This window comes from Arthrobacter flavus, from assembly GCF_039526005.1.
Taxonomy (GTDB): domain Bacteria; phylum Actinomycetota; class Actinomycetes; order Actinomycetales; family Micrococcaceae; genus Arthrobacter_D; species Arthrobacter_D flavus.
Genome location: NZ_BAAAIJ010000036.1, coordinates 1 through 56,113, shown reverse-complemented (window position 1 = coordinate 56,113; position 56,113 = coordinate 1). Strand labels below are relative to the sequence as shown.

54 protein-coding genes and 2 pseudogenes (1 of these 56 cut by a window edge) are annotated in these 56,113 nt (G+C 65.7%); 43 read left to right on the top strand and 13 right to left on the bottom strand.

Annotated elements, in window-relative coordinates; genetic code table 11:
• A protein-coding gene (locus tag ABD059_RS09360) for a MarR family winged helix-turn-helix transcriptional regulator (protein WP_343879356.1) crosses the window boundary here: on the bottom strand, positions 1-459 show its 5' portion. It extends 15 nt beyond the left edge of the window; the window shows 459 of its 474 coding nt (coding positions 1-459); its start codon is at positions 457-459; the stop codon falls past the left edge of the window.
• A 98-nt stretch (positions 460-557) separates the two neighbouring features.
• Between ABD059_RS09360 and ABD059_RS09355 the strand changes: the two genes are divergently transcribed.
• The 7 genes from ABD059_RS09355 (at position 558) to dapF (ending at position 7,905) form a co-directional block, all read left to right on the top strand.
• Positions 558-776: a DUF3046 domain-containing protein gene (locus ABD059_RS09355; protein ID WP_343879354.1), complete on the top strand. Its 219-nt coding sequence runs from the start codon at positions 558-560 to the stop codon at positions 774-776.
• A 190-nt stretch (positions 777-966) separates the two neighbouring features.
• Positions 967-2,040, top strand: coding sequence for a recombinase RecA (gene recA, locus ABD059_RS09350; RefSeq protein WP_343879352.1), 1,074 nt, complete (start codon positions 967-969; stop codon positions 2,038-2,040).
• 6 nt (positions 2,041-2,046) lie between these two features.
• Positions 2,047-2,868, top strand: a complete 822-nt coding sequence (locus ABD059_RS09345; RefSeq protein WP_343879350.1) for a regulatory protein RecX — start codon at positions 2,047-2,049, stop codon at positions 2,866-2,868.
• A gap of 112 nt (positions 2,869-2,980) precedes the next feature.
• The gene (locus ABD059_RS09340; protein ID WP_343879348.1) at positions 2,981-4,381 is read left to right on the top strand and encodes an aggregation-promoting factor C-terminal-like domain-containing protein; all 1,401 of its coding nucleotides are present in this window, start codon (positions 2,981-2,983) and stop codon (positions 4,379-4,381) included.
• Between the two features lie 122 nt (positions 4,382-4,503).
• Positions 4,504-6,024, top strand: coding sequence for a tRNA (N6-isopentenyl adenosine(37)-C2)-methylthiotransferase MiaB (gene miaB, locus ABD059_RS09335; protein WP_343879549.1), 1,521 nt, complete (start codon positions 4,504-4,506; stop codon positions 6,022-6,024).
• Positions 5,934-6,956: a tRNA (adenosine(37)-N6)-dimethylallyltransferase MiaA gene (gene miaA, locus ABD059_RS09330; protein WP_343879346.1), complete on the top strand. Its 1,023-nt coding sequence runs from the start codon at positions 5,934-5,936 to the stop codon at positions 6,954-6,956. The genes miaB and miaA overlap by 91 nt, the downstream gene beginning before the upstream one ends.
• A gap of 4 nt (positions 6,957-6,960) precedes the next feature.
• Entirely contained in the window at positions 6,961-7,905 is a 945-nt protein-coding gene (gene dapF / locus ABD059_RS09325; protein WP_343879329.1) for a diaminopimelate epimerase, read from the top strand.
• A gap of 55 nt (positions 7,906-7,960) precedes the next feature.
• Here the strand turns inward: dapF and ABD059_RS09320 are convergent, their stop codons facing one another.
• Entirely contained in the window at positions 7,961-8,569 is a 609-nt protein-coding gene (locus tag ABD059_RS09320; protein WP_343879327.1) for a class I SAM-dependent methyltransferase, read from the bottom strand.
• 241 nt (positions 8,570-8,810) lie between these two features.
• Between ABD059_RS09320 and hflX the strand changes: the two genes are divergently transcribed.
• Positions 8,811-10,355, top strand: a complete 1,545-nt coding sequence (gene hflX, locus ABD059_RS09315) for a GTPase HflX (RefSeq protein WP_343879325.1) — start codon at positions 8,811-8,813, stop codon at positions 10,353-10,355.
• Complete coding sequence (locus ABD059_RS09310) at positions 10,348-12,378, top strand: ATP-dependent DNA helicase (RefSeq protein ID WP_343879323.1); 2,031 nt, start codon at positions 10,348-10,350, stop codon at positions 12,376-12,378. Before hflX ends, ABD059_RS09310 begins: the two co-directional genes overlap by 8 nt.
• Before the next feature lie 51 nt (positions 12,379-12,429).
• On the opposite strand, the gene lexA is transcribed toward ABD059_RS09310, so the two are convergent.
• On the bottom strand, positions 12,430-13,086 hold the full coding sequence (gene lexA, locus ABD059_RS09305) for a transcriptional repressor LexA (protein WP_343879547.1): 657 nt from the start codon (positions 13,084-13,086) through the stop codon (positions 12,430-12,432).
• A 455-nt stretch (positions 13,087-13,541) separates the two neighbouring features.
• Here lexA and ABD059_RS09300 point away from each other — a divergent pair, with 455 nt between their 5' ends.
• From ABD059_RS09300 to ABD059_RS09265, 8 genes are all read left to right on the top strand, one after another.
• Complete coding sequence (locus tag ABD059_RS09300) at positions 13,542-13,916, top strand: LysM peptidoglycan-binding domain-containing protein (RefSeq protein WP_343879321.1); 375 nt, start codon at positions 13,542-13,544, stop codon at positions 13,914-13,916.
• 188 nt (positions 13,917-14,104) lie between these two features.
• Positions 14,105-15,214 (top strand): histidinol-phosphate transaminase, encoded by a 1,110-nt coding sequence (locus ABD059_RS09295; protein WP_343879319.1) that lies wholly within the window; start codon positions 14,105-14,107, stop codon positions 15,212-15,214.
• A gap of 82 nt (positions 15,215-15,296) precedes the next feature.
• A complete protein-coding gene (gene hisB / locus ABD059_RS09290; RefSeq protein WP_343879317.1) occupies positions 15,297-15,914 on the top strand; it encodes an imidazoleglycerol-phosphate dehydratase HisB in 618 nt (205 codons plus the stop codon).
• A complete protein-coding gene (gene hisH, locus ABD059_RS09285) occupies positions 15,911-16,549 on the top strand; it encodes an imidazole glycerol phosphate synthase subunit HisH (protein WP_343879315.1) in 639 nt (212 codons plus the stop codon). Before hisB ends, hisH begins: the two co-directional genes overlap by 4 nt.
• Positions 16,550-16,569: 20 nt before the next feature.
• Positions 16,570-16,710, top strand: a complete 141-nt coding sequence (locus tag ABD059_RS09280; RefSeq protein ID WP_019483424.1) for a hypothetical protein — start codon at positions 16,570-16,572, stop codon at positions 16,708-16,710.
• A gap of 40 nt (positions 16,711-16,750) precedes the next feature.
• Positions 16,751-17,509 carry a bifunctional 1-(5-phosphoribosyl)-5-((5-phosphoribosylamino)methylideneamino)imidazole-4-carboxamide isomerase/phosphoribosylanthranilate isomerase PriA gene (gene priA / locus ABD059_RS09275; RefSeq protein ID WP_343879314.1) on the top strand — a complete coding sequence of 253 codons (759 nt, stop codon included), beginning with the start codon at positions 16,751-16,753 and terminating at the stop codon, positions 17,507-17,509.
• A complete protein-coding gene (locus tag ABD059_RS09270) occupies positions 17,506-18,384 on the top strand; it encodes an SseB family protein (protein ID WP_343879313.1) in 879 nt (292 codons plus the stop codon). Before priA ends, ABD059_RS09270 begins: the two co-directional genes overlap by 4 nt.
• A gap of 34 nt (positions 18,385-18,418) precedes the next feature.
• Positions 18,419-19,744 (top strand): MFS transporter, encoded by a 1,326-nt coding sequence (locus ABD059_RS09265; RefSeq protein ID WP_343879312.1) that lies wholly within the window; start codon positions 18,419-18,421, stop codon positions 19,742-19,744.
• On the opposite strand, the gene ABD059_RS09260 is transcribed toward ABD059_RS09265, so the two are convergent.
• Positions 19,737-20,195, bottom strand: a complete 459-nt coding sequence (locus ABD059_RS09260; RefSeq protein ID WP_343879310.1) for a DUF1844 domain-containing protein — start codon at positions 20,193-20,195, stop codon at positions 19,737-19,739. The two genes, ABD059_RS09265 and ABD059_RS09260, sit on opposite strands and share 8 nt — an antisense overlap.
• A 343-nt stretch (positions 20,196-20,538) precedes the next feature.
• On the opposite strand from ABD059_RS09260, the gene infC reads away from it, so the two are divergent.
• From infC to ABD059_RS09240, 4 genes are all read left to right on the top strand, one after another.
• Positions 20,539-21,564 (top strand): translation initiation factor IF-3, encoded by a 1,026-nt coding sequence (gene infC / locus ABD059_RS09255; RefSeq protein WP_377959651.1) that lies wholly within the window; start codon positions 20,539-20,541, stop codon positions 21,562-21,564.
• Positions 21,565-21,675: 111 nt separating this feature from the next.
• Positions 21,676-21,870 (top strand): 50S ribosomal protein L35, encoded by a 195-nt coding sequence (gene rpmI, locus ABD059_RS09250; RefSeq protein ID WP_019483418.1) that lies wholly within the window; start codon positions 21,676-21,678, stop codon positions 21,868-21,870.
• Between the two features lie 99 nt (positions 21,871-21,969).
• A complete protein-coding gene (gene rplT, locus ABD059_RS09245) occupies positions 21,970-22,392 on the top strand; it encodes a 50S ribosomal protein L20 (RefSeq protein ID WP_343879306.1) in 423 nt (140 codons plus the stop codon).
• Between the two features lie 76 nt (positions 22,393-22,468).
• Positions 22,469-23,377 (top strand): TrmH family RNA methyltransferase, encoded by a 909-nt coding sequence (locus ABD059_RS09240; protein WP_343879305.1) that lies wholly within the window; start codon positions 22,469-22,471, stop codon positions 23,375-23,377.
• On the opposite strand, the pseudogene ABD059_RS09235 reads toward ABD059_RS09240, so the two are convergent.
• Positions 23,370-24,600 (bottom strand): annotated as a pseudogene (locus ABD059_RS09235) (MFS transporter). The gene ABD059_RS09240 and the pseudogene ABD059_RS09235 sit on opposite strands and share 8 nt — an antisense overlap.
• Before the next feature lie 178 nt (positions 24,601-24,778).
• On the opposite strand from ABD059_RS09235, the gene ABD059_RS09230 reads away from it, so the two are divergent.
• Positions 24,779-25,180: a DUF6855 family protein gene (locus ABD059_RS09230; RefSeq protein ID WP_343879303.1), complete on the top strand. Its 402-nt coding sequence runs from the start codon at positions 24,779-24,781 to the stop codon at positions 25,178-25,180.
• A gap of 57 nt (positions 25,181-25,237) precedes the next feature.
• Positions 25,238-25,693, top strand: a complete 456-nt coding sequence (locus ABD059_RS09225; RefSeq protein WP_343879301.1) for a (deoxy)nucleoside triphosphate pyrophosphohydrolase — start codon at positions 25,238-25,240, stop codon at positions 25,691-25,693.
• 22 nt (positions 25,694-25,715) lie between these two features.
• On the opposite strand, the gene ABD059_RS09220 is transcribed toward ABD059_RS09225, so the two are convergent.
• Positions 25,716-26,780, bottom strand: coding sequence for an Rv2578c family radical SAM protein (locus ABD059_RS09220; protein ID WP_343879299.1), 1,065 nt, complete (start codon positions 26,778-26,780; stop codon positions 25,716-25,718).
• A gap of 80 nt (positions 26,781-26,860) precedes the next feature.
• On the opposite strand from ABD059_RS09220, the gene ABD059_RS09215 reads away from it, so the two are divergent.
• The 4 genes from ABD059_RS09215 (at position 26,861) to pcp (ending at position 30,829) form a co-directional block, all read left to right on the top strand.
• Positions 26,861-27,787: an ABC transporter ATP-binding protein gene (locus tag ABD059_RS09215; RefSeq protein WP_343879297.1), complete on the top strand. Its 927-nt coding sequence runs from the start codon at positions 26,861-26,863 to the stop codon at positions 27,785-27,787.
• Positions 27,784-28,629: an ABC transporter permease subunit gene (locus ABD059_RS09210; RefSeq protein WP_343879296.1), complete on the top strand. Its 846-nt coding sequence runs from the start codon at positions 27,784-27,786 to the stop codon at positions 28,627-28,629. The genes ABD059_RS09215 and ABD059_RS09210 overlap by 4 nt, the downstream gene beginning before the upstream one ends.
• A 239-nt stretch (positions 28,630-28,868) precedes the next feature.
• Positions 28,869-30,065 (top strand): cysteine desulfurase-like protein, encoded by a 1,197-nt coding sequence (locus tag ABD059_RS09205; protein WP_343879294.1) that lies wholly within the window; start codon positions 28,869-28,871, stop codon positions 30,063-30,065.
• A gap of 110 nt (positions 30,066-30,175) precedes the next feature.
• Complete coding sequence (pcp, locus tag ABD059_RS09200; RefSeq protein ID WP_343879292.1) at positions 30,176-30,829, top strand: pyroglutamyl-peptidase I; 654 nt, start codon at positions 30,176-30,178, stop codon at positions 30,827-30,829.
• A 33-nt stretch (positions 30,830-30,862) separates the two neighbouring features.
• Here the strand turns inward: pcp and ABD059_RS09195 are convergent, their stop codons facing one another.
• The 4 genes and pseudogenes from ABD059_RS09195 to ABD059_RS09180 form a co-directional block, all read right to left on the bottom strand.
• The gene (locus ABD059_RS09195) at positions 30,863-31,384 is read right to left on the bottom strand and encodes an Ig-like domain-containing protein (RefSeq protein WP_343879290.1); all 522 of its coding nucleotides are present in this window, start codon (positions 31,382-31,384) and stop codon (positions 30,863-30,865) included.
• A 53-nt stretch (positions 31,385-31,437) separates the two neighbouring features.
• Positions 31,438-31,818, bottom strand: a pseudogene (locus tag ABD059_RS17750) (hypothetical protein); the annotation flags it as partial.
• A 322-nt stretch (positions 31,819-32,140) separates the two neighbouring features.
• Complete coding sequence (locus ABD059_RS09185) at positions 32,141-32,788, bottom strand: SIMPL domain-containing protein (RefSeq protein ID WP_343879287.1); 648 nt, start codon at positions 32,786-32,788, stop codon at positions 32,141-32,143.
• Complete coding sequence (locus ABD059_RS09180; RefSeq protein WP_343879286.1) at positions 32,785-33,243, bottom strand: eCIS core domain-containing protein; 459 nt, start codon at positions 33,241-33,243, stop codon at positions 32,785-32,787. Before ABD059_RS09180 ends, ABD059_RS09185 begins: the two co-directional genes overlap by 4 nt.
• Positions 33,244-33,386: 143 nt before the next feature.
• Between ABD059_RS09180 and pheS the strand changes: the two genes are divergently transcribed.
• Positions 33,387-34,478, top strand: coding sequence for a phenylalanine--tRNA ligase subunit alpha (gene pheS / locus ABD059_RS09175; protein WP_343879284.1), 1,092 nt, complete (start codon positions 33,387-33,389; stop codon positions 34,476-34,478).
• A gap of 2 nt (positions 34,479-34,480) precedes the next feature.
• Complete coding sequence (gene pheT, locus ABD059_RS09170; RefSeq protein ID WP_343879283.1) at positions 34,481-37,021, top strand: phenylalanine--tRNA ligase subunit beta; 2,541 nt, start codon at positions 34,481-34,483, stop codon at positions 37,019-37,021.
• Positions 37,022-37,225: 204 nt separating this feature from the next.
• Here pheT and ABD059_RS09165 read toward each other — a convergent pair whose 3' ends face one another.
• Positions 37,226-38,191, bottom strand: a complete 966-nt coding sequence (locus ABD059_RS09165) for a quinone oxidoreductase family protein (RefSeq protein ID WP_343879281.1) — start codon at positions 38,189-38,191, stop codon at positions 37,226-37,228.
• 112 nt (positions 38,192-38,303) lie between these two features.
• Between ABD059_RS09165 and argC the strand changes: the two genes are divergently transcribed.
• The 10 genes from argC (at position 38,304) to ABD059_RS09115 (ending at position 48,645) form a co-directional block, all read left to right on the top strand.
• Positions 38,304-39,335 carry an N-acetyl-gamma-glutamyl-phosphate reductase gene (argC, locus tag ABD059_RS09160; protein ID WP_343879280.1) on the top strand — a complete coding sequence of 344 codons (1,032 nt, stop codon included), beginning with the start codon at positions 38,304-38,306 and terminating at the stop codon, positions 39,333-39,335.
• Positions 39,332-40,501 carry a bifunctional glutamate N-acetyltransferase/amino-acid acetyltransferase ArgJ gene (gene argJ / locus ABD059_RS09155; protein WP_343879278.1) on the top strand — a complete coding sequence of 390 codons (1,170 nt, stop codon included), beginning with the start codon at positions 39,332-39,334 and terminating at the stop codon, positions 40,499-40,501. The genes argC and argJ overlap by 4 nt, the downstream gene beginning before the upstream one ends.
• Positions 40,502-40,539: 38 nt before the next feature.
• A complete protein-coding gene (gene argB, locus ABD059_RS09150) occupies positions 40,540-41,448 on the top strand; it encodes an acetylglutamate kinase (protein ID WP_343879276.1) in 909 nt (302 codons plus the stop codon).
• Complete coding sequence (locus ABD059_RS09145; protein ID WP_343879274.1) at positions 41,445-42,710, top strand: acetylornithine transaminase; 1,266 nt, start codon at positions 41,445-41,447, stop codon at positions 42,708-42,710. Before argB ends, ABD059_RS09145 begins: the two co-directional genes overlap by 4 nt.
• Entirely contained in the window at positions 42,707-43,672 is a 966-nt protein-coding gene (gene argF, locus ABD059_RS09140) for an ornithine carbamoyltransferase (RefSeq protein ID WP_343879271.1), read from the top strand. The genes ABD059_RS09145 and argF overlap by 4 nt, the downstream gene beginning before the upstream one ends.
• A complete protein-coding gene (locus ABD059_RS09135) occupies positions 43,669-44,193 on the top strand; it encodes an arginine repressor (protein WP_343879269.1) in 525 nt (174 codons plus the stop codon). The genes argF and ABD059_RS09135 overlap by 4 nt, the downstream gene beginning before the upstream one ends.
• Positions 44,194-44,248: 55 nt before the next feature.
• Positions 44,249-45,451 carry an argininosuccinate synthase gene (locus ABD059_RS09130; RefSeq protein ID WP_343879267.1) on the top strand — a complete coding sequence of 401 codons (1,203 nt, stop codon included), beginning with the start codon at positions 44,249-44,251 and terminating at the stop codon, positions 45,449-45,451.
• A 2-nt stretch (positions 45,452-45,453) separates the two neighbouring features.
• Entirely contained in the window at positions 45,454-46,890 is a 1,437-nt protein-coding gene (argH, locus tag ABD059_RS09125) for an argininosuccinate lyase (protein ID WP_343879265.1), read from the top strand.
• Positions 46,891-46,943: 53 nt separating this feature from the next.
• Entirely contained in the window at positions 46,944-47,708 is a 765-nt protein-coding gene (locus ABD059_RS09120) for a maleylpyruvate isomerase family mycothiol-dependent enzyme (RefSeq protein ID WP_343879263.1), read from the top strand.
• A gap of 61 nt (positions 47,709-47,769) precedes the next feature.
• On the top strand, positions 47,770-48,645 hold the full coding sequence (locus ABD059_RS09115) for an SRPBCC domain-containing protein (protein ID WP_343879261.1): 876 nt from the start codon (positions 47,770-47,772) through the stop codon (positions 48,643-48,645).
• Here the strand turns inward: ABD059_RS09115 and ABD059_RS09110 are convergent.
• Together ABD059_RS09110 and ABD059_RS09105 are read right to left on the bottom strand one after the other, a co-directional pair.
• Positions 48,618-49,232 (bottom strand): methylated-DNA--[protein]-cysteine S-methyltransferase, encoded by a 615-nt coding sequence (locus tag ABD059_RS09110; protein ID WP_343879259.1) that lies wholly within the window; start codon positions 49,230-49,232, stop codon positions 48,618-48,620. The two genes, ABD059_RS09115 and ABD059_RS09110, sit on opposite strands and share 28 nt — an antisense overlap.
• A complete protein-coding gene (locus tag ABD059_RS09105) occupies positions 49,229-50,764 on the bottom strand; it encodes an Ada metal-binding domain-containing protein (RefSeq protein WP_343879257.1) in 1,536 nt (511 codons plus the stop codon). Before ABD059_RS09105 ends, ABD059_RS09110 begins: the two co-directional genes overlap by 4 nt.
• Before the next feature lie 94 nt (positions 50,765-50,858).
• Here ABD059_RS09105 and ABD059_RS09100 point away from each other — a divergent pair, with 94 nt between their 5' ends.
• The 4 genes from ABD059_RS09100 to tyrS all read left to right on the top strand — a co-directional run bounded on the left by ABD059_RS09100 (position 50,859) and on the right by tyrS (position 55,725).
• Complete coding sequence (locus ABD059_RS09100) at positions 50,859-51,494, top strand: DNA-3-methyladenine glycosylase (protein WP_343879255.1); 636 nt, start codon at positions 50,859-50,861, stop codon at positions 51,492-51,494.
• Positions 51,491-52,042, top strand: a complete 552-nt coding sequence (locus ABD059_RS09095) for an adenine phosphoribosyltransferase (RefSeq protein ID WP_343879253.1) — start codon at positions 51,491-51,493, stop codon at positions 52,040-52,042. Before ABD059_RS09100 ends, ABD059_RS09095 begins: the two co-directional genes overlap by 4 nt.
• A 76-nt stretch (positions 52,043-52,118) precedes the next feature.
• Positions 52,119-54,371: a HelD family protein gene (locus ABD059_RS09090; RefSeq protein ID WP_343879251.1), complete on the top strand. Its 2,253-nt coding sequence runs from the start codon at positions 52,119-52,121 to the stop codon at positions 54,369-54,371.
• Positions 54,372-54,384: 13 nt separating this feature from the next.
• A complete protein-coding gene (gene tyrS / locus ABD059_RS09085; protein ID WP_343879249.1) occupies positions 54,385-55,725 on the top strand; it encodes a tyrosine--tRNA ligase in 1,341 nt (446 codons plus the stop codon).
• The last annotated feature ends 388 nt before the right edge of the window (positions 55,726-56,113 follow it).

The window sequence follows — 56,113 nt, the reverse complement described above, 5'->3', positions numbered from 1 at the left end:
GGTGTACGTCTCATTGAGTTGGGCAATCAGGGTCCCCAGCGTGGTGAGGTCCTTGACATCCCAGTCCTCCATTAGGTTGTGGAACGCTTCCTTACGCGCGGTCTGGGCGGTGACCAGCTGCTTCGAGCCGGCGGGGGTCAGGGTAATTGACTGGGCCCGGCCATCGAGCGGATCGGCTTCCTTCTGGACCAGACCGAGTTGTTCGAGCATCGCGATCTGCCGGCTCACCGATGGTTTGCCGACGCCGATACTCGCCGCAATGTCGGTCAACCGCATGCCGCCCTCCCGCTGAAGGATCACCAGCAGGCCATAGGCGGCCGGTTCCATGTCCGGGTGGACGCGCCGAGCTACTTTGTAGGAGTTCGATCGCGCCCTCCGCCACAGCATGCTCAGTTGTTGTTCCAACGCCTGGATGGCAGTGTCTACGGCGGGATCGGCTTCACGGTGCTCGGCTGTCATGTGGTTCATTCTATGGTTACGCGCACAATCGCTCATCAACCGGCCCGGAATGCGGGCAAACGACCCAGCCACCTCCCGGACAATGAGAGGATTGGAACATGCGCACCAGTGCCTTTTGGCGGCTTATGGATGACGAGTTCGGCGGGGGATACTCCCGCACCCTGGCCCGAACGATAGTTCTTGCGGACCTCGGCGGACGTACCCCCGAGGAGGCGCTGGGCGCAGGGATCAGCCCCCGTGACATCTGGGTCGCGGTGTGCGACCTGCAGGATGTGCCGCCCGAGCGCCGTCTGGGCAAAGACATCACCCCCAAGTAGCCGGGACAAGGCACCTGACACGCCGCCGAAAATATTCGAATACTTGTTCGGATAGGACTATCATTTCTAACAGACGGTAATCGTGGTTATCCACATACGCCGTGAAGCTTCTCAATTTGTCAGTGCCCCGGGCTACGGTCGAATTGAACACGAAAACGGCCGCAACGGCCATAACCAACCGAGGTGAATAATGGCCGCACCAGCAGACCGCGAGAAAGCTCTCGAAGCAGCACTTGCGCAGATCGACAAGCAGTATGGCAAAGGCTCCGTGATGCGCCTGGGTGATGAGGTACGCGCCCCCATCGAGACGATTTCCACCAGCTCCATTGCGCTTGACGCCGCACTGGGCATAGGCGGACTTCCCCGCGGCCGGGTTGTCGAAATCTACGGGCCAGAGTCTTCGGGTAAGACCACATTGGCGCTGCACGCCGTCGCCAACGCGCAGCGTAACGGCGGCATCGCCGCATTCATCGATGCTGAGCATGCCCTCGACCCCGAATATGCGAAGCGGCTCGGCGTCGACACCGATGCACTCCTGGTCTCCCAGCCGGACACCGGTGAGCAGGCGCTGGAAATCATGGACATGCTGATCGGTTCCGGATCGATCGACGTGATCGTCATTGACTCGGTGGCTGCCTTGGTGCCCCGCGCGGAAATCGAGGGCGACATGGGAGATAGCCATGTGGGCCTGCAGGCACGCCTGATGAGCCAGGCGCTCCGGAAGATCACGGGCCGTCTCGCGCAGAGCAAGACCACAGCTATTTTCATCAACCAGTTGCGCGAGAAGATCGGTGTGTTCTTCGGTAGCCCCGAGACCACCACGGGCGGTAAGGCGCTGAAGTTCTACGCCTCCATCCGCATCGATGTGCGTCGGATCGAAACGCTCAAGGAGGGTGCGGTTCCGGTAGGAAACCGGACCCGTGCCAAGGTCGTCAAGAACAAGATGGCGCCGCCCTTCAAGCAGGCCGAATTCGACATCCTGTACGGCTACGGAATCTCACGCGAGGGCGGTCTGATCGATGTAGGAGTCGAGAACGGCCTGGTGAAGAAGTCCGGCGCCTGGTTCACCTACGATGGGGACCAGCTGGGCCAGGGTAAGGAAAATGCTCGGAAGTTCCTGCTCGACAACCCGGACCTGACCGACGAGCTGGAACGGCGCATCAGGGAGAAGCTGGGCGTTGGCGCTGCTGCCGAGGATGCGACAGTCGAGCCCAAGGCGAAGGCTGAGCCGAAGCTGAAAGCGGTCAGCGGAGAGAACCGCTAGCCGGCGATGCCTTTCGGACAGAACAACGGTTCCCGCAGTGGATTGAACTCACGGCGGAAAACCGGTGCCGGTTCCGCCGGGAAGGCTACTGGCCGGTCAGAGACCGGCTGGGGCGCCAGCGACGGGACGTCCGGGGCTGGAACGTCCGGGGGTGGATGGAAGCCACGGGGTCGGCAACGCGCCCGCGCTGGGTCGGGTGCCTTCGGGTCTTCCGGTTCGGCCTCGGAGGTAGCTGCCACGGGTGCGTCCGCGGCTGAAGAATCCGCGGCGGAAACTGCAGGATCTGGAAGGGGAGCCCCGGCACCCGATCCGGACCCGTACGCGACGGCCCGGTCCATCGTGTTGCGGCAGCTAACCCTCGCGCCCAAAAGCCGGCATCAGCTGGCCGCGAAACTTGCGGAGCGGGACGTGCCCGCAGAGGTGGCGGTCGCCGTCCTGGACCGCTTTGAAGAAGTCCAACTGATCGACGACGCAGAGTTCGCGATGATGTGGGTGCGCAGTCGGGCAGCGACCCGATCCCTGGCCAGGAGTGCCCTGAAGCGCGAACTGGCCGAGAAGGGCATCCACGGCGAGATCGCCGAGGAGGCTCTATCCCAGGTGAGCGACGATGAGGAACGGGACGCCGCGGAACAGCTGGTGCGCCGAAAGCACCGCCCCGCGGCCATGGGTACAGATCGTGCCGCTCTCGACAAGGAGACGCGGCGGCTGGTGAGCATGCTCGGGCGTAAGGGATACAGCCCGTCGTTGGCGTTCGGTGTGGTGAGATCGGTGCTCGACGACGTCGCTGCCGGCGCAGCTGACGACGACGCCGAACCTGATTTTCTCTGAGCAGGTCCACTGGCGCGGCACCTGCACAGTCAGCCGTTATCCATTCGTTCCCTGGAACGGCCGGTTGAGGTCTAGCGGACCCAGAACACCGAACTGTAGGCTGAGCATCCTTATGATCGGACTGGGGCGAGGGTTGACTGCTGCACGGACGGGCGCTGGTGCAGCGTTGGCCGTGATGCTCCTTGGCGCTTCGCTGCTTACCTCGATCGCCCCGGCCGCAGCTCAGGATTTCCCGACCTGGGACGACATCAGGGCAGCCAAGGCTGATGCGTCAGCGACCCAGGCCCAGGTCGACGAGATTGAAACCCTGGTGGAAGGGCTTCGGTCTACTGCCGCCGCACTCGGCGACACCGCTGTCAGCTCAGCGGCTGATCATGCGCAGGCCGCAGAGGAACTGCGGGTGAGCGAACGGCTCTCCGACACGCTCGCCGAACAAGTTGCCAACGCCGAGGCCCAGTCCGCGGACCTGCACCGGGCAGCCGGCGCAGCCGCTGCCCTCTCCTACAAAACCGGATCCACCAACACCTCGATGCTGGCACTGCTGGATCCGGAGGGCACCATGGACCTGCTCGACCGCCTGATGATCCTCGAAACCGTCACCGACCGGGCAGCCGGTTCCTATAACGATGCGGTAGCCGCCGAGCGTGAGGTCGAATCGCTGCGGGACCGCTATGACGCCGCCACCCAGCGGCACCGCGAACTGACGGTCGAGGCAGCCGAACGGTTACGCACGGCCCAGCAGGACGACGCCGCCGCCCGCACCTCGGTGCAGGAGCAGGAATCCCGGGCCGCCGAGCTCTTCGAGCAGCTCGCCGAGCTGAACGACACCACGGCCGACCTTGAAGCCGACCGCATCCAGGGCCTGCAGCAACAGGCAGCCTTCCGTGAGCAGCAAGCGGCCGCGGAGGCGGCAGCCCTGGCCCGGGCAGCGGCCGAAGCCGCGGCGGCAACGACGGCGCCACCGCGGGCTCCTGCACCGCCGGTCATAGCGGGTCCCGCGCCACAGTCTCCAGCGCCACAGTCTCCAGCGCCACAGTCTCCAGCGCCTCAGTCTCCGGCGCCTCAGCCGATACCCATACCTGGCCCGGCTCCTGCCCCGCCCCACGCTGAGCCGGACCCCGGGAAAGCTCCAGCGCCCGCTCCATCTCCAGCTCCAGCTCCGGCTCCGGCGCCCGCTCCAGCTCCGGGCCCGGCGCCAATCGTCGACGATCCGGCCGGAGCGCAGGCCTATGCTTCGTCGCGGCTGTCCTCGTTCGGGTGGGGTGGCGGCGAGTTCCAGTGCCTGGTCAACCTGTGGAACAAGGAATCCCGATGGCTGACCAGTGCCAACAACCCGTACAGCGGGGCCTACGGTATTCCTCAATCCCTCCCCGGCAGCAAGATGGGCGGCGCCGGCGCAGACTGGCGGACGAACTACCGCACCCAGATCGAGTGGGGCCTCGGCTATATCTCCGGTCGATACGGTTCGCCGTGTGCAGCCTGGCAACATTCGCAGCGGATGAACTGGTACTGACCGGTTCGCAACGGATGAACAGGGCTTCCTGATCCCGTCGATTGTGGGGGTCAGCGCAGCACACGTACCCTTAACGGGTGAGTCTCATTACCCCAACCCTTCCCACAGGTCCCGCCGCTGAACTGGCCGGTGTTCCTGGCGCCTCGGCTTCCGGAGCGCAGCGCACCTATGAGGTTCGCACCTACGGCTGCCAGATGAACGTCCACGATTCGGAGCGCATCTCCGGTCTCCTGGAGGCTGCCGGCTACGCTGCGGCAACAGATGCACAGGCCGACGTCGTCGTGTTCAATACCTGCGCCGTCAGGGAGAACGCCGACAACAAGCTCTACGGCAACCTCGGCATGCTCGCCTCGGTCAAGGAAAAGCACCCCGGCATGCAGATCGCAGTCGGCGGCTGTCTCGCCCAGAAAGACCGCGACACCATCCTCAAGAAGGCTCCCTGGGTCGACGCGGTGTTCGGCACCCACAACGTTGGTGCCCTCCCCGCGCTCCTGGAGCGGGCCCGCCACAACAACGAGGCCCAGCTGGAGATCCTGGAGTCTCTCGACGTCTTCCCCTCCACGCTCCCGACCAAGCGCGACGCCGTCTACTCCGGGTGGGTGTCCATCTCGGTGGGCTGCAACAACACCTGCACCTTCTGCATCGTCCCCGCCCTGCGCGGCAAGGAACGCGATCGGCGGCCGGGAGAAATCCTCGCTGAAATCGAGGCGCTGGTGGCAGACGGCGCCATCGAAGTGACGTTGCTGGGCCAGAACGTCAATTCCTACGGGGTGGAGTTCGGCGACCGGGGTGCCTTCGCCAAGCTCCTCCGCGCCTGCGGGAGCATCGAAGGTCTCGAACGGGTCAGGTTCACTAGCCCCCACCCGGCAGCCTTCACCGACGACGTCATCGACGCCATGGCCGAGACCCCCAATGTGATGCCCCAACTTCACATGCCCCTGCAATCGGGCTCCGACCAAATCCTGAAGTCAATGCGCCGCTCGTACCGGTCATCGAAATTCCTCGGCATCCTGGACCGGGTGCGGGCCAAAATGCCCCACGCCTCGATCTCCACCGACATCATTGTCGGTTTCCCAGGAGAAACCGAGGAAGACTTCCAGGCCACGCTCGACGTCGTCGAGAAGTCCCGCTTCGCCACCGCCTTTACTTTCCAGTATTCCAAGCGGCCCGGCACGCCTGCCGCCGACCTGCCGCACCAAATTCCGAAGGCAGTGGTGCAGGAACGGTTCGAACGGCTGACCGCCTTGCAGGATCGCATCGCAGCCGAAGAGAATGCCCTCCAGCTCGGGCGGACGGTCGAACTGATGGTCACCGCCCAGCAGGGCCGTAAAGCCAGCGAAACCCACCGTCTCTCGGGCCGGGCCCGTGATCAGCGCCTGGTTCACTTTTCGGTGCCCGACGGCGTCGAACCGCCCCGCCCCGGCGACCTGGTCACTGTCACGGTCACGGAGGCTGCCGCCTTCCACCTGGTCGCGGACCCCACAGGGCCAGCAGCTCTTCACATCCGCCGGTCCCGGGCCGGCGACGCGTGGGATCGGGCGCAGGCCGATTCATGCGGTGTGCCAGCGCCCGGCGGGTCAGCCGCCGGCCCAGCTGGTGCCGTGTCGCTGGGGATGCCCTCGCTGCCGGTCCGCGGCGCCTGACGGTGCTTCCCGCTGCGCCCGCATCCTTGCCCCTGATCGCCGTCGTCGGACCCACCGGGTCCGGCAAGTCATCGCTCGGCATCGAACTCGCGCGCAGGTTCAACGGCGAAATCATCAACGCCGACTCGATGCAGTTCTATCGCGGCATGGACATTGGCACCGCCAAGGTCAGTCTTGACGAGCGGCAGGGGGTACCTCATCACCTGCTCGACACGCTCGACGTCCGGGAGGAGGCCAGCGTCGCCGCCTACCAGGAACAGGCACGGACCGCGATCGACGCTATCCGGGACCGCGGCAGGGTGCCGATCCTGGTGGGCGGGTCGGGGCTGTACGTTCGGGCGGCCCTTGACGTCCTGGAGTTCCCTGGCACGGAGCCGGGCATCCGGGCCCAGCTGGAGGCCGACCTGGCCCGCGACGGCGCGGGCCTCCTCCGTGAGCGTCTCGCGGCAGTGGACCCGATCTCCGCCGGCCGGGATCTCGATGACCGCCGGCTGATCAGGGCCCTCGAAGTGTACGAGGTGACCGGCCGCCCGTTCAGCTCCTTCATGCCGCAACGCCTGTACCACCAGCCGGCACTGCAGCTGGGCCTGCGGGTGGACCGGCCGGTGTTACGTGAGCGCCTGGCTACCAGGGTCCACACTATGGTCGAGGACGGCCTGCTCGACGAAGTGGCACGCCTGGACCAACAGGGGCTGCGGAGCGGTCGGACGGCATCCCGGGCCCTGGGATACGCCCAGTTCCTGCAAGTCCTTGACGGTGAGCTGACCACGGAACAGGCAGCGAGCGACACCATCGACGCGACCCGGCGGTTTGCGCGCCGCCAGCTCACCTGGTTCCGCGCCGACCCACGAATCATGTGGCTCGACTGGGAGGATCCGCTCCTGGGCTCACGGGCCGCGGACCACGTCCAGCAGACCTTCGGCCTATCCTAGACACGTGACTACTCAACCCGACGCACAGGTTTCACTAGCACCGACCGCCCTGAGTGGTGTCGCTTTCACCAAGGGCCACGGCACCGGAAACGACTTTGTCCTGGTCACCGACCCGGACGGTGAGCTGGAGATCGGGCCCGACGCCGTCCGCACCATCTGCGACCGGCACCGTGGCATCGGCGCGGACGGGTTGATTCGCGCGATCAGATCCCGCCACCTGCCGGAGGGGCGGGTGCTGCTCCAGAGTGATCCGTCGGCCGAATGGTTCATGGATTACCGCAACTCGGATGGCTCGCTGTCGGAAATGTGCGGCAACGGCGTCCGGGTCTTCGTCCACCTGCTGGTCTCCGCAGGGCTGCTCAGCCTGGCCGAGGGGGCCACGGCGTCGATCGCCACCCGCGGCGGGATCAAGCTGGTGGAACGGTCCGCCGATGGTTACTCGGTGGATATGGGTCCCTGGGAGTTCATCTTCCCCGATGCTGCAGCATCACGGGCGACCGATTCCCTGGTGGAGGCCGATGGGCTGGAGGTTCCGCGGCCTGCCCTGTCCATCAGCATGGGCAACCCCCACACGGTCGTGGCACTGGCTGAGCCTGCCGAGCTGGATGCCGCACTGCTGTTCACCGCGCCGGTCGTCGACCCAACGCCCGTGGACGGGACCAACGTCGAATTCGTGGTGCCGTATGATCCGCTGGTGCACGACGGCGTCGGGCGCGTCAGGATGCGAGTCCATGAACGCGGCGTGGGCGAGACCCTGTCCTGCGGGACGGGGGCGTGCGCGGCGGCGGCGGCCACGAGGTTCTGGGCCGGGGCTGAAGCGCCCCTCACCTGGCGGGTTGAGGTGCCCGGCGGCGTCGTCGGCGTCCGCTTCCATGCTGGACCTGACGGGCGTGAACACGTCAGCCTGAGCGGGCCAGCCGTCCTGGTGGCGACCGGCACCCTCCTCTGAGGACTCCCAGACAGGCCCGCGGTGCGCTGGCGGTGAGGTGTCAAGCGGAGGAATTTCAGGCGGTGAGGCGTTCCACCCTGATAATCCTGAACGACTTTGAGGTAGCAGTGCGGGACACCTCGAACCCGTCGGCCAGCTGATCCGCAATCCACTTTTGCAGCGAGTCAGCGCCGAGGTTCTTCTGCACCACCAACCAGGCGGACCCGCCGGGGGACAGCCGGGGAAGCCACTTCAGCAGCAGGGCGTGCAGCTCGTCCTTGCCCACCCTGATCGGTGGATTGGACCAGATGGTGTCAAAGGTGGCGGCGGCGTCGACCTCTTCCGGGCGCTGTGCCAGCACCTTGCCCAGCCCCAGCAGTTTCGCGTTCTCGGCGGTCAACGCCAGGGCCCGTTCGTTGACGTCGACGGCGACCACTTCGGCGTCGGGCGCCAGCAGGGCCATGGTGAGTGCCAGCGGACCCCAGCCGCAACCGATATCGAGCATCCGCGGGCCCACCGGATCGGGCGCCTCGGCGAGCAGGATGCGGGTGCCTTTATCGATCCCGTCGGAGCTGAAGATGCCCGAGGAGGTCACCAGGGTGCGCTCCACTCCAGCCAGTACCGTGCGGAGCGGTTTGCGGGTCTCCGGGCCGGACGGCTGGGCGCTGAAGTAGTGGGAATCCATAACAAACCAGCGTAGTCGAGCCGCCGACGGTTTCCGGAACCCGGTCAACCCCGGATCCGTGAGCAACCTGGACATCCGTGAGGGAGATCTCGGCCACCAATGTCCAGGTTGGTGCGCCCGGTCCACTTTGCTCACCGATTAGGCACGCACCGTCAGCGGAATCAATTGCGCGCTCAGTGAAGTGCCTCACCTGATCCGGACCGGGGCGACTACCATTGAAGGACACCACTTTAGGGAGCGTATGACCACGAATAACGGGGGACCGGCGACGCCGGAACCAGAGATCGGCCCAGCCGAAATTCAGGCAGTGATTGATCGGATCCTGGCTAAAGACGAGGCGGCTGCCGCGAAGGGCGCGGGCAATCGTTTCGTTGGCGTCTCATCCGGGCACGACGACGAACGCTCGTCCTACGACGGCGACCAGCAGGACCTGGACGAACGGCGCGCTTTGCGACGCGTCGCCGGACTTTCCACCGAGCTCGAGGACGTCACCGAGGTCGAATACCGGCAACTCCGCCTTGAGCGTGTTGTCCTCGCCGGGCTGTGGAGTGAAGGCACCTCCGAAGATGCCGAGAACTCGCTACGGGAGCTGTCAGCGTTGGCGGCCACCGCCGGATCCGAGGTCCTCGACGGCATCGTCCAGCGCCGCCTCAAGCCAGACCCCGGCACCTTCCTTGGCTCGGGTAAGGCCCAGGAGCTCAAAGACATCGTGGTCGCCACCGGCGCCGACACGGTCATTGTGGACAGCGAGTTGTCCCCGTCGCAGCGTCGCGGGCTTGAAGACATCGTCAAGGTCAAGGTCATTGACCGGACCGCGCTGATCCTCGACATCTTTGCCCAGCACGCGAAGTCGCGAGAGGGCAAGGCCCAGGTTGAACTGGCCCAGCTCGAATACCTGCTCCCCAGGCTGCGTGGTTGGGGCGACTCCATGTCCCGGCAGGCAGGCGGCCAGGTCGGCGGCGCCGGTGCGGGTATGGGTTCCCGTGGACCCGGCGAAACGAAGATTGAACTCGACCGGCGGAAGATCCGCACCCGGATGGCGAAGCTGCGCCGGGAAATCAGCGGGATGAAACCAGCCCGGGAAACGAAGCGGGCCAACCGCCGTCGTAATGAGATCCCCTCGGTCGCCATCGCTGGCTACACGAACGCCGGCAAATCCTCGTTGCTGAACCGCCTCACCGACGCTGGCGTCTTGGTGGAGAACGCGCTGTTCGCCACCCTGGATCCGACAGTTCGTAAGGCAGAGACAGCCGATGGGCTGGGGTACACCCTCGCCGATACGGTGGGGTTCGTCAGGTCGCTGCCCACCCAGCTGGTGGAGGCCTTCCGCTCAACGCTTGAGGAAATTGCCGACTCGGACCTGATCCTTCATGTAGTGGATGTGTCGCACCCCGATCCGGAGGGGCAGATCGCCGCCGTGCGGGAAGTGCTCTCGGAGGTCGACGCCCGCAAGGTCCCCGAAATCATTGTCCTGAACAAGGCCGATGCCGCGGATCCGTTCGTGATTGAACGCCTGCGGCAGCGCGAGCCCCGGCACGTGGTGGTGTCAGCCCGGACGGGCGAGGGGATCGCCGAGCTCCTCGAGGCTGTCAGCGCCGCTATTCCCCGGCCGAGCGTGAAGCTGACCCTTCTCGTGCCGTACGAGCGCGGCGACGTCGTCAGCCGGCTGCACCAGTCCGACGCCGAGATTCTGACCCTCGAGCACGTTGAATCGGGCACCCGACTCGACGTCATGGTCCGCGAGGGTCTTGCCGCCGATCTGGAGGAATTCCGCCAGCATGCCTGACAGCGGTACCACGGGGCCGCTGGAACTTCTTGATGCCGCCGTCGAAGCCATGGGCGGCGAGAACCGGGTGGGTCAGCATGAGATGACCCAGCGGGTCGCCGAGGCGTTAACAAGCGGGGACCACCTGCTGGTGCAGGCGGGCACGGGCACCGGTAAGTCGTTGGCCTACCTGATCCCGTTGATCTCCCACGCCCTGACCCACGACAAGCCGGCCATCGTCTCCACCGCCACACTGGCGTTGCAGGCCCAGATAGTCGGACGCGACGTACCCCGGCTGTTGAAGGCCCTCAAAGGCAAGTTGCCCCGCCCCGTCGACGTGGTGCTCCTCAAAGGGCGCGGCAATTACGTCTGCAAGCACAAAACGGGCGGGGGATTCCCCGAAGAGGGGGCACCCGATGCGCTGTTTAGCCTTGGCGAGGACACCGCCGCACCGCACCCTTCCGCCGGCCCGGCCACCCCGCTGGGCCGCGAGGTTGTCAGGCTCCGGGAATGGGCCGAAACCACCGACACGGGAGACCGGGACGAGCTCACCCCGGGTGTGAGCGAGCAGGCGTGGCGGCAGGTATCGGTGACCAGCATGGAGTGCCTCGGCGCACAAAAGTGCCCGGTCGCTGCGGAATGCTTCAGTGAACGGGCCCGGGCGAAGGCAGGTGACGCGGACATCGTCATCACCAACCACGCGATGCTCGCAATCAGCGCCTTCGAAGGGCTTGCGGTGCTGCCCGAGTACGACGTCGTCGTCATCGACGAAGCCCACGAACTGCATGACCGGGTCACCGGCGCGGTCTCCGGCCAGCTGTCGGCGGGGATGATCTCCGCGGCCGCGTCGGCCGCACGGCGGCACCTGTCAATCGCCACCGAGGCCCTCGACTCCGCCAACCGCTTCTTCGAATCGACCGTCACGGCGATTCCCACGGGATTGATGGCCGCCGGACTCACCGAGGAGCAGGAGACGGCGATCACCCAGGTCCGCGAAGCCTGCCGGGCAGTGCTCTCGGATGCCAAGGGAGACGGGCCGACCCCAGCCGACGGCGGACGTCAGATGGCAAAGTCCCATGTCCTCGCCGTCTTCGAACTGTGCGAGCGGCTGCTGACGGCCACTCCGGCCGGGGAGGTGCTCTGGGCATCACGGCCCAGCACCTTCTCGCCGGGCACCGGGTATTCACAGCCCGACGACGACGCCCCCGCGACCATCAACATTGCTCCGCTGTCCGTGGCTGGGAAGCTGCGGGAGGGATTGTTCGCGGATCACACAGTGGTCCTGACCTCGGCAACGCTCGCCATCGGATCCGAGTTCGGGCCGGTTGCCGGTTCGCTGGGTCTTGCGGGTGCCTCGGCGCCGTCGTGGACCGGCGTCGACGTCGGCAGTCCTTTCGACTATCCGAAGCAGGGCGTGCTGTATGTCGCGAAGGATCTGCCCAAGCCGGAGCGGGGCACCTCACCTGAGCAGCTCGACGAACTGGAGGTACTCCTCAAAGCGTCACGGGGCGGAGCGCTGGGACTGTTCTCTTCCCGTCGTGCTGCCGAGGACGCGGCCGAAGCCCTGCGCCCCCGGGTCGACTTTGACATTCTGTGCCAGGGCGAATCGTCAATGTCAGCGCTGGTCAAACAGTTTTCGGAGGAACCGGACACCTGCCTCTTCGGCACCATGTCACTCTGGCAGGGCGTCGATGTGCCGGGCCGGTCCTGCAGGCTGGTCACCATCGACCGTATTCCCTTCCCGCGCCCCGACGACCCCCTCATGACTGCACGCACGCGGGCCGTGGCGAAAGCCGGCGGAAATGGCTTCATGAGTGTCTCGGCGACCCACGCGGCCGTCCGGCTCGCCCAGGGTGCCGGCCGCCTCATCCGCGCGGCCGAGGACAAGGGGGTGGTGGCCATTCTCGATTCCCGGCTTGCCAACGCACGCTACGGATCCTTCCTGCGTGCCGCGCTGCCGCCCTTCTGGTCCACCACTGACCGCTCGACGGCGGTCGGCGTCCTGAAGCGACTGGCCGGCAAACCCACACCGCCGAATAGCTAGCGCCGGTGGGCTCCGGCCCTTCTAGCCTGCCAGAGCTAACTTCCCAGCGGGTTAGAGGGCGCGCATCACCGAGACAACCTTGCCCATGATCGTGGCAAGGTCTCCCAGGATCGGCTCGTACTGGGTGTTCTGAGGGAGCAGCCAGGTGTGGCCGTCACGTTGGCGGAACGTCTTGACCGTCGCCTCGTCGTCGAGGAGTGCGGCCACAATGTCACCGTTCTGTGCCTCCTGCTGGCGGCGGACCACTACCCAGTCACCGTCGCAAATGGCGGCGTCAATCATCGAGTCGCCATAGACGCGCAGCATGAACAAATCGCCGTGACCCACCAGTTGGCGGGGTAGGGGCATGACGTCTTCCACCACCTGATCGGCCAGCACCGGCCCACCGGCGGCGATCCGTCCCACCATCGGGACCATTGCTGCATCGATTGCGCCGCCGACGTCGGGCAGCGTGCCGCGGTCCGATCCTTCGTCACCACTGCGCTGATCGTGGTCAAGGGTCAGAGGCAGCAGAATCTCCATGGCGCGAGGGCGCTTGGGGTCTCGCCGGAGGTACCCCATCCGTTCCAGCTGCGACAGCTGATGCGTGACGCTGGAGAGGCTGGCGAGCCCCACCGTGTCCCCGATCTCCCGCATTGAGGGTGGATAGCCGTTGGTTCCGATCGCTCGCTGGATGGTCTCAAGGATCTTCTTCTGCCGGGGCGTCATGCCCTTGGGCACCTGACGGCCACGTGGGCGGCCACGGGTTGGTAGGGCTGCCGGGGGAATGTCTGAGCTCTGCTCGCCCAGTGGTTCGGCGGACTCTTTCACGGTCGCTGTCCCTTCGATAAGAATCCATGGACCCCGGCAGATCCCTGTGTTTTGGGGGCCGAGCTTATTTTGTCAGTGGCGGATGATGTGCTGGTTTCTGCTGGATCCCGAACCTTCATCCTTGCCCTAACGGTATGGGAGTTGGAACCCGTTTTCAAACATTTGTTCGATCGTGTCTCGACAAAGTTCGTCAATCAGTGCTAAAAATAAACCAGCAGTAATTCGAAGATAAGTTCGAACAAAACGGGAATGGCCGGTTTTAGCTCGAACATCTTCTTCAACCTTCAGGGTTGGTGCCGGATTCATACCCCGGCACCGAATGGACTGATTCGAGAGTACAGAGAGGTGTATCCATGTCTGTCATCACCACGCACCAGAATTTCCCCACCACCGAGAGCGGCTCGACCAAGGGTAGCCCCACCAAGCTGCGGCTCACGCGCAGGGGCCGGCTTCTGCTGGTCGGATTGCCGATCGTCCTGCTGGCATCAGCTGCCCTGATGCTGGCCGGATTCTTCAACTCGCCCGCGAAAGCCTCGGCCGAAGGCGGCGAGGTCACCCAGACCGTCAGTGTCAGCGTTGCGGCCGGGGAAACCATCTGGCAGTTGGCTACCGAGTTCGCCCCGGACCGCGACCCGCGCGTCGTCGTCTCCGAGATTGTCGAGCTCAACAGCCTGGGCACGTCAGTGCTGCAGGCAGGTCAGCAATTGGATGTGCCCGCCAACCGGTAAGCCTGCCCGGACGCCACTTCCCACGGCCAGTGCCTCACGCCGCCAGGACATCCCCGCAGAACCCTCCAACCCGGTCGGCCAGTTTCGGCCACCGGGTGCGGAGTTTCTGCGATCGCCACGGTGACCAGGATGACGGTGGAAGACCCACCGATTCTGCACCAGCACCACTCCACGCTTAACCTTGATAGGTGAGCGAACAGTTTGAGCGGTTGAGCCGGCTACCCCTGCGCGATGATCTGCGGGGCAAGCACCCCTACGGGGCGCCACAGTTGGATGTCCCCATCCTCCTCAACGTCAACGAGAACACCTACGGGGTTCCGGACGATGTTCGGCAGGCAATCGTCGAGGCGGTCAGCAGGGAAGTCGTGGGTTTGAACCGCTACCCAGACCGGGAATTCACTGAACTCCGGACCAATTTGGCGCGCTACCTCGGCCACGGCCTGACGCCGGAGAACCTGTGGGCTGCCAACGGATCAAACGAGGTGCTGCAGCACCTTCTGCAAGCCTTCGGCGGACCGGGCCGATCCGCAATCGGCTTCCCCCCGACCTACTCCATGTATCCGCTACTGGCGAGCAGCACCGGCACCCGCTACATCGCAGGTCGGGGAAATGAGAAGTTCGACCTCAACGCCGAGGACGCGGCCCGTGAAGTCCGACAGTCCGGCGCCAACCTGGTCTTCCTCTGCTCACCCAACAACCCGTCCGGCTCAGCGCTGGGCCTGGACGTGGTGGAAGCGGTGTACGAGGCCAGCGAGGACGCCCAGGCGATCGTCATCGTCGATGAGGCCTACGCGGAGTTCGCCCACTCGGGCACCGTGAGTGCCCTGAGCCTGTTGGCAGGACGGGAACGGCTGGTGGTATCCCGCACAATGAGCAAGGCCTTCGCGATGGCCGGGACAAGGCTCGGCTACCTGGCGTCGGCGCCCGAAGTCGCTGACGCGCTCCGACTGGTCCGCTTGCCCTACCACCTGTCGGCCATTACCCAGGCGGCAGCGAACGCGGCCCTGACCCACTCTGACCTGTTGCTTGCCAACGTGGAAAACATCAAGGTGCAACGCGACCGGATAGTGGCCGGGCTTCTGCAGCTCGGATTGACCCCGGTTCCCTCGGATGCCAACTTCGTTCTCTTCGGTGGCCTGGACGACCCGCACCGGATCTGGCAGGGCCTGCTTGATGGGGGAGTGCTCATTCGCGACGTCGGTATTCCCGGTCACCTCCGGGTCACCGCTGGCACAGAGACGGAAACCACAGTGTTCCTCGAGACCCTGGGTGCCCTGCTGGAGCGGGCCGTCTCCTAGACTGGTAAGAGACTCTTTTCAAGCGGCGCCCGGTGCTGTCCCTACCGTCACCCATCCGCTACGTATCAATCGAAGGATAGCCATGAGCGTGGAAACCACTGTCGGACGCACTGCGAGCCGGGAACGGACCACCAGCGAGTCGTCGGTGTTTGTCGAGCTCGATCTGGACGGCACCGGACGCGCGGAGATCAGCACCTCGGTGCCGTTCTACGACCACATGCTGACGGCGCTGGCCAAGCACTCACTGATCGACCTCACGGTCCGTGCCACCGGTGACACACACATCGATGTCCACCACACCGTCGAGGACGTTGCCATCACCATCGGCGAGGTGCTGCGGGAAGCCCTGGGGACCAAGGCGGGCATCCGCCGGTTCGGCGAAGCGAGCGTTCCGCTGGACGAGGCACTGGCCAACGCCGTCGTCGACATCTCCGGACGGCCATACCTGGTGCACACGGGTGAGCCCGCAGGCCAGGAATACCACCTGATCGGTGGGCACTTCACCGGGTCGCTGACCCGGCACGTCTTCGAAGCGATCACGCTGCATGCCCAGATCTGCCTGCACATGACGGTGTTGGGTGGGCGGGATCCACACCACATTGTCGAAGCCCAGTTCAAGGCGTTTGCCCGGGCGCTCCGCGCCGCAGTGGAACCGGACCCACGGGTGGAGGGCATCCCGTCCACCAAGGGGGCCTTATGAGTGCGCCACGCGTCACGGTCCTGGACTACGGTTCGGGGAACATCCGTTCAGCGGTTCGCGCGCTGGAGCACGTCGGCGCTGAGGTGACCTTGAGCGCGAAGCCCGACGACGTCCTGAACGCCGACGGATTGGTGGTGCCCGGCGTCGGAGCCTTCGCGACCGTGATGAAGGGTTTGAAGGACGTCGATGCGCTACGCATGATCGGCCGGCGGGTGGCGGGCGGCAGGCCGGTGCTTGGCATCTGCGTCGGTCTGCAGATCCTCTTCGAGGAGGGCGTCGAGCACGGGGTCCGGACCGAAGGCATGGGCGAATGGCCAGGTACCGTTGAACGGTTGCAGGCTGACGTCGTGCCGCACATGGGCTGGAACACGGTGAAGGCCGCCGAAGGATCACAACTCTTCGACGGCATCGAGGACGAGCGCTTCTACTTTGTGCACTCCTACGGGGTGCAGCAGTGGAAGTTTGAGGTCACCCAGCCAGCCATGAAACCCCCAATGGTGACCTGGGCGGACCACGGCGGTCAGTTCATCGCCGCCGTCGAAAACGGTCCCCTCAGCGCCACCCAGTTCCACCCCGAAAAGTCCGGCGACGCCGGGGCCCGTCTGCTCTCCAACTGGACAGCCGGGCTGCGGTAGCCATGTGGAGCATAGTGTTGATGGGGCTTGCTGGCCTGCTGATCGGTGGGGCCATCTCCTTCCGCCGGCAGGAACTACCCAAGGCCCTGATCATCAGCTTCTGGGTCCTGGCGGGAATGGCGTTACTGGCTGCCTACCTCCTGACCCTGACCGACATCTGATTCCAGACCTCCGACAGCTACGAAAGAGTCATAACCCCCGATGAGCCTTTTTACTGAATCCCCCATTCTCGAACTGCTTCCCGCCGTCGACGTCGTCGACGGGCAGGCTGTCCGCCTGGTCCAGGGCGAGGCCGGCAGCGAAACAGGCTACGGTGACGCCCTTGAGGCGGCCCTCGCCTGGCAGCACGACGGCGCCGAATGGGTGCACCTGGTGGACCTTGACGCGGCCTTCGGCCGGGGCTCCAACCGTGAACTGCTCGGGCGCGTGGTGAACGAACTCGACATCAAGGTGGAGCTGTCCGGGGGGATCCGCGACGACGCTTCCCTTGATGCAGCGTTGGAACTCGGCGCGCACCGGGTGAACCTCGGGACCGCGGCACTGGAAAACCCTGAGTGGACGGCAGCGGCCATCGCCCGCTACGGCGACAAGATCGCGGTCGGGTTGGACGTCCGGGGCACCACCCTGGCGGCCCGCGGTTGGACTGAAGAGGGCGGCGACCTGTGGGAAGTCCTGCAGCGCCTCGAAGACGCGGGCTGCTCCCGGTACGTGGTCACCGACGTCACCAAGGACGGCACTCTCCGCGGCCCCAACCTCGAGCTGCTGGAGCAGGTGCTTGAGCGGACCTCCCGCCCGGTGGTCGCATCGGGCGGCATCTCAAGCCTTGAGGACCTCGCAGCGCTGCGCCAGTTGGTGCCGCGGGGACTGGAAGGTGCAATCGTGGGCAAGGCGCTGTACGCGGGCGCCTTCACGTTGCCCCAGGCGCTCGACATCGCCGGGCACCCGGCATCCCGGGTGTGAGCGAGCGGCACCTCCCCGCGCACATAGCGGCGGCCCTGGCGGCCAACACCGCCGATTCGGCGGGCCAGGCCTGGGCAGGCCGAGACCTGAGCGGCGAGGGCAACCCGCTGCACAACTTTGACGACGACGACGGCGCCGCACCGCCCGCCTACACCCAGGCCGTCGATCGGCTGCTGGCTGGCACCAGCGACGAAACGGGAGTGCTGGCTGCCCTCGCCGGGGTGAGGCTTTTCGTGCCGGTGGTCGCCCAGCTTGCCGGGGTAACCGGCGACGGCGAACCTCACCCGCACGCCGACCACGGCAACGGCGGGGGAATACCGGAGGGTGACAAGGAGGCCGACATGGCCTTGGTCACGCTCAAGGCACCTGATGGTCGCACCGCTTTGCCGGTCTTCAGCTCGAGTGCTGCTCTGGCCGCGTGGCATCCGGAGGCCAGACCGGTGGCTGTTTACGCGCCGCGTGCGGCGCTGTCGGCGGTCGCCGACGGAGCCGAGCTGCTGGTCATCGATCCGGGCGCTCACTTCACCTTTGTGGTGCGCCGCCCCGCCCTGTGGGCGCTCGCCCAGCAGCTCCAGTGGCGGCCGGCCTACAGCGACCCGGGCATCGCCGACCTGGTCGCCCAGATCACCGGTGAGGAACCAGCGATTCTGCGGGTAGCGCTGGGTCCCGGCAGCGGGGTTCCGGCCCGCGCGGCAGACGGTACACTGGCATCCGGCGGGGGACCGGGCCCCGAAGTGCGGCTCCAGATCACGCTCCGCGACGGGCTAGCTGGGGACGCGGTCCAGGCGGTGGTCCAGCAGCTGCAGGACCGGCTGCGGGCCACTACAGAATTTGTGGAACGGGTCGACTCCCTTGAGGTGGTACTGACCCGCTGAGGACGTGCGGGCGGACCCGCAGAAGAGTGAACCAGTGAATTTTGCCCTCTACCGGGAGCTGCTCCGTATTGTCCCGGTGCGCCGCCTGCTCATCGTCGGAATGATCGCCAGGTTCCCGCACTCCGCGGCCGGAGTCCTGTTGACCCTCCATGTGGTGCAGACCCTCGACCGGGGGTACGCGGAAGCCGGTGCCGTCGCGGCTCTTCTGACAATTGGCATCGCCGTCGGGGCCCCCTGGCGTGGCCGCCGCGTCGATAGTGCGGGGCTGCGCAAGGCCCTGATTCCGTCGGTCATCGCCGAAGCAGTGATCTGGTCTGTTGCACCCCAGCTGTCCTATGAGTGGCTGCTCGTTGCCGCCCTGATCGGTGGGTTGTTCACCCTGCCCGCCTTCTCGGTGGTCCGCCAGTCCCTGGGTGTGATGGTGTCCGGAGAGAAGCGACGGACCGCGTTCACTCTTGACGCGATCAGCACAGAAATGATCTTCATGGTGGGACCGGCGCTGGGTGTGGTCCTGGCCACCCAGGTCTCGACGGTCTTTGGCCTCACCCTGGTGGGGCTGGCGACCGCCGGTGCCGGCCTCTTCCTGATGTGGTTCAACCCACCGACCCGCAGCGAACAGCTGGGAGCTGTCTCCGGGGCCCCGACCGAAGCCGAGGACGAAGCCGCAGCCGTCGGTGCGCTGGTCGCATCGGCGCCAGCGCACGTCACCGAAGCCTCGGCCGAACTGTACCCGGGAGGACGCGCAGCACCCGGCCGTCACGGGGCGAAGGGCCGGCAGAACGTCAAGGAAAGACTGGCGGGTAGCTTCGGCTGGCTGACGCTGGCGGTGGCGGTGGTCCTGGTGGTGGCAGCTGGGGCGGGACTGGTGCTGGCCGGTACCGAGGTGGGGATCGTGGCCGCGCTCGAGGAGTCGGGCCGGGAGGGTGAACTCGGGTTGGTCTTCGCAGCCTGGTGCGCCGCATCGGTGGTGGGCGGCCTGATCTACGGTGCGCTGCACCGGCCGGTGTCCCCGCTGGTGCTGCTCCTGCTGATGGGGCTGTTCACCATCCCCATGGGTTTCGCCGAAAACACCCTGGCGCTGTGCCTGCTCTCGATCCTGCCGGGACTATTGTGCGCACCGGTCCTGTCGGCGGCGTCGGAGCGGATCGCTGACCTGGTGGTCGAGGAACGGCGTGGCGAGGCGATGGGATGGTACGGCTCGGCCCTCACCTCAGGGGTGGCGCTGGGCGCACCACTGGCCGGCATCACCATCGACACGGTGGGCCCGTCCGCGGCCTTCACGGCAGTGGGGTCGGCCGCGGTACTCATCTGCCTGCTGGGCTTGGGTGCCCAGCAGGTCCGACGACGGCGGGCTAGTTGACTGCGCCGGTGAATTTTTCGCCGGGTCCCTGACCTGGCGCGTCCTGAATGACCGACGCTTCGCGGAAGGCCAGTTGGAGCGAGCGCAGCCCGTCGCGCAGCGGCCCAGCGTGCTGGCCCCCGATCTCGGGGGCCGCGGCCGTGACAAACCCGGCCAGTGCCGTGATGATCTTGCGCGCTTCGTCAAGGTCTTTGAGTTCCTCGGCGTCATCCCCTTCTGCCAAGCCGCATTTCACGGCCGCAGCGCTCATCAGGTGCAGCGCGGAGGTCATGATCAGCTCCACGGCACTGACCTCGGCGATGTCGCGCCGAACCTGGCGAGAGTCGTCGGCGGTTTGGTCCAGGGGATCCTGGAGTGAGGGCTGGTCCAGGGCGCCTGCGGAACCGCCGCCGTCGCCGGGTGCCTGGAAGATGTTGCGTTCGCTGTCTGGATTACTGGCCGGAGTACTCATGCTGGTAAGCTTGTCACAGACCGACTGGAGGTCACTATTTCCTGCGCCTATGAGGGGCATGAAAAAGATCACTTCCAGTTTGCAAGCGGAGTTTCTTCCCACCCGCGATTGCCAGGTGTTTCGTTGCGAAACATGGTGGCAGCCGGGTAATAGGTCGGTAGGTGCAGTCACAGGTATTGCTTGACTGCACGCTTCCACTCGCAGTGGAAGTTACCGATCATCGAGGCCTCTGATTGCACGTGCAGTCGGGGGCCTTCTTCTATTGCAGGTGGTATTACTTCAAAGATTTCAGGAGCAACACATTAGCGAGCCAAGAATCAATGATCGTATCCGCGTCCCAGAGGTGCGGTTGGTAGGACCTGCGGGCGAACAGGTAGGCATTGTCCGTATTGAGGATGCTCTCCGTCTTGCCTCCGAGTCAGACCTGGATCTTGTTGAGGTTGCACCGCAGGCCAAGCCTCCGGTTGCCAAGCTGATGGATTTTGGCAAGTACAAGTATGAAGCCGCGGTCAAGGCACGTGAGGCGCGCAAGAACCAGACAAACACCGTTCTCAAAGAGATCCGGTTCCGTCTGAAGATTGACACTCATGACTACGAGACCAAGCGTGGCCATGCAATGCGCTTCCTGGGTGCCGGTGACAAGGTCAAGGCCATGATCCAGTTCCGTGGGCGTGAGCAGCAGCGACCCGAAATGGGTATCCGCCTGCTGCAAAAGTTCGCTGAGGACGTCGCCGAGGTGGGGATCGTTGAATCGACCCCCCGCATCGACGGTCGCAACATGGTCATGGTCATCGGTCCGGTCAAGAACAAGGCTGAGGCAAAGGCTGAAGCTCGACGCGCTACCCAGCGCGCCGACGCCAAGGCTGCGAATGAGGCAGTGAAGGCCGGTACCGAGAAGGTGGATACCACCCCGGACAAGGCGCCCATGACACAGAGCCTTGCGGACCTGCTACCTGATGGTTACTCGACTACCGCTTCCCAGGAGGCGGCCGAGGAAGCCGCAGCACAGGAAGTGATTGCGGCCGAAGTTGCGGCCAAGGAGGCTGCGGCGCAGGAGATCGTCGACCGCGAGAAGGCTATTCAGGACAAGGCTGATCAGGAAGTTGCAGCAGCCGAGGCGGCCAAGGCAGCGAAAGCTGCTGAGAAAGCCGCTGCTGAAGCACCGAAGGCCCCAGCCAAAGCACCAGCCAAGGCGGCCGGCGCGAAGACAGCCGAGAAACCAGCAGCTGCCCCCAAGCCCGCTGCAGCGCCGAAGCCAACCGCGGCTCCCAAGCCGATGGCCATGCCCAAGCCAGCAACACCCAAACCTGCCAGCAAGGCAGCTCCCCGGAGCACGCCGAGCCGGCCTAAGCCCGGAACCTCCGACTAGGGATTACCTCCCCCGGAGCCGCCAGGCGCCCGAATAAACCCGCAGGCACCCCCGCGGGTGCCGTACGACCCGCTGGCAATAGCTGGTGGAAACCAAAGGAGATCGGTTCTCATGCCGAAGATGAAGACCCACAGTGGTGTCAAGAAGCGTTTCAAGCTGACCGGAAGCGGCAAGCTCAAGCGCCAGCAGGCTAACCGCCGCCACTACCTGGAGCACAAGCCCTCCACGCTGACTCGCCGTCTCGGTAGCGACAAGATCGTCTCGAAGGCCGACACCAAGGTCATCAAAAAGATGCTCGGCATCTAACTCACCCAAACCACTTAACCGGGTTTGCGCCAGTCTTCTACACATTGCAGGACAGCGCTGAACATCATCACCCGGTAGATCTACTGAAGGAGTACACACGTGGCACGTGTGAAGCGGGCGGTAAACGCCCACAAGAAGCGTCGGGTAATTCTCGAGCGGGCGAAGGGCTACCGTGGGCAGCGTTCACGCCTGTACCGTAAGGCCAAAGAGCAGCTGCTGCACTCATTTGTGTACAGCTACGGTGACCGCCGCAAGCGCAAGGGTGACTTCCGTCGCCTCTGGATCCAGCGCATCAACGCTGCGTCCCGCGCCAACGGCCTGACCTACAACCGTCTGATCCAGGGCCTGAAGGCTGCCGAGATCCAGGTTGACCGCCGTATGCTGGCCGAGCTTGCAGTATCTGACGCCAACGCGTTCTCCGCACTGGTCCAGATTGCCAAGGACTCGCTGCCTGCTGACACCTCGGCCCCAGCCGGCGCCCAGGCGTCGGCCACCAAGGCGCCAGCCAAGGCAAAGGCCTAAGCGTTCGTTTTAAACCTTCTCGGTTCGGTCTCACCCGGATTACGGGGAACACCCAAAATACTGAGAACATCAGTACATGACTAACACCGGACGCCCAGCGGCACCGCCCATGACCAACCCCCGAGCTGATCGGGTCAAGGAAGTGGCTCGGCTCGCTGGGCGTCCGGCCCGTTTAAGGCAGGGCCGGTTCCTCGCCGAGGGGCCTCAATCCGTGCGGGAAGCATTAGCGCTGCATTCGGCCCGCCACGCTGCGGGCGAGCCGGAGGTCATCGAGGAGCTGTTCATCACCGAGGAATGCCTGGACCGGCATGCCGAGCTCGGATTGTTCGAGGGACAGCCTGCCCCGCGGCTGGTGACTGAGGAAGTGCTCGCCGCAATGTCCTCGACGGTGACGCCCCAGGGGGTGATTGCTGTGTGCTCGTTCGTTGATGTCCCACTGGAGGCCATGCTGGCCAGTGAACCCCGGCTGGTCGCAGTGATGGTTGAGGTACGGGATCCGGGAAACGCGGGGACCATCTTGCGTGCGGCCGATTCGGCGGGCGCCGATGCGGTGGTCCTGACGTCGTCGAGCGTTGACCTCTACAACCCCAAGGCTGTCCGTTCAACCGTCGGATCACTGTTTCACCTGCCCGTGGTGATCGGTGCCGACCTCGAGCTGGTGCTCACCTCGCTGCGGGAGCGTGGGATCGCGGTGCTGGCCGCCGACGGCCACGGCGACGTCGACCTCGATGTCTTGCAGGAAGGCAGTGCGCGACGGCGGCTCGCCCCGGCAACAGATGTGGACAGCCCCGCGGGGGAGGCTCAGCTTGAGGCGCCCACCGCCTGGCTGTTCGGCAACGAGGCGCAGGGGCTGCCCGACGCTGTGTTGAAGGGCGCGGATCACCGGGTGGCAGTGCCCATCTATGGGCGGGCCGAAAGCCTCAACGTGGGAACCGCTGCAACCGTGTGCCTCTACGCCTCCGCGAGGGCGCAACGCCTCAGCTGAGGCGTTGGCCGACCGGGGTAGGTTCAGCCGATCGGGGTGTCCCGGGTCGCCGGTCCATCCGTCCGCTGATCAAAGCCACGGCGAGCCCAAGGACGGCCAATGCCGCACCGACCAGTGCCGGAGCTGTGTAACCCCAGCCAGCAGCGATCACGGCGCCGCCCAGAAGTGCACCCAGCGCGTTGGCGATGTTGAGCGCTGCGTGGTTCAGGGAGGAAGCAAGGGACGGCGCGTCGGGGGAGACGTCCAGCAGACGCACTTGCAGCGACGGAATCAGCATTGCCCCTATGGCGCCGACCAGAAAGACGAACAGCAGGGCGGTTGGCGCCCACTGGACCGCAAACGAGAACGCCACCAGCGCGACGGCGATCACGCCCATCACCCAGTAGATGGTTCCCATCACCGAAATGTCAGCCAGCCGGCCGCCCACGATATTCCCGGTGACCATGCCCAGACCGTACAGTGCGACGACGAACGGCAGCGTCGCCTCGGGGAGGCCGGTCACCTCGGTCATGGTTGGTGAGATATAGGAGTAGACGGCGAAGAAGCCACCAAAGCCGACCGTGCCGATCAGCAGGGTCATCCACACTTGGCCACGCTGCAGTGCGCCCAGCTCGCGGCGGATACTCGCGTTCTGCAGAACCTGCTGATGCGGGACGGCACGGGAAATCATGAAGAGGGTGACCAAGCCAATCACGCCGACCAGAAGGAACATGGTCCGCCACCCAAACAGCTGACCCAGCCAGGTGGCAAAGGGCACTCCGATAACATTGGCGATGCTGAGTCCCAGCATCACCATGGCGACGGCGTGTGCGCGACGCGTGGGAGCCGAGAGGGACGCGGCAATCACCGCCGCAATGCCGAAGTAGGCGCCGTGGGGCAGGCCCGACATGAAGCGGGAAAACAACAGCCAGCCGTAGTCGGCGGCGAAGTAGGATGACAGGTTACCGATGGTGAAGAGCACCATCAGTCCCAGAGCCATCCCTTTACGGGGTAGCCGGGCGCCGAGGGCGGCGAGCAGGGGAGCTCCGATGACGACACCGAACGCGTACGCCGAGATGACATGCCCACCCTCAGGGATGGAGATGTCAAGGTCGCCCACCATCTCCTGCAGCAGCCCCCGTAATGGCGAACTCGGTGGTGCCGATACCGAAGCCGCCCATGGCAAGGGCGATGATGGCGAAATTAAGCTGCCGTGGGGTGAGGGTGCTTCGGGCGTCAGACATGAAACTCGTTTCGGCATCGGATAGTGGTTCAGGGGCTGCTCTGTAGAGCGCAACGCATCGACGCCGTTGTCTATTTCAACTCTAGCCCGGCCAGAAGTCTGGGTGACACCCCTTCTCCCTCATCTCCGCCGGAGATGAGGATTGGCAGCAGAGCCGACCCAGCGATGTAAGGAAGATCATGGCAGAAGGCACGAGGGAGGACCCGTGGCTGCTCACCACTGCCCCAGGGTCGGCCCACTACACGATGTACCGGGACGAGAGCGCGGAACCTCCGGCCCTGGTATGTCAGGTAGGCTCCACCACGTTGAAGTACCAACTGAGGGCGATCGAGGACCTTGCCGCGTGGCTGCGGGCACAGGGCGACTGGGTGCCTCTCGGCGCTGCGGACGAGAACAAAGTAGCCCCGGAGGGTTCAGTTGAAGCATGGGCCCGTTCGGAAGGGAACCCGGTGGCCGGCTGGTATGGCCTACGTAAGGGCTACCGGGGACGGTTTGGAATGTATCTGCCGCCACTCCTTGAGGAGCTCGGTCTCGTGGAACTTACCCACGAAAGCCGGAACAACCAGGTCAGGGCCCTCTGACAGCAGCCCAGCCAAACGAACAACGGGCCCGTTGGGCGTGCCCGCTACACTCGGTTCGTGCCCACTGAGAACTTACCCCGCCAGATTGTCGGCGCAGCGATCGTCGATTCCCTGACTCACCCGACCCAGCTGCTGGCCGCCCGCCGCACAGCGCCTGAGCAGTTCGCCGGGATGTGGGAATTCCCGGGCGGCAAGGTCGAGGTGGGCGAATCGGACATTGACGCGCTGCACCGGGAGCTGCTGGAGGAGCTGGGAGTCGAAGTTGCTCTTGGTGCCGAGATCATTGGACCGCTGCCGGGGGGCTGGGCGCTCAACGAGCGCGCTGTCATGCGGGTCTGGCTCGCCGAACTCGTGATCGGGGAACCGCGCCCGCTCCAAGACCACGATCTCCTCTCCTGGGTGCCACTTACCGGTTCTACTGAGCTGGCCGACCTCGCATGGATCCCGGCCGACCGCCCCATCGTCGACGCGCTGCTGACGCAGACCCGCCAGGCCGGACGGGTTGGACACTGAGGCACCCAATGAGGCGTCACCCCTAGAACAGCGTCGGCTCCTTGTCTGGCGCGAGTACGTGGTTTGTCGAGGACGTGCCCGCGGGTACACCGCCTTCGTCGGGTGATCCCGGCTGAAGCTCCCTGAAGAACTGTGCTCCCGAGGTGAATCCGTGGTTGGCCCGATGCTTGCGAATCCGGCCGGATAACCAGGTGCGGTACTCCTTGGAGGCGTAGCTCCCGCCGCTGTAGAGACGTTGGTAGCGGCCCACCAGCTCGGGATGGTTGGCCGCCAGCCACTCCAGGTACCACTCGCGTGCTCCGGGACGCAGATGCAGTGCTCCAGCGGAAACTCCCGTGGCACCCGCCGCGGCCAAAGCGCCGAAGAGTTGATCAAGCGACTCATCTCCATCTGTCAGCCAGGGCAGGATCGGCATGGCCAGGACTCCACACGGCAGTCCGGCGTCGCGCAGTCGGCTAATCAGTTCGAGCCGCGCCTTGGGGCTGGGGGTGCCGGGCTCCACTGCGTGGGCAAGCGCCGGGTCGATGATAGCTAGCGAAATTCCCATCCCAATCTGCACCATTGACGACGCCTTCTGCAAGAGGGGAATGTCCCGTGCCAGGAGGGTGCCCTTCGTGAGGATGGAGAACGGGGTACCTGAATCGGCGAGCGCGGTGATGATGTCGGGCATCAGTCGGTAGCGGCCTTCGGCCCGCTGGTACGGGTCGGTGTTGGTGCCCATCGCGACGTGTTCCCGTTGCCAGGATCGGCGGGACACTTCGCGGCGCACCACTTCTCCCACGTTGGTTTTGACCACCAGCTGGGAGTCGAAGTCCAACCCGGTGTCCAGGTTCAGGTAGCTGTGGGTCTTTCGCGCGAAACAGTAGACGCAGGCGTGGGAGCAGCCGCGGTAGGGGTTGATGGTCCAGTGGAAGGGCATGCTGGAGTTGCCGGGTACCCGGTTCAGTGCCGACTTGGCGAGTACCTCGTGGAACGTGATACCCGCAAATTCTGGTGTCCTGACGGTCCTGACCAGGCCACTCAGGGGCAGCAACGGCTCCTGAGAAGCCGGCGCCGTCGTCGTCGTACTCTGACCAGCCCATCGCATGAATATATTAGAACACACGTTCTACTGCGGTGGGGGAGGGCTGCTTGTAAGCTGTGAACTGAGGAAGGCGGTGCGGGTCAATGGGCCAGGTGATCGAGGTCGAGGGCCTCCGGAAGTCGTTTGGTCGCCGGGATGTTCTGCATGGCATTGATTTTGGGGTGGAACGCGGCGAGGTCTTTGGCGTGATTGGGCCCAACGGTGCGGGCAAGACCACCACCATGCGTTGCCTGCTCGACATCATTCGACCGAGCGCCGGAAGTATCAGGATTCTGGGGGAGGATCCGGGCGCTGCGGGACCTGGACTGCGACGCCGAATCGGTTACCTGCCGGGTGAGCTGTTCCTTGAGCAACGGATCACCGGACGCCGGTTGCTCGCCCACTATGCGGCGATCAGCGGTGCGGTGCGGCCGGGGCGAGCGGACGAGCTGGCGGAACGCTTCAACCTGGACCTGGACCGCCACACCCGCAAACTGTCCAAAGGTAATAAACAGAAGCTGGGGCTGGTGCAGGCCTTCATGCATGACCCCGAGGTGCTGATCCTCGACGAACCGACGAGTGGCCTGGATCCACTGATCCAGCAGGAATTTCGTGCACTTTTGAACGAAGCGCAGGACAACGGGCAGACAGTCTTTCTGAGCTCCCACGTGCTGAGCGAGGTTCAGCAGGCAGCCGACCGGGTAGCCATTCTGCGTGACGGCAACATCGTCCAGGTTTCGACCGTCGCTTCCCTGCGCGAAGGAGCGCTCCGCCAGGTGAAGATAGCCGTCATTGGCGTGGGTAGCTCCGAGCTGCGGCTCCGACTGCAGCGCGTGCCAGGCCTTAACCTGAGCGAGGTGCACGACACCGACCTTGGGGCAGCTGCGGCTGCGAGCTTCGAAGGAGCCATCCAACCGCTGGTGCAGGCGTTGGCCCCGCTGCAACTCGCCGACCTGGTGATCGAGGAGCCCGACCTTGAAGAATCAGTGCTCAACCTGTACGGCAAGGTAGCCGTAGGGAGTGCGCCATGACCGGCGCGGCCTACTCAGCCACGCATCGGACTCGGCCGGGGCCGTCCGCTGTGCTTCCCCTGTTCAGGCGTGCGCTGCTTGAACACTGGCGGTCGACCCTCGCATGGGCGATCGGACTCGCCGCCGCCATCGCGGTCTACCTGCCACTGTTTTCCACTCTGGGGAACAGCGTGGAGATGCAAAGCATGATTGACGCTCTCCCGCCGGAGATGACCAGAGCACTGAACTATGACGAGATCACTTCCGGGCCGGGTTACACGCAAGGCACGATCTTCGGCCTCATCGGGTTCATGTTGATGACTATCGCGTCAGTATCCTGGGGCGCGTCGGCAGTGGCCGGTGATGAGGAGGCCGGGCAGTTGGAACTGACTCTGGCGCACGCAGTCACCAGGCCCCAGGTGGTGTTGGAGCGGGCCCTGGCAATCGGGGTGCGGATTGTGGTGCTCGCAGCAGTGGTCTTTGTTCTGGTGTTGTTCCTGAACGAGCCCGCCCAACTGGAGATACAAACCTCTCATCTGTTCGGTGCGACAGTCCTGTTCGCGGGACTGGCGCTCCTCAGCGGGACGGCTGCCCTGCTGGTGGGAGCCGTGAGTGGCAGGAAAATTTTCGGCCTGGCTGCCGGCGCTGCGGTTGCTGTGCTCAGTTACGTGTTCAACGCCGTCGGGCGCCAAAGCCCCGATCTGCAGTGGCTGCTGAATCTGTCGCCCTATCACTGGGCCTACGGGGATTCGCCGCTGGCCAATGGGGCAGACTGGGGTGCGGCCGCCTGGCTATGGGGTATCTCGGCGGCGCTCGCGGGACTCAGCGCTGTGGCATTGCAGCGACGGGATGTTGGAATCTAGGGGCGGAACTGGCTGGTTCAGAGCTGTTCCACCCCGCTGAAGATCGGGCTGGTGTGCAACACAGCCGAACTGGGCGCGCGAATGCCGCACGGATCGGCACCAAAACCCGGTGACGGTGCCCGAGGAGTCCCAGCCACGGTGCGGGGACGGCGATAGGGTCATCCGTCAGTGCCGCTGTGCCAACCCGTCGCAGGTTTCCCCCGTAGGCTTGAGCATCGCCTGCCATCCGAAAGGACCCCATGCCCCTCGACGTCGAGAGCCTGCGTTCACACTTCCCGTCACTGGCTTCCGGGATCGCCCATTTCGATGGTCCAGGCGGAACCCAGACACCGCGCGCCGTTGGGCAGGCGATCGCCGACACACTCACCGGTCCGCTGTCCATTCGGGGGAGCTCAGTCGCCTCCGAACGCAACGCTGACACGGCGGTACTCAGTTTCAGGTCGGCGATGGCGGACTTCCTCAACGCGGACCCGTCCGGGATTGTCTACGGCCGCAGCGCCACCCAACTCACCTACGATTTCGCCAAGCACCTCAGTACCGGGTGGGGGCCAGCCGATGAGGTGATCGTGACCCGTCTGGACCACGACTGCAACGTCCGGCCGTGGGTTCAGGCCGCCGAGCGGCGGGGCGCCACCATCCGCTGGGTCAGTTTCGACCCCGAGACCTCGGAATTGCGCCTGGACGAACTGCGGGAGGCGTTGAGCTCGCGCACGCGGCTCGTCGCCGTCACGGCAGCATCGAACCTGCTCGGAACCATGCCTGATATCCGGCGCATCGCTGGGATGGTGCACGACGCCGGTGCCCTCCTGTTCATCGACGGTGTGCACTATGCCGCACACGCCGCCGTGGATGTGCGGGCGCTGGGTGCGGACTTCTTCGTCTGCTCGCCCTACAAGTTCCTGGGCCCCCACTGCGGTGTGCTCGCCGCCGCGCCGGCCCTGCTGGAGACACTGTTGCCCGAGAAGCTGCTGCCCTCCACCAACGCGGTCCCCGAACGCTTTGAACTTGGCACCCTGCCCTACGAGATCATGGCCGGCACGACGGCGGCAATCGACTTCACGGCAACCCTGGGTGACGGCGGGTCCCGGCGGGAACAGCTCCTCGCAGCCCACGCCGACATCGAACGGCATGAGGCGGCACTCCTGGCGATTCTTGAGGCGGCACTAGCCCAGATGCCTGCCGTGACAGTCCACTCCCGGGCTGCCGTCCGGACCTCGACGCTGCTGCTCACCTTCGACGGTCACGACGCCGCCGCGGCCAGCCGCTTCCTCGCCGAACGTGACATCCTGGTGCCCGCCAGCAACTTCTACGCGATCGAAGCGGTCGGCGTCCTGGGGCTGGGAGCGGCGGGCGGGCTCCGGGTGGGCCTGGCGCCCTACACCAACCTCGACGACGTGCATCGGCTGATCGAGGGGCTGACCGCGTTCCTCGACTGACCGGGTGGCGCTGTCCGGCCCACCATAGTGGCTCACCCGAGGACGCGGTGTTGGGCAACCACTACTGTGCGCCTAAGCCACTCGTGTGGGGCGTCGCCTAGGCTTGACCCATGATTCTCCTCACCGGATTCGAGCCGTTTGGCGGCGAAGCAGCCAACCCTTCCTGGCAGGCGGCGCAGCAGGCCGCCGAGGATCTACGGGCTGATGGGGTCGAGGCACGTGCGGTCGAGCTGCCCTGCACTTTTGGTGAAAGTATCGCCATCCTGCGTGCCGCGGTCTCCCTGCACAGCCCCAGGCTGGTGTTCTGCGTGGGTCAGGCGGGCGGACGAACGAAGATCTCGCTGGAACGCATCGCGATCAACATCGACGACGCCCGCATCCCCGACAACGAAGGCAACCAGCCCATCGATGCGCCGGTTCGGGTCGGCGGCCCGGCCGCGTATTTCTCGACCCTGCCGATCAAGCAGGCGTTACACGATTTGAGCGAGGCTGGGATTGCCGCCGAAATCTCCCAGACCGCCGGCACTTATGTTTGCAATCACGTCTTTTACGGGCTGATGGACCAGCTGGCCAGCTCGATCGACAGCAGCGATGACGGCCCCCGGGGTGGATTCATTCACGTTCCCTACTCCGTGGAACAGGCAGCAGTTCACGGCGTTCCGGGAATGCCCGTTGCCGAGATGGCCGCTGCGCTTCGCCTCATCGCGTTGACGAGCCAGCGGACGACGTCGGACCTGCGCCTGGCCGCCGGGGCAGAACACTAGGCGCCGCTCACCTGATCGGGGTCGGCAAGTGATTCAGGGGGGAAGGGAAGCCCACCATGCTCTCGGTCCGCCGGCAGCGCGCAGCACCGTTAGCGAGGCGCGGCCCGTTAGCTGATCCCGTCCGTCGAGGGAACCAGAGATGGTGGTGATGCCAGGGGCGACCGATGTGGCACGTCCCGAGGCGGCGATGGTTGCGGTCCCGGGCTCGGTGGACTTCCAGATGATCCGGCCCTCGGCTGGTCGGGTGCTGCCATCCTGGAGCTGCGCCACTGCGACGTATTCGACCGTCCCGCCCAGAAGCACTGTCTCGGCTCGGGGTTCGATGATCAGCCCGACAATCCGTTCGTCAGCAGGGCTTCCCCACACCAGTCGGGGTCCGAACGCTGCCGTCACGATTAGCGCCACGACACAGGCGACGGCGGCGGTGACGGCGAGAACCACATGCCGCTGATACTCTCGCATACCGTCCTGCAGTGCCCGGTCGACAAAAGCCGGGTGGGATTGTGCCCGGTCGCTTGCTTCCGCCGCGAGGTGGTCGCGGACCTGACTGTTCATGGCGTTTCCTGCTGGGCATCGGCCTTGGCATTGCCGGTTCGCAGATCGGCCCGCACCCGGTTCACCGGCCGATTGGTGATTCGAGCGATCTGAGTGGGCGAGAGGCCGGCGAAGTCGTGGAGGACCACTGCTGTGCGTTCCGCTCGATCAAGCGCCGTCAGCAAGGAGCCACCCGCGGAGGGTGCCCTGATCCACCCGGCATGGCGAAGGTGCAGGTCGACCAGTTCGACCAATTGGCAGATGACAAACGTTCGTATGTCGGGAGTCACCGGACCCTTCCACACCGTGGCAGTTTTCGCCCAGGAGGCTTCAAGGAGCCGCAGGGCTATCGCTGGATCATCACAGAACAACTGAGCGCAGAGTTCAAGATCTGCTCGCTGGCGGTCGAACTCGTCCCGCAGTGCTTCCTCCCGGGAGGAGACTGCGGCAGCCATTCTGTAGCCGGAGGGAAGCCCGAACTCCACCTCCTTCACAGCCGGGAGGATCACCTCGGTCACCAGCAGCGCGGTACCCACGGTGATCAGGCCCAATCCGTAGAGGCCCACGCCGAAAATGGCCAGGCTGGCCAGACCTTCAGCTGAAGAATCGGGTGGCAAGAGAATTCCCACGAGTACCAGGGTGACACTTAGGCACCCTAGTACCAGTTGTTTGGTAGTCAGCAACGACCGTCGCGGACCCTTGGGAACTTCACACATGATTCCCCCAATGCAACCCGAACCCGGGTCTCTGGATAGCACGCCGGGTGTTACTGGCGCGTTACTCCAGCCGTTGGATCCGCCAGCGGACGGTAACACTGCAGACGACCTCGGCCTCACCCGGCTCGACGGGCATTGATGACTGCTCAGTCATAATCACTTTGGGTAACAGGGGACGGGCAGGGTGCCCCGCCACCTCGGATACCTCCTCCACTGTTCCGAGGACGCATCCCGCAAGTTCGGCCCAGCGGCGGGCCCGGGTGAGTGCATCCTGCCAGGCGGCCTCCTGTGCCTCGGCTGCCCTGGCCCCCGGAGCGGAGAAGCCGAACGACAGCGAGCTGATCCGGGTGTCGTCGCCGCCAGCCTGCACCACAGCGTCAAGGACGGCTGACGCTGACGATAGATCATCGATCGACAAAATGAGATCCTGCGACGCGACGTACCCGGTGACCCGCTGTTCCTGGTTTTCGCTCCACAGGATGTCCGCGCGCAGCCCGAGCTGGCGGGTGGTCCGACGAAGTGACTGAAGCTGGAGAGCGTCCAGAGCGTCGAACACCCTCACGACGGCGGCGGCTGCCCCGAGATACGCCTGCGGGGCCGCCGGACGGCGCACCTCGACCCCGACGCCGAGGTGCAGGCGGTCGGGGACGGCGGCGACCGAGCCAGTACCGGTGACTGTGATGGTTGAAATGTCGGTGCCTGATGTCATGGTGATCCTTTCTTCCCGAACACGGCGGAAAGCGTCGTGGAAAGCGGTCTTACCGGCCGTTGAACATAGCCGCCATCGGCCAATCCCGCGCCGCGCTCAAACGGGTTCACGGAGGCCGGATCGCCGGTGCGCAGGAGGGAAAAAGCCGCCGCCGCGAAGTACAGCGGCAGGAAGGGCAATCCCAGACAGAGGGCGTACTGCGTGCTGTGCCGGGCTTCGTGGGCCAGGAGCGCCGGGCGGGGTGCCCCGTTCGCAGCCGAGCCGCGGAACAGGATGACGTTCCCCACGGTGAAGGCGCTAGCGACCGGCAGGGTGCCGGTGTAGCCGAAAGCGAGGAGGAGTCCCTCGGGGCCGGGGCGGAGGTCGCACCGTTTGGCCTTGGCAAGGAGAAGCCCGGCCCCCGTGGACAGGTTCAGCCAGTTGAGCAACCATCGCGTTCTGTGGGCCGGGACCATGGGAATCATCCTAGTACGGGAGTTACAGGCGCCCATTGGGGACTCAGCACCGGTGTTGGCTAGACTTGCACCGTCTGCCAACGGTCACCGGATCCGCGGTGAAACACCTGTTGCCCACCACCACTGAAGGTATGAACATCCCGATGTCTGACTCCACACAGCCGGGCGGACCCGCCCACGCGACGTCCGCCGTCGTCGACGTTCCCTCACCGCTGGATGCCGAAGCTATCGGCGCCACCGTGGACCGCGCGATCAGCGATATCGCCGCCGCCGCCGACCTGGACGCGCTCAAGCAGGTCCGGATCGCCCACACCGGCGACAAGTCTCCTCTCAGCCTGGCGAACCGGGGCATCGGTGCCCTCGCCAAGGAGGAGAAGGCGGCAGCCGGCAAGAACATCGGCCCGGCCCGCGGCCGGATCAACGCTGCGCTCGCCGCCCGCACCACCGAACTCGAAGCGGAACGCGACGCGCGGATCCTCGTCGAAGAGGCGGTGGACGTCACTGCAGCCCCGCGCCGTCGTCGTGCCGGTGCCCGCCACCCGCTGTCCACCCTGCAGGAACGCGTCAGCGACATCTTCGTCGGCATGGGCTGGGAAATCGCCGAGGGCCCCGAACTGGAATCGGAGTGGTTCAACTTCGACGCGCTCAACTTCAAGCCGGACCACCCGGCCCGCGACATGCAGGACACCTTCTTCGTCGAGCCACCCGAAGCGCACCTGCTCCTGCGCACCCACACCTCACCGGTCCAGGTGCGCTCCATGCTCGAGCGTCCCTTGCCGCTGTACGTGCTGTGCCCCGGCAAGGTCTTCAGGACCGACGAGCTCGACGCCACCCACACGCCCGTGTTCCACCAGTTCGAGGGGCTGGCCATCGACCGGAACCTCAGCATGGCCGACCTGCGCGGCACCCTCGAGCACTTCGCACGCCTGATGTTCGGCGACGACGCCCAGATCCGGCTGCGCCCGAACTTCTTCCCCTTCACCGAGCCCTCAGCCGAACTCGACATCTGGCACCCCGGAGCCAAGGGCGGACCGCAATGGATTGAATGGGGCGGGTGCGGAATGGTGCACCCCAATGTGCTGCGCGCGGCGGGCATCGACCCGGAGGAATTCTCCGGGTTCGCCTTCGGTATGGGCATTGAGCGCACCCTGATGTTCCGCAACGAGGTAGGGGACATGCGGGACATGATTGAGGGCGATGTACGGTTCAGCGAGCACTTCGGGATGGAGATCTAAGCATGCGTATTCCACTTTCCTGGTTGCGTGAATTCGCACAGGTCCCAGCCGGCGCCACCGCCGAAGACGTGATGGCCGAACTGGTCAAGGTCGGCCTCGAAGAAGAGGCAGTCCACCGGCCCACCGACACCCTGTCCGGGCCCGTCGTCGTCGGCCAGGTGCTCTCGATCGTCAAGGAACCCCAGACCAACGGCAAAACCATCAACTGGTGCCAGGTCCGGGTAGTGCCCGAGGGGCAGCCACAGACCCTGACCAACGAGGGCATTGACCCGTCGGGTGTGCAGGGTATTGTCTGCGGCGCCCACAACTTCGTCGAGGGCGACAAGGTGGTGGTGACGCTGCCGGGTGCCGTGCTGCCCGGCGACTTCCGCATCGCCGCCCGCAAAACCTACGGCCACGTCTCGGCAGGAATGATTGCCTCCGTGCGCGAGCTCGGCATCGGCGATGACCACGACGGCATCCTGGTGCTCTCCACCCTGGGGCTGGACCCGGAGATCGGCTCCGACGCGATGGACCTGCTCGGCCTCTATGACCAGGCCGCCGAAATCAACGTCACCCCGGACCGCAGCTACTGCTTCTCGATCCGCGGCGTTGCCCGCGAGTACGCCCACGCCACCGGGACCACCTTCACCGACCCGGCAACCCGGGTCACTGCGCCGGCCACATTGTCCGGTGGCTACCCCGTCACGCTGAGCGATGACTCGCCGATCTACGGGAACCCCGGTTGCGACAGGTTCGTCGCCCGCACGGTGACTGGCGTTGACGCCACCCGTCCCACGCCACCGTGGATGGCCTCCCGGCTGAGGCTGGCCGGAATCCGGTCGATCTCGCTGCCCGTGGACATCTCCAACTACGTGATGCTCGAACTCGGTCAGCCCATTCATTGCTACGACCAGGACAAGCTCTCCGGCGGCATCGTGGTCCGCCGGGCAACGCCGGGGGAGACCCTGAAGACCCTTGACGACAAGGTCCGCAAGCTCGACGTCGAAGACCTCCTGATCGCTGACGCCTCCGGGGGCATCGGTATCGCGGGCGTCATGGGCGGCGCCGACACCGAGGTCTCCGACACCACCAGCACGGTCCTCGTGGAGGCTGCACACTTCGATGAGGTGTCGATCGCCCGGTCGCGTCGCCGCCACAAGCTGCCGTCCGAGGCATCAAAGCGCTTCGAACGGGGAGTGGACTGGCAGGTCGCGGGTATCGCAGCCCAGCGCGTCGTCGACCTGCTGGTCGAGCTCGCCGGCGGCACTGCCGAGGACGCCGGAACCGACGTCGGCACTGAGCCCGGCGCCGTCGTCATCGACCTGCCTTCCGGCTACCCGGCCCGACGGATTGGGATGGACTTCACCGACGAGCAGATCACCGGGGCGCTTAACGACCTGGGAGCCGAGGTGGAAGCGCACGACGGCGGCCACACCGTCACCGCTCCGAGCTGGCGCCAGGACCTCCAGATCAAGGACGACCTCACCGAGGAAATTGCCCGTCTAGTGGGCTATGACACGATCCCCTCCCGGCTTCCCGTCGCTCCTCCCGGCAGCGGCCTGTCCCGTGTACAGGTGCAGCGCCGCCGGATGCTGCAGGCTTTGGCCGACTCGGGACTCACCGAGGTGCTGTCCTACCCGTTCGTGTCGCTGGAGAGCAACACCACCTTCGGTTCGCCCGACGGGTCGGAGCAGGCGTCGGTCAAACTAGCCAACCCGCTGAGCGCCGAACTGGGCTTCCTGCGCCGCTCGGTGCTCCCCGGTCTGATCGAGGTGGCCAAACGGAACCACTCCCGCGGTTTCCGCGACCTGGCACTCTATGAGGCCGGGCTGGTGTTCCTGCCACAGGATGCCGTCGGCAGCAGCGAGATCCCGCCACTGGGTGCCCGGCCCTCCGAGGAAGTCCTCGACGGACTCTACGACGGGCTACCCGACCAGCCGCTGACCATCGCCGCGGTCTTCACCGGCAACGATTCGCCAGCCGGAGCCAACCACCAGCCGCGAGCGTGGGACTGGGCCGATGCCCTGGACACGGTCCGCCTGATGGCCGACGTCGTCGGCGTGGATCTTGAGGTTTCGCAGGGCGAGCACCAGGCGTTCCACCCCGGCCGGACCGCCCGGATCTCGCTGCGGACCGGTGAACTGCTCGGCTATGCCGGTGAGCTGCACCCGAAGCTCCTCGCGGCACAGGATCTGCCGGCCCGGACGGTGGCGTTGGAAATCAACGCCGACCTGTTGTTCGAGGCGGCCCCGGACGTGATTGTGGCGAAGCACCTCTCGACCTTCCCGGCCACCACCCAGGATGTGGCGCTCGTCGTCGACGGCTCCCTGCCAGCCGACGACGTCCTGTCCACCCTGCGCGAAGGTGCGGGGGAGCTGCTCGAGGACGTGCACCTGTTCGACGTGTACGACGGCGCGGGCATCGAGGACGGACACAAGTCGCTGGCGTTCGCGCTGCGTTTCAGGGCGCCGGACCGCACCCTGACCGCCGATGAGGCAAGTGCCTCCCGCGACGCGGCAGTCCACCTGGCGGCCGAACGGCACGGCGCCGTCCAGCGCTAACCGTTCAGCGCTAGTACTGAAGCGCACCGGCGCGCCCTGGGGTGCAGGTTTCCCCGGGTAGTGCTGCATGAAACGCAAACCCGCGGCGTGTTTGACTCAACACGCCGCGGGCCGGCCAACAAGGTGGGGAAACTTGCACAGGGTCAGCCCAACCAGGACGACCTCAGCCCCAACTGTGACGTCCTAGGGGGTAACCGTGCCGCTCTAGGGGATAAGCAGCACCTTTCCGGTGGTTTTGCGTGCCTCCAGGTCTTCGTGCGCCTGCGCGGCGGCGTCCAGGGGATAGGTTGCGCCGATCCTGACCTGCAGCGAGCCGTCCACGACGGCGGCGAACACCTCCGAGGAGCGCCAACGCCGTTCCTCGACGGTCAGCAGGTGATCGAGCAGCTTCGGCCGGGTGAGATGGACCGACCCTGCGGACGCGAGCCGCTGCGGGTCGAACGCCGGAACCGGCCCCGACGCAGCACCGAACAGGACCAGCGTGCCGCGCTTCCGTAGCGATGCCAAGGACCCGTCAAAGGTCGCCTTGCCGACGCCGTCGTACACCACATCCACACCCACACCGTTGGTCAGTTCACGCACGGCGGTGTCGAAACCCTCATACCGGAGCACCTCGTCGGCGCCGGCCTCACGGGCCAGGGCCTCCTTGTCGTCGGTGGAGACGGTGGTGATGGCCCGTGCTCCCCTGGCCTTGAGGAGCTGGATCAGGAGCAAACCCACCCCGCCGGCGCCGGCGTGGGTGAGCACCGTCTGGCCCAGCTGCACCTTGAACGTGGTGTTGATCAGGTAGTGCGCGGTCATGCCCTGCAGCGGAAGCGCTGCTGCCGTTTCGAGGCTGATGCCCTCGGGCACCGGCAGGGCCTGATCGGCTTCCACCAGGGTGAACTCGGCGTAGGTGCCCTTCCCTTCAGCGAAGGCCACCCGGTCGCCGACGGCGAAGCCGGACGCCTCCGGGCCCAGTGCCACCACCTCGCCGGCGGCCTCGGCGCCCGGAATAAAGGGATAGTCCACCGGGTAGTAGCCGCTGCGCTGATAGGTTTCGATAAAGTTCACGCCTGCCGCGGCCACCCGCACCAGGAGTTCGGAGCCCGCTGGTGTGGGTTGATCCACCTCGGCCACCCTGAGTACGTCGGGCCCTCCGGCTTGCTGGATAACAATGGCTGTTGGCATCAAGGCTCCTTCATCGGTGTGCGGTGCTCCCATGCTAGATCGAGTGGGCCTTCTGACAGCACCTATGCATAGTTATGTGGATCTATGTATATTCCTGTTGTACTGTTGGGTTATGACTATTTCAGTGGCGGTTTCGGGTGCCAGCGGCTACGCCGGCGGTGAATTGCTCCGCCTGCTCGTCTCCCATCCAGCGGTGACCATCGGTGCGATCACCGCGCACAGCAGCGCAGGATCGCGTCTGGGCGAACTTCAACCACACCTCCACTCGCTCAGCGACCGCCTGATCGAAGAAACCACTGTGGAGAACCTCGCCGGCCATGACGTGGTGTTCCTTGCACTGCCCCACGGCGCCAGCGCCGATATTGCCGCGCAGTTGCCCGACACCACCCTCGTGATCGACGCCGGTGCCGACCACCGCCTCTCCGACCCGGCTGCCTGGGAAAAATTCTATGGTTCCGCCCATGCCGGCACCTGGCCATACGGCCTCCCCGAGCTGCCCGATCACCGCGAACTGCTGCGCTCCGCCCGCCGGGTCGCCGTCCCGGGCTGTTACCCCACCAGCTCACTGCTGGCTCTCACCCCGGGGTTCACGGCCGGTCTGCTGCAGCCCGAGGATGTGGTCATCGTCGCAGCGTCGGGAACCTCCGGTGCGGGCAAGGCGGTCAAGGCGCACCTGCTGGGGTCCGAGGTGATGGGTGGGATGAGCCCGTACGGCGTCGGTGGCGCACACCGGCACACCCCCGAGATCGAGCAGGGCCTGTCACTCGCCGCCGGGCAGCAGGTCCAGGTGTCTTTCACCCCGACCCTCGCTCCGATGGCCCGCGGGATTCTCACCACCGCCACCGCCAAGGTGATGCCTGGAACCACCGCCGAACAGCTGCGGGATGCCTGGACTGCAGCGTACGACGACGAACCGTTCGTCACGGTTCTGCCGGAAGGCCAGTGGCCGGCCACCAAGGCCGTCCTCGGCTCCAACTACGCCAACCTCCAGCTGGCGTTCGACGAACACGCCGGGCGCGTGATTGTCACCTGCGTGATCGACAACCTCACCAAAGGCACCGCCGGCGGGGCCATCCAATCCATGAACATCGCCCTGGGACTCCCCGAGACCGCTGGGCTCACCTTGCAGGGAGTAGCACCATGAGCATCACCGCGCCGGCCGGATTCCGCGCCGCAGGCACTGCTGCCGGACTCAAATCATCGGGCAAGCCCGACGTCGCCGTCGTCGTCAACGATGGACCCCTGCAGCACGCAGCGGCGGTCTTCACCTCCAACCGGGTCGCCGCCGCACCCGTGCACTGGTCCCGTCAGGTGGTTTCCGACGGTCGGGTGGATGCAGTGGTGCTCAACTCCGGGGGAGCGAACGCCTGCACCGGAGCGGTTGGTTTCCAGAACACTCATGCCACCGCCGAGTACACGGCTGAGGCACTGCAGATCTCGTCGGGCGACGTCTTCATCTGCTCCACCGGGTTGATCGGGGAACAGCTCCCCATGGACAAGCTGCTGCCAGGAGTCAGCGACGCCATCGCTCAACTCTCCACCGCTGGCGGGCAGGGCGCAGCCGAAGCCATCATGACCACCGATTCGGTGCCCAAGAACGCGAGGCATCCGGCATCAGCCGATGCCCCCAGCGAGGGGTACTCCATCGGAGGGATGGCGAAGGGCGCCGGGATGCTAGCCCCCGGTCTGGCCACCATGCTGGTGGTCCTGACCACCGACGCTGTACTCGACCCCGCCCAGCTGACCACGGCCCTGCGCGCGGCCACCCGGCTGACCTTCGACCGGACTGACTCGGACGGGTGCATGTCCACCAACGACACGGTGGTCCTGCTCGCGTCGGGCGCCAGCGGGGTCACCCCAGACCTGCAAGAGTTCGAGGGTGCGCTCACCGGGGTCTGCCATTCGCTGGCCCAACAGCTGATCAAGGACGCCGAGGGGGCCAGCCACGACATCGCCATCACCGCAGTCAACGCGGCCAGCGAACAGGACGCCGAAACGGTATGCCGCTCGGTGGCCCGCTCCAACCTCTTCAAGACGGCCATCTTCGGCAATGACCCAAACTGGGGCCGGGTGCTGGCAGCGGTCGGCACCACCGACGCGGCCTTCGAACCGGACCAGCTGAACGTCTCAATGAACGGCGTGCAGATCTGCCGCGACGGCGGTATCGGCGATTCACGGGACCTGGTGGACCTCACGGGCCGCGACGTCACGGTAGAGATTGATCTCAACGCCGGGACCGAGACCGCGACCATCTGGACCAACGACCTCACGCACGAATACGTGCACGAAAACTCGGCGTACTCGTCGTAGCAGTTGCCCGCCGTGGCAGCTTGAAACAGAAGGACACCATGAATACAGTCATTGCCGCTCAGGACAAGGCAGAGACCCTCATCGAAGCGCTGCCATGGATCCAACGATTCGCCGGCACCACGATGGTCATCAAATACGGCGGCAACGCCATGGTCAACGAGGACCTGCGCCGCGCCTTCGCCGAGGACATTGTCTTCCTCCACCACGTGGGGATCCGCCCGGTCGTCGTCCACGGCGGCGGCCCGCAGATCAGCTCCATGCTGCAACGCCTCGGCATTGAGTCCGAATTCAAGGGCGGTCTCCGCGTCACCACCCCCGAAACCATGGACGTGGTCCGGATGGTGCTCACCGGGCAGGTGGGCCGCGAACTGGTCGGTCTCATCAACTCCCACGGCCCCTACGCCGTTGGCCTCTCCGGTGAGGACGGCGGCCTCCTGCAAGCCACCCGCACCGGCACCGTCGTCGACGGCGTCGAGGTGGACCTCGGGCTGGTCGGCGAGGTGGTCGGCGTGAACCCGGCCGCCATCCTCGACATCCTCGAGGCCGGCCGGATCCCCGTGATTTCAACGGTCGCCCCGGAGATTGACGACGACGGCGACGGTACCAACCAGGTCCTCAACGTCAATGCCGATACCGCTGCGGCAGCCCTGGCCCAGGCCCTGAACGCCTCCAAGCTGGTGATCCTCACTGACGTCGAGGGGCTGTACGCCAACTGGCCCGACCGGTCCTCGCTGATCTCTTCCCTCACTGCCGGCCAGCTGCGTGCCATGCTGCCGCAGCTGGAGTCGGGCATGATTCCGAAGATGACCGCGTGCCTTGCCGCCGTCGATGGCGGAGTGGAGCGCGCGCACATTGTCGATGGCAGGTTGGCCCACTCCATGCTGCTGGAAACCTTCACCACCGCCGGGATCGGCACCCAGGTAGTACCGAACGAGGACGGATCATGACGGATCTCCACCCCACGGACCAGCTTGCCGCCGTGCTCGACCAGCAGGCCTCCGGCGCTGACTGGCTGACGCGTTACAGCTCCTCACTGCTCGGCGTTTTTGGCACCCCGCAGCGGGTCCTGGTCCGCGGCAACGGCTGCACCGTCTGGGACGCTGACGGCAACGAGTACCTCGACCTGCTCGGCGGGATCGCCGTCAACGCCCTCGGCCACGCGCACCCGTTCGTCACCTCGGTGATCACCAGCCAGCTCGCCACCCTGGGCCATGTATCAAACTTTTTCACCAGCCCCACCCAGATTGCCCTGGCCGAAAAGCTGCTGCAGCTTTCGGCAGCGCCCACCGGGTCCAAGGTGTTTTTCGCCAACTCGGGTACCGAAGCCGTCGAGGCAGCCTTCAAGCTCGCTCGCCGCAATAGCACCCCGGCGACGGACGGTAAACCCGCACGGAACCGGATTCTCGCCCTCGACGGAGCGTTCCACGGCCGCACCATGGGGGCTCTGGCCCTGACTGCGAAGCAGGCCTACCGTGAGCCGTTCGAACCGCTGCCCGGCGGCGTCGAACATCTGCCGTTCGGGAGCATCGAGGCGCTGGTGAACGCGGTCGACGACACCGTCGCCGCGGTCATCATCGAACCCATCCAGGGGGAGGCCGGCGTCCGCCCGCTCCCGCCCGGGTACCTGCAGGCCGCCCGTGAAGTCACCGCCCGGGCCGGAGCGCTGCTGATCCTCGACGAGGTCCAGACCGGGATCGGCCGCACCGGATCCTGGTTTGCCCATCAGCCCAGCGGCATCGTGCCGGACGCCATGACCCTGGCCAAGGGACTCGGTGGGGGGTTCCCCATCGGCGCGCTCGTCACGTTCGGCGACACGGTCTCGTCCCTGTTGGCTCCCGGCCAGCATGGCACCACCTTCGGGGGGAACCCCGTCGCGACCGCCGCAGCGTTGGCCACCCTGCATACCATCGAAGCCACCGACCTCCTCCGCCACGCTCACGACGTCGGCGCCTGGCTCCGCGCCGAACTGGCCACCGCCGAACTGGTCACCGAGGTCCGCGGTGAAGGACTGCTGATCGGATTCGATCTGGAAGGCGACTACGCCGCTGCGGCCGTGACGGAAGCACTGCTCCGGGGCTTCATCGTCAACGCTCCGACCCCGCACACGCTGCGCCTGGCACCACCGCTGATCCTCACCAAAGACCAGGCCGCGTCGTTCCTCGACGCACTGCCTGGCATCCTGAAGACCGCAAAGGACGTTACCCCATGACCCGCCACTTCCTGATCGACACCGACCTCACCCAGGCCGAGCAGACCGAAGTCCTCGACCTTGCCGCGGAGCTCAAAAAGGCACCCTACTCCCGGAGCCCCTACGCCGGCCTGGACCCCGACGGAACAGCCACCGCTGGACGTCAAACCGTTGCGGTCATCTTCGACAAGACGTCCACCCGCACCCGGGTCTCCTTCGCCACCGGCATCGCCGATCTCGGCGGGGTCCCACTGATCATCGGTGCGGGGGAGTCCCAACTGGGTCATAAGGAGTCCATCACCGATACCGCCAAGGTCCTCGAACGCATGGTCTCCACCATCGTCTGGCGCACCTACGCGCAGGCCGGCCTGGAGGAGATGGCCGCCGCATCGAAGGTCCCGGTGATCAACGCACTTTCCGACGACTACCACCCGTGCCAACTCCTCGCCGACCTGCTGACCATCCGTGAACACAAGGGCACCCTCGCCGGCCTCACCCTCGCCTACCTGGGCGACGCCGCCAACAACATGGCCAACTCCTACCTGCTCGCCGGGGTGACCGCCGGTATGCACGTCCGGGTCGCCGGCCCCGAGGGGCATCTGCCCCAGCAGTCGGTGATCGATCAGGCCACTGCCCGGGCCGCTGAGACGGGTGGGTCGGTGCTCGTCACCACCGACCCCGCCGCAGCGCTGGCCGCCGCCGACGTCGTCGCCACCGACACCTGGATCTCCATGGGACAGGAACCGGACAGCGCGGGCGCCAAGGACGCCACCTACGAGCTGTTCAGTAGCTACGGGGTGGACGCAGCCGCGATGGCGCATGCCGCCCCCGACGCCGTCGTCCTCCACTGCCTGCCCGCGTACCGCGGCTACGAGATCGCCGCCGACGTCATCGACGGACCCCAGTCGCTGGTCTGGGACGAGGCCGAAAACCGGCTGCACGCCCAGAAGGCCCTGATGGTCTGGCTGATGGACCGACGATGAGCTCCCTCCAGCCCACCACCAAGACCGCCCGCCAGGCAAGGATTCGCGCGATCCTGACCGGGCAGTCGGTCAGGTCGCAGGCAGAACTGGCGGCCCTCCTGGCCGACGACGGCGTCCTGGTCACCCAGGCGACCCTCTCCCGTGATCTGGTGGAGCTCGGCGCGGTGCGGGTCCGTGCCAGCGAGGGAACCCTCGTCTACGCGGTGCCCGCCGAAGGCGGCGGGCGGACGCCGCAGAGCGGGGTCACCCAGGAAATCCTCGATTCCCGGCTGTCCCGGCTGTGCTCGGAGTTACTCGTCACCGCTGAGGCGTCGGGAAACCTGGTCGTCCTGCGGACCCCGCCGGGGGCCGCGAATTTCCTGGCCCTGGCGATCGACCACTCGGTGATGCCCTCGGTCCTGGGGAGCATCGCCGGCGACGACACGATTATGCTGGTGACCCGCGACCCGGCGGGTGGGCCGGACGTGGCGGAACGCTTCCGCCAATTCGCGCAGGACCCGATGAGCAAACCCCTCTCCTGACCATCCTTGCCACTTTCCTACAGCACCAAACCTCAACACCCTAGGAGCACAACCCATGACTGAACGTATTGTTCTCGCCTACTCCGGCGGACTCGACACCTCGGTAGCCATCGGCTGGATCGCCGAAGCCACCGGTGCCGAAGTCATTGCCGTCGCCGTCGACGTTGGACAGGGCGGCGAATCCCTTGAGGAGATCCGCCAGCGCGCCCTCGACTGCGGTGCCGTGGAAGCCTACGTGGCCGACGCCCGTGACGAGTTCGCCAACGACTACTGCATGCCCGCGCTGAAGGCCAACGCCCTCTACATGGACGCCTACCCGCTGGTCTCTGCCGTGTCCCGCCCGGTCATCGTCAAGCACCTGGTGGCGGCAGCCCGCGAATTCGGCGCCACCACCGTAGCCCACGGCTGCACCGGCAAGGGCAACGATCAGGTCCGGTTCGAGGTGGGCATCCAGACCCTCGGCCCCGACCTGCGCTGCATTGCTCCCGTGCGTGACCTGGCCCTGACCCGGGACAAGGCGATCACCTTCGCCGAGGAGCACAACCTCCCCATCCAGACCACCAAGAAGAACCCGTTCTCTATCGACCAGAATGTCTGGGGTCGCGCCGTCGAAACCGGCTTCCTCGAGGACATCTGGAACGGTCCCTCGAAGGACGTCTACGAGTACACGGATTCACCCGAGTTCTCCCCGGTCGCCGACGAGGTCACCATCACCTTCCGCGAGGGTATCCCCGTCGCCATCGATGGTGTCGCCGTCACCCCGCTGCAGGCCATCGAGCAGCTGAACCGCCGCGCCGGTGCACAGGGCGTGGGCCGGATCGACATCGTCGAGGACCGCCTGGTCGGCATCAAGAGCCGCGAAATCTATGAGGCCCCCGGCGCCATGGCCCTCATCGCCGCGCACCGTGAACTCGAGAATGTCACGGTGGAGCGCGAGCAGGCACGGTTCAAGAAGACCGTCGGCCAGCGCTGGACCGAGCTGGTGTACGACGGCCAGTGGTTCTCCCCGCTGAAGCGCTCACTCGACACCTTCATCGAGGACACCCAGAAGTACGTCTCCGGTGACATCCGGATGGACCTCCACGGCGGCCGTGCCACCGTTACCGGCCGCAAGTCCGACACCTCGCTCTACGACTTCAACCTGGCTACCTACGACACCGGCGACACGTTCGACCAGTCGATGGCCCGCGGCTTCATCGAGATCTTCGGCCTGTCCTCGAAGGTGGCCTCCGGCCGCGACGAGCGGGCGGGCCAGTAGCAATGGCAACAGCCTCCACCAACGAGGGAGCCCTCTGGGGCGGCCGGTTCGACGGCGGACCCGCCGACGCGCTGGCCGCCCTGAGCAAGTCGACCCACTTCGACTGGCGCCTGGCCGTGTATGACATTGCCGGATCCCGGGCCCACGCCCGGGTCCTGCACCGTGCAGGCCTGCTCGACGACGTCGAACTCGCCGGCATGCTCGCAGCCCTCGACGTGCTCGACGCCGACGTCCGCTCCGGCGCCTACACGCCCGCCGAGTCGGACGAGGACGTGCACGGATCGCTGGAACGCGGTCTGATCGAACGCGCCGGCATCCAGCTCGGCGGCAAGCTCCGGGCCGGCCGGTCCCGCAACGACCAGGTTGCCACCCTGGGCCGGATGTACCTGCGGGACCACGCGCGGATCGTCGCCGGCGGGGTGCTGGCGACGATCGAGGCGCTGGTGCAGCAGGCCGAGGACCACCTGCGGGTCCCCATGCCGGGCCGCACCCACCTGCAGCACGCCCAGCCGGTGCTGCTGAGCCACCACCTGCTCGCCCACGCCTGGGCGCTGCTGCGCGACGTGCAGCGGTTGCAGGACTGGGACAAGCGGGCGGCCGTGTCGCCCTACGGCTCCGGTGCACTGGCGGGTTCCTCGCTGGGGCTGGACCCGCAGGCCGTCGCAGCGGAGCTGGGGTTCGCCTCGGCCACCCACAACTCGATCGACGGCACCGCGGCGCGGGACGTCTACGCGGAGTTCGCGTGGATCGCGTCGATGATCGGGGTGGACCTGTCCCGGATCAGTGAAGAGGTGATCCTGTGGGCCACGAAGGAGTTCTCCTTCGTCACCCTGCACGACTCCTACTCCACCGGGTCGTCGATCATGCCGCAGAAGAAGAACCCCGACGTTGCCGAACTGGCGCGGGGCAAGGCCGGCCGGCTGATCGGTAACCTCACCGGGCTGCTCGCCACCCTCAAGGGGCTGCCGTTGGCCTACAACCGTGACCTCCAGGAGGACAAGGAGCCGGTCTTCGATGCGACCGACACCCTCGAGGTGCTCCTTCCTGCCGTCTCGGGAATGATCGCGACCCTGACGTTCAACACCGAGCGGATGGCGTCCCTGGCACCGCAGGGCTTCGCCCTGGCCACTGACATTGCCGAATGGCTGGTCCGCCAGGGGGTCCCGTTCCGCGAGGCCCACGAGCTCTCAGGCGCTGCCGTCCGAGTGGCTGAAGGCCGTGGAGTGGAACTCTGGGATCTCAGCGACGCTGACTACGCTTCGATTTCACCGCACCTCACCCCTGATGTACGCGAGGTGCTGACGGTTGAGGGGTCCCTTAACAGCCGGGACTCGCAGGGCGGTACTGCTCCCGCGGCGGTGGAACGGCAGTTGGAGGCCCTCCGGGACGAGCTGGCCGGCGTTGCCAGCTTCCTGACTGACGTGCGGGGTACGCTCTAGGACAGGATCTAGTGCAGCCGCCCGGTGACCGGGCCAGACGAAAAGGACCCACAGTGATTGAACATCTCATCCGCGAAGTATCAGCTGGACTCGCCGTGGCGGGCGAAGACCTGAAGGCAACCGTCAAGGGACTGGACGAGGACTCGTTCGGCGAACCGACGGCGTTGCCCGGCTGGACACGGGCCCACGTGGTGGCCCACGCGGAGGGAATTTCCCGGGCCATGCAGCGGCAGGTGGAACACGCTGCGCAGGGCTCCCTGATCGAGCTGTACGACGGCGGCTTTGAGGGTCGGGTGCAGGCGATCGAGTCCCGGGCGCAGCGTCCCGTGGCGGAGCAGATTCAGGCGCTGGTGGCGGCGGTCGACGCCGCCGTCGGCGCCTTCGAGCATGCGCGCGACCACTGGGAGGCGAAGATTTCCTACCGGGACGGGACCGTTTCCGACGGCGCCCTCGCCCTGTGGCGGGAGCTGGTCATCCATACCAGCGACCTCGACGCCGGCACCACTTCCCGCGATTGGAGTGACAGGTTCTGCCACTACCTGATCGATTTCCTTGCTGCCCGCGTCCCCGAGGACACCGCCTTGACGCTGCACCCGCTGGGCCAGGAGCCGATCATTGTGCGCGCCACTGACACGGGCGATACCGCTACCGGAACCACCCATACCGTCGTCGTGACCGGCACGCTGCAGGACATCGCGGCCTGGCTCGCCGGCCGTGAACCAGTAGGCGGCCTCGAGGCGACCGACGCGGCCGACGCAGCGGACACCGTCAGTCTCCCGGATCTCGGCCCATGGCCGGCAGCGGTGGCACCCCAGTAATACCCTTCCGGAACGGTTGGGGCCTGGGGTAGGTTGGGAGCACCCTGTCGCAGGAGGCAGCATGGAATCCCAACTCACCGGCGAGTTGCAGCGTGTATCAGCGTCCCACCGTGCCGAACCGCTGGGCCGGATTGAACGGCTGAGAGACGGGTACGTACTGGCGTTCGACCGGCAGTTCGATTATCCGCGCTCCTACGTCTGGAACCTCCTGACCGAACCCACCCAGGTGGCCAAATGGCTCGGCAAGCTCACCCCGGGGTGGGAGCTGGGCAAGGAGTATTCGCTCGACATGGGCGGCGACCTGTCCTCAGGAACCGTGCTGCAGCTCAACCCGCCCACCAGCCTCCAGATCTCCTGGGACGACAACATGGGCCTGGAAACGCTGCTTGAGTGGCGGGTACTCGAATGCGACGGCGGCGCGTTGTTCCAGTTGCAGGCCCGTTCGGAAACCGCAGCGTTCCTTACCGAGGGCGCCGCCGGATGGCAGCTCATTCTGGATGCCCTAGACCACGTTGCCGCCGGACGGTCACCGGGTCCGGATGCCGACTGGGCGGCGCTCCGCGACGCCTACGCCGCTGAGTTTCAGCTCTCCCACACCATGGGAGAGCTGGAAACCACCGACGACGTCACCATGATCCACTTCGACCGGCGCTTCGAGGCGACCCTGCCCAGGGTCAAGGATGCGGTGACCGCTGATCCCACGCAGCAGCCGAGGGTCGAGCAGGCGGAGGTGGACTTCACGGCTGCTGGTCCCAGCACCATGGTCACCGTCAGGCACGTGGTGGAGGACCCCAACGAGACCGCTGCACTGATGGCCCGCTGGCATGCCCATCTTGATGCGGTGGGAGTGGACCTCGACGGCGATACCCCTCACATCAGCGTCCGTAAACTTCGCGTGCTTGAGGACTTCTACCGGGCCAACACCGCCGCTGAGTGAGACGCCTCGCGGGCGAGGAGGCTCGTCTTGACCTCGAGCCCCCACCGAAAGCCGCCAAGCGAACCATCCGTGCGGATCACCCGGTGGCAGGGGACAAAGAGGGCAGCGGCGTTCTTGGCGCACGCCCCGGCTGCGGCACGCACGGCGCTGGCGTTCCCGGCGAGGCCGGCATACTGCGCATAGGTCACCGGGTGGCCGGGGGTAACGGTGCGCAGCATGTCCCACGCGTGGTTGCGGAAGGGGCCCGACACCTGGCGGACCGGCACCGCATCGATCGCCGCGATGTCGCCGTCGTAATAGGCGCTCACCGCCGCGGTGATCGGCCCCAGCTCGGCCGGGTCAACGACGATCGGCGGCGTGGCCGGTCGAAGGGCCGGATGGATCTGCCCGGTCAGGTCGGCCAGATCGGAGGTCCACCCTGAGGCGAGCACCGCGCCGTCCAGTTCCAGGATGGTGAACGGTCCATCAGGGGTGAAAACCGTCGTCTGCCGGGGAGGCGGAGCGTCAGACGGGGTGGGAGACCCTGTGATTGTCGTCGTCGCAGTACGTGTCGTAGACGCGGTGAATGGTGCATCGGGGAGTGTCATCGGGGAGTTGCCTTTGCTCGGGGGATGGGTGGGTGATCGGCGGCGGCCCGCCAGAGATGCATGGTGGCGTAGGAGCGCCAAGGGCTGAAGTGCTCCATGGTCTTGATGAGGATTGGTGGGGTCGTCTCAAGCTTTGTCTGGCTGGCCTGCCCGTTGAGGGCAGCCCAGCCATTGAGGATGGCCGCGTCGTTGACCAGGTGGATGTCGGTGGCGCCGAGGACCCGCATTGCCACATATCGGACTGTCCAGGGGCCAATCCCTGGCAGGGGCAGGAGCTTGCGTTCGAGGTCGCCGGCACTGTCCTCCACCCCGATCTGCAGGCTACCGTCGGCCAGGGCGGAGCTCACCCGGAGGATGCTGTCGATCCGGCGGGCCGGACCCTTCAGCAGGCCCGCACCGCCGTCGGCTACCTGCGCGGCCGTGGGAAACAGTCGGTGTAGCTGTGCATCCCCTCCCCGGTGGGGCTCCAGCGTCGCGGGGCTGCCCAAGACGGCCAGCCGGTGAAGGGCCGTGCGTGCGGCCTTGACAGTGATCTGCTGTCCGATCATCGCCCGGATCAGGATTTCGTGGGGGTCGACGGATCCCGGGAGGCGCATCCCCGGGATCCGCTGCACCCTGCCAGCGAGCACGGGATCTGATCCGAGGACGGCGTCCACGGCCAGGGGATCGGCATCCAGGTCGAAGAGCCGGCGGATCCGGGACAGCAGCACCGGCAGGTCGGGCAGCATTTCCACCAATACGGTGATAGCGAGGGCGGGCAGGCCGTGCGGCGTCGTCGCCAACCGGGCGCTGAACCAGCCCTGCCCGCCCGGCAGCTGCAGGAGCCTCTCGTAGCGGTCGGTGGTGGCGTGCTCGGTGCCGTCGATGGCTCGGACCCGCAGGAATTCGAAGATGCCCGGATCATAGGGCGCCCGCAGCGGGAGCAGCAGTGACAGGGTGGTGCCGGCCCCTCCCGGGTCGGGAGTCTCCCGGGTGGTCCGGGCTCGGGCGCGCAGGTCGGACGGGGTGAGGGCGAACACCTCCTGCACGGTGTCGTTGAACTGTCTGACGCTGCTGAACCCCGCGGCGAAGGCAATGTCGGCGAACCTCAGGCCGGATGAGGTCAACAAGGAACGGGCCGTCTGGGCCCGGGTGGCCCGTGCCAGGGCCAACGGTCCGGCACCGAGTTCCTGATGCAGGATCCGGTTCAGCTGACGGGTCGAGTAGCCGAGCCGTGCGGCCAGGCCGGGCACCCCCGTCCGGTCCACCTCGCCGTCCGAGATCAATCGCATGGCCCGTGCCGCGGCGTCCGAGCGGAGGTTCCAGTCGGGGGTGCCGGGAACGGCTTCGGGCAGGCAGCGCTTGCATGCCCGGTAGCCCGCCTGATGCGCGGCGGCGGAGGTCTGGTAGAAGGTCACATTGGCGGGTTTTGGTGTTCTCGCCGGACAGGACGGACGGCAGTAGATCTTCGTGGTGGCCACGGCGGTAACGAACTGCCCGTCGAAACGGGTGTCGCGCGAGTCGATCGCCCGGTAGCGCTGCCAGAAGTCCATCACCCCATCGTTGCAGGTTCGGTCACCGTCAGCTAGCGGGAATCGGACATGGCCGTGGCGCAGTGGGCGGGTCGGTTTGCTACGGTCTTGTGCTGTGGAAGCGATCACTGACAGAACCCGGCTGGCCCGGCCAGCGACCGCCGTCGCACCGTTGCTGCTGGGCGGGCTGCTCACCCACGACGACGGCGCGGACCGGGTCACGGTCAGGATCACCGAGGTGGAGGCCTATCTGGGTGCCGACGACCCGGGATCGCACGCGTTCCGCGGACAGACAGCCCGGAACACCACCATGTTCGGTGACCCCGGCCACCTCTACGTCTATTTCACCTACGGTATGCACTACTGCGCCAACGTGGTCTGCGGTGAGGCAGGTCAGGCAACCGGTCTGCTGCTGCGGGCGGGGGAGATCGTCGAGGGAGTCGGCGTCGCCCGGGAACGGCGGAAGTCTCCACGACACGACGTCGACCTGGCCCGCGGACCAGCATGCCTGGCTCAGGCACTCGGGCTGAACCGTGCACTCGACGGCGCCGACCTGTTTGCGGCGCCCCTCACGCTGACGCTTCCGGCCGCGCCGGTAGACCCGGAGCTCGTGTCGAGCGGGCCCCGTGTCGGAGTCGCAGGCGTGGGCGGGGGCAGCGACTATCCGTGGCGGTATTGGCTCACCGGCGACCCCACCGTGTCGCGGTACCGCGCGGCGCAGCGGCGGACACCCCGTACAGTTAACGGGTGAATAATTCAGTGCCCACCCTTCCCGGGACAACAGCTCAGGACCAGGTTCAACAACTCTGCCTGACCGTTCAGGACTTTCCCCGGCCAGGAATCAGCTTCCGTGATCTCACCCCGGTGTTTAGCGATGGACCCGCCTTCCGCGCCGTCATCGATGACCTGGTCAAACCTTTTACCGGAACCTTCGATCTCGTCGCCGGAATTGAGGCCCGAGGATTCCTGCTGGCTGCCGCGGTCGCCTACGCGACCGGCACCGGAGTGCTGGCGGTCCGCAAACCCGGAAAGCTGCCCCGTCCGGTCCTGTCCGAGTCCTACAGCCTCGAGTATGGGGAGGCAAAGCTGGAGATCCATCAGGACGACGTCGCCCCGGGGACGCGGGTGCTGGTGCTCGACGACGTGCTCGCCACCGGTGGCACTCTGGCCGCGGCGACCGCCCTGTTCGAAGCGTGCGGGGCACAGGTCGTCGGGTGCGCGGTGGTCCTGGAACTCACCGAGTTGCAGGGACGACTGAAAGTCCAGCAGTACCCAGTGCACACGGTGGTGGCCTCATAGGATTCACCGACCATGCCAAAAGAGCCAGCTGCACTGTAGAATTGACGGTCTGCCTTTGGCGAGAGGGAAACGCATAATGCATCACACATCCACGGCCCGTAACGAACTCGATCATGAGCGCGGCTACGTGGCGGGACTCTACCAACGGCTCGACGAACTCCGCGACGAGAAGCGCGGGCAGCTAGCTGAGGTGCGCCGTTCCCTGTCGGCCGGCTCCCACCAGAACCGGTCCGAGCGTGATGCTTTCGCCACCATGTACGAGGATCGGCTGGCCCAGCTCAACGCCGTCGACGACCGGCTTGTTTTTGGCAGGCTGGACCTCGACGACGGCGATGAGCGGTACATCGGCAGGATCGGGTTGTCCACCGAGGACCTGCAACAGCTGATGGTCGACTGGCGTGCTCCCGAAGCCGGTACCTTCTACCAGGCGACCGCTTTCGAGCGGATGGGCGTGCGCCGTCGTCGCCACCTGATCCTGTCCCGACGGAACGTCCTCGCCATTGAAGATGACGTGCTGGACGCAGCCCTGCTGACTGAAGATGAATCACTCCAGGGTGAGGGTGCGCTCCTGGCCGCCTTGAATTCCAAGCGCACCGGCCAAATGTCCGACATCGTCGGAACCATCCAGGCCGAACAGGACCGGGTGATTCGGGCGCCACTACAGGGCGTCGTCGTCGTGCAGGGTGGCCCGGGAACCGGCAAGACAGCTGTTGCGTTGCACCGCGCCGCCTACCTGCTCTACACGCACCGTGAACGGCTGAAGTCGGCTGGCGTGCTCCTGGTGGGACCCACCAACGCGTTCATGAAATACATTGAGCGTGTCCTCCCGTCGCTAGGTGAAACCGGCGTGGTGATGGCGAGCATCGGCAGCCTGATGCCCGGTATCACCGCCATTCAGGAGCCCACCGAAGAAGCAGCAGAGATCAAGGGCCGCCTGGACATGGTCGAGGTGCTGAAACGAGCCCTGGCAAACCGCCAGCGGGTTCCCGACCAGGACAAGCGTCTCAATGTCGAGGGAACCATCCTGACCCTGTCCCCCCGGCAGGTGCGCAAGGCACGCGACCGCGCCCGCTCCACCGGGAAACCCCACAACGAAGCCCGGGTGACGTTCGTCAAGATCCTCCTGCGGGAGCTGACCGAGCAGCTCACCGAGCAGCTTGAGGAATCGTCCGGCGCAGGGAACACCGCGGACCGGTCCTATCTGGCAGAAGACGTGCGCAGTTCGCGTGACGTTCGGATCGCGTTGAACCTGGCCTGGATGCCGCTGACGCCCGAGAAATTCATCGCTGAACTATTGACCAAACCCGGCATCCTTGCCGCTGCAGCCCCCGGCTTCAGCGACGCGGAGGTAGGCCATCTCACCCGGCCAGCCGGTGCATTGTGGACCGAAGCCGACGTGGCGTTGCTGGACGAGGCAGCCGAGCTCCTCGGCGACCTCGATCCCTCAGCGGGTCGGGACACAGCGGCCCGGGACCAGGAGCGTCGCCGCGACCTGGCGAACGCCGAACGGACCCTTGAGAATGTCAACGAGTCCCTGGCAGATTCAGGGGTTGATGGTGTGCTCACCGCTGAAGACCTAGCGGACCACAACTCAGTCACTGAAGCCCGGCTGAACGCAGCTGAACGCGCCTCAGTCGACAGGACGTGGGCGTTTGGCCACATCGTGGTCGACGAGGCCCAGGAACTATCCCCTATGCAGTGGCGGGTGCTGATGCGCCGCTGCCCCCTGAAATCGTTCACCATTGTGGGTGATATCGCCCAGACCAGTTCGGCCGCGGGCTCCAACTCCTGGCAGCAGGCCCTTGAGCCATTCGTGGGGGAGCGGTGGCAGCTCGAAGAGCTCACCGTCAACTACCGCACGCCGGCGCAGATCGCCGAGGCGGCGGCCCGGATGGCGAATGCCGCGGGCTTGGTGGTCTCGGCACCCAAAGCTGTCCGCGAAGGTCGGTGGGCCCCAATCGTGGACCGGGTCCCTGAACTGATTCCGGCGCTCCTGCAGGCACTTCCCGAAGAACTCAGCGCGGTGGAGGGCGGGTTGCTCGCCGTCATTGCCCCCGAGCGGCTCCTGGCGGAGGTGCGGTCCGCACTGACCGGGGTCTACGGTCGGCGGATCGGGTTCGGCGCGGGCAGTATGGGCCAGGACATTGTGGTCACGAGTCCACGGGAGGCTAAGGGGCTCGAGTTTGACGGCGTTGTGGTGCTGGAACCAGCAGAGATGCTCGATCCACGGTCCATTCGGGTGGGTGACCTGTACGTGTCGATGACCCGACCGACTCAGCGTCTGCGCCTGATTGCCACGGGCGAAATACCGGCGGGCATCGAGGACTGATAATTTAGAGCCTGTGTCCCAGCAAATAGAAACCCCAGACCACGGCCTCGCCGAACTACTGAACGCCCAGCGCAACGATCCAGCTTTCGCCAATGTGTGGCAGGAACTGAAGTGGCGGGGACTGATTCATGTGTCCACCGACGAGGAAGCGCTGGAAAAGGCTCTTGCGGGGGACCCGGTGACGTTCTACTGTGGGTTCGATCCGACCGCTCCGAGCCTGCACCTCGGACACCTGGTACAGCTCCTCACCATGCGCCGGCTTCAGCTCGCCGGCCATCATGCCCTCGGCCTGGTCGGGGGTTCCACCGGTCTGATCGGCGACCCGCGGCCCACCTCCGAACGGACACTCAACACTCCTGAGACGGTGGCGGAGTGGGTGGAGAAGCTGCGGGGTCAGGTCGAAAAATACCTCGATTTCACTGGGTCCAATCCTGCCCGGATGGTCAACAACCTGGACTGGACGGCACCCCTAAGTGCCATTGATTTCCTGCGTGAAATCGGGAAGCACTACCGGGTGGGCACCATGCTCGCCAAGGACGCCGTCAGTGCACGGCTGAATTCCGATGCGGGGATCAGCTACACCGAGTTCAGTTACCAGATTCTGCAGGGCCTGGATTTCCTGGAGCTGTACCGCAGCTACGGCTGTACCCTGCAGACGGGCGGATCAGACCAATGGGGCAACCTGACCAGCGGCACGGACCTGATTAGGCGAGCCGAGGGGAAGAGCGTCCACGCTATTGGCACGCCGCTGATTACCAACTCGGATGGCACCAAGTTCGGCAAGAGCGAGGGGAACGCCATTTGGATCGATGCCGAGCTGACCAGCCCTTACGCCTTCTACCAGTTCTGGCTCAACACTGCCGATGCTGATGTGGTGGGAAGGCTGAAGGTGTTCACCTTCAAGTCCCGTGAGGAGATTGAGGAGTTGGGCCGCGCTGCCGAAGAACGGCCACATTTGCGTGAGGCCCAACGCGCGCTTGCCTTCGAGGTGAACTCGCTGGTGCATGGCGTCGCTGCAACCGAGAAGGTCATTGCCGCGTCGGCAGCGCTTTTCGGCCAGGGCGAACTGTCGGAACTCGATGAGGCCACCCTGTCGTTGGCGATTGCGGAGCTGCCTACTGCGACTGTGTCGAGTGCTGGTCTGGGAATTATTGATCTGTTGGTGGCCAGCGGGTTGTCGGCCAGTAACTCGGCCGCGCGTCGCACCGTCGCAGAAGGGGGTGCCTACGTGAACAACATCAAAGTCCAGGATCCGGACACTGTTGTGGGCCCCGAATCGCTCCTGCATGGGCGGTACCTGGTCCTTCGCCGGGGCAAACGGACCCTCGCCACCGTGGACGTCACACCCGTCTGAACCAGCTGGTTCAGGGGTGCTGCGGGAGGATTTGCGCGCACCCAGATCCACGTGTAATGTTTCATGAGTTGCCGCCACTGAGTGGCAACCACCCCCTTCGAAAATTAATAGGTAGCTCCGGCGTGTGCTGTGCACAGAAGCTAGAATTACCTCAACTTTTCGTCGGCTCATTCGGTTGTTTTTGCCGAAATCCGCAAATAACGCGGATTTGACAAAGAGAATGCGGATGGAATAACTTTAGATAAGTCGCAGCGAGGAAATGTAAATAGAAAGATTATTTACAGATAATACGAATTGCGCCTGTTATTTGAGAACTCAATAGTGTGCCATGTTTGTTGATACCGATTGTTTTATTGATTGGTTGAATTTGGCTGCATGACGTCACTTC

What these genes read in the sequence shown, in the direction of transcription:
- ABD059_RS09090 (WP_343879251.1), top strand. Translation starts at nt 52,119, where the DNA reads ATGCATCACACATCCACGGCCCGTAACGAACTCGATCATGAGCGCGGC.
- argJ (WP_343879278.1), top strand. Translation starts at nt 39,332, where the DNA reads ATGAGCATCACCGCGCCGGCCGGATTCCGCGCCGCAGGCACTGCTGCC.
- miaA (WP_343879346.1), top strand. Translation starts at nt 5,934, where the DNA reads ATGCGGTGTGCCAGCGCCCGGCGGGTCAGCCGCCGGCCCAGCTGGTGC.
- ABD059_RS09345 (WP_343879350.1), top strand. Translation starts at nt 2,047, where the DNA reads ATGCCTTTCGGACAGAACAACGGTTCCCGCAGTGGATTGAACTCACGG.
- ABD059_RS09310 (WP_343879323.1), top strand. Translation starts at nt 10,348, where the DNA reads ATGCCTGACAGCGGTACCACGGGGCCGCTGGAACTTCTTGATGCCGCC.
- ABD059_RS09185 (WP_343879287.1), bottom strand. Translation starts at nt 32,788, where the DNA reads ATGACATCAGGCACCGACATTTCAACCATCACAGTCACCGGTACTGGC.
- ABD059_RS09110 (WP_343879259.1), bottom strand. Translation starts at nt 49,232, where the DNA reads ATGACACTCCCCGATGCACCATTCACCGCGTCTACGACACGTACTGCG.
- ABD059_RS09230 (WP_343879303.1), top strand. Translation starts at nt 24,779, where the DNA reads ATGGCAGAAGGCACGAGGGAGGACCCGTGGCTGCTCACCACTGCCCCA.
- pcp (WP_343879292.1), top strand. Translation starts at nt 30,176, where the DNA reads ATGATTCTCCTCACCGGATTCGAGCCGTTTGGCGGCGAAGCAGCCAAC.
- argC (WP_343879280.1), top strand. Translation starts at nt 38,304, where the DNA reads ATGACTATTTCAGTGGCGGTTTCGGGTGCCAGCGGCTACGCCGGCGGT.
- argF (WP_343879271.1), top strand. Translation starts at nt 42,707, where the DNA reads ATGACCCGCCACTTCCTGATCGACACCGACCTCACCCAGGCCGAGCAG.
- ABD059_RS09240 (WP_343879305.1), top strand. Translation starts at nt 22,469, where the DNA reads ATGACTAACACCGGACGCCCAGCGGCACCGCCCATGACCAACCCCCGA.
- ABD059_RS09260 (WP_343879310.1), bottom strand. Translation starts at nt 20,195, where the DNA reads ATGAGTACTCCGGCCAGTAATCCAGACAGCGAACGCAACATCTTCCAG.
- ABD059_RS09340 (WP_343879348.1), top strand. Translation starts at nt 2,981, where the DNA reads ATGATCGGACTGGGGCGAGGGTTGACTGCTGCACGGACGGGCGCTGGT.
- ABD059_RS09105 (WP_343879257.1), bottom strand. Translation starts at nt 50,764, where the DNA reads ATGGACTTCTGGCAGCGCTACCGGGCGATCGACTCGCGCGACACCCGT.
- ABD059_RS09300 (WP_343879321.1), top strand. Translation starts at nt 13,542, where the DNA reads ATGTCTGTCATCACCACGCACCAGAATTTCCCCACCACCGAGAGCGGC.
- ABD059_RS09205 (WP_343879294.1), top strand. Translation starts at nt 28,869, where the DNA reads ATGCCCCTCGACGTCGAGAGCCTGCGTTCACACTTCCCGTCACTGGCT.
- ABD059_RS09355 (WP_343879354.1), top strand. Translation starts at nt 558, where the DNA reads ATGCGCACCAGTGCCTTTTGGCGGCTTATGGATGACGAGTTCGGCGGG.
- hisH (WP_343879315.1), top strand. Translation starts at nt 15,911, where the DNA reads ATGAGTGCGCCACGCGTCACGGTCCTGGACTACGGTTCGGGGAACATC.
- argB (WP_343879276.1), top strand. Translation starts at nt 40,540, where the DNA reads ATGAATACAGTCATTGCCGCTCAGGACAAGGCAGAGACCCTCATCGAA.
- ABD059_RS09130 (WP_343879267.1), top strand. Translation starts at nt 44,249, where the DNA reads ATGACTGAACGTATTGTTCTCGCCTACTCCGGCGGACTCGACACCTCG.
- ABD059_RS09215 (WP_343879297.1), top strand. Translation starts at nt 26,861, where the DNA reads ATGGGCCAGGTGATCGAGGTCGAGGGCCTCCGGAAGTCGTTTGGTCGC.
- ABD059_RS09145 (WP_343879274.1), top strand. Translation starts at nt 41,445, where the DNA reads ATGACGGATCTCCACCCCACGGACCAGCTTGCCGCCGTGCTCGACCAG.
- recA (WP_343879352.1), top strand. Translation starts at nt 967, where the DNA reads ATGGCCGCACCAGCAGACCGCGAGAAAGCTCTCGAAGCAGCACTTGCG.
- priA (WP_343879314.1), top strand. Translation starts at nt 16,751, where the DNA reads ATGAGCCTTTTTACTGAATCCCCCATTCTCGAACTGCTTCCCGCCGTC.
- rpmI (WP_019483418.1), top strand. Translation starts at nt 21,676, where the DNA reads ATGCCGAAGATGAAGACCCACAGTGGTGTCAAGAAGCGTTTCAAGCTG.
- hflX (WP_343879325.1), top strand. Translation starts at nt 8,811, where the DNA reads ATGACCACGAATAACGGGGGACCGGCGACGCCGGAACCAGAGATCGGC.
- pheT (WP_343879283.1), top strand. Translation starts at nt 34,481, where the DNA reads ATGCGTATTCCACTTTCCTGGTTGCGTGAATTCGCACAGGTCCCAGCC.
- ABD059_RS09210 (WP_343879296.1), top strand. Translation starts at nt 27,784, where the DNA reads ATGACCGGCGCGGCCTACTCAGCCACGCATCGGACTCGGCCGGGGCCG.
- argH (WP_343879265.1), top strand. Translation starts at nt 45,454, where the DNA reads ATGGCAACAGCCTCCACCAACGAGGGAGCCCTCTGGGGCGGCCGGTTC.
- lexA (WP_343879547.1), bottom strand. Translation starts at nt 13,086, where the DNA reads ATGACGCCCCGGCAGAAGAAGATCCTTGAGACCATCCAGCGAGCGATC.
- pheS (WP_343879284.1), top strand. Translation starts at nt 33,387, where the DNA reads ATGTCTGACTCCACACAGCCGGGCGGACCCGCCCACGCGACGTCCGCC.
- ABD059_RS09135 (WP_343879269.1), top strand. Translation starts at nt 43,669, where the DNA reads ATGAGCTCCCTCCAGCCCACCACCAAGACCGCCCGCCAGGCAAGGATT.
- hisB (WP_343879317.1), top strand. Translation starts at nt 15,297, where the DNA reads ATGAGCGTGGAAACCACTGTCGGACGCACTGCGAGCCGGGAACGGACC.
- ABD059_RS09220 (WP_343879299.1), bottom strand. Translation starts at nt 26,780, where the DNA reads ATGCGATGGGCTGGTCAGAGTACGACGACGACGGCGCCGGCTTCTCAG.
- ABD059_RS09115 (WP_343879261.1), top strand. Translation starts at nt 47,770, where the DNA reads ATGGAATCCCAACTCACCGGCGAGTTGCAGCGTGTATCAGCGTCCCAC.
- ABD059_RS09180 (WP_343879286.1), bottom strand. Translation starts at nt 33,243, where the DNA reads ATGGTCCCGGCCCACAGAACGCGATGGTTGCTCAACTGGCTGAACCTG.
- ABD059_RS09195 (WP_343879290.1), bottom strand. Translation starts at nt 31,384, where the DNA reads ATGAACAGTCAGGTCCGCGACCACCTCGCGGCGGAAGCAAGCGACCGG.
- ABD059_RS09165 (WP_343879281.1), bottom strand. Translation starts at nt 38,191, where the DNA reads ATGCCAACAGCCATTGTTATCCAGCAAGCCGGAGGGCCCGACGTACTC.
- ABD059_RS09320 (WP_343879327.1), bottom strand. Translation starts at nt 8,569, where the DNA reads ATGGATTCCCACTACTTCAGCGCCCAGCCGTCCGGCCCGGAGACCCGC.
- ABD059_RS09280 (WP_019483424.1), top strand. Translation starts at nt 16,570, where the DNA reads ATGGGGCTTGCTGGCCTGCTGATCGGTGGGGCCATCTCCTTCCGCCGG.